Raw genomic sequence first — 57,671 nt, forward strand, 5'->3', positions numbered from 1 at the left:
ACCGAAGCCGACACCGATCCCGGCCGGGACACCGTCGTCGTCGAGGTCGGCGGCAGGCGCCTGGAGGTCTCCCTCCCGGCTTCCCTCGGGATGGCCCTGGCCCGTACCGGCCTGGCCGCCGGAGCGCGGCCGAAGCGCCGGGCGGCGCGGAACTCCGGGCCCGTGGCCTCCGGGGACACGCTCGCCTCCCCGATGCAGGGGACCGTCGTCAAGGTCGCGGTGGAGGAGGGCCAGCAGGTCGAGGAGGGCGACCTGATCGTCGTACTCGAAGCGATGAAGATGGAACAGCCGCTGAACGCGCACAAGCCCGGCACGGTCAAGGACCTGTCCGCCGCGGTCGGCGCCTCCCTCACTTCCGGTGCGGCCATCTGCGAGATCAAGGACTGAACGTCCCCAGGGAGGTGTGACGCACATGTACTTCGAGACGCCGGACGACGAGTTCGACGCGCCCCCGCCCCCACCCCAGCCGCCCGCCTGGCGTCTGGCCGGTGAGGACGACGAGAACGACAGCGACCATCCGCACATCTGCCGGGGCGTCGACTGACGTGAGTCCGGCCGGGAATTCCAGTTCCCTTTCGCGCCCCGCCTTTTCGCGCCCCACGACCCACGCACCCTTTCCAAGGAGAGAGTTCATGCACAGCACCTTGATCGTGGCCCGGATGGAACCGGGCTCGGCGGTCGATGTCGCCAAGTTGTTCGGCGCGTTCGACGAGACCGAGATGCCGCATCTGATGGGCACTCGGCGCCGTCAGCTCTTCCACTACCGGGGCCTCTATTTCCATTTGCAGGACTTCGACGTGGACAACGGCGGTGAGCTCATCGAGAAGGCCAAGTCCGACGAGCGTTTCGTGCGCATCAGCGAGGACCTGAAGCCCTACATAGCGGCCTACGACCCCGCCACCTGGCGGTCCCCGGCCGACGCGATGGCCACGCGCTTCTACAACTGGGAGGCGTCCCGATGAGCGGAAGTCGGGGCGGTCGTCGGGTCGTCATCACCGGGATCGAGGTCCTCGCGCCCGGCGGCGTCGGCAAGGACGACTTCTGGACCATGCTGAGCGAGGGCCGTACCGCGACGCGCGGGATCACCTTCTTCGACCCGAGCCCCTTTCGTTCGCAGGTCGCGGCGGAGATGGACTTCGACGCGGAGCGGCACGGACTGACCCCGCAGGAGGTCCGCCGGATGGACCGGGCCGCCCAGTTCGCGGTGGTCGCGGCACGCGGCGCGGTCGCCGACAGCGGCATCGACCTCGCGGCCCACGAGCCGCACCGGGTGGGTGTCACCATCGGCAGCGCGGTCGGCGCCACGACGGGCCTGGACGAGGAGTACCGGATCGTCAGTGACGGCGGCCGGCTGCACCTGGTGGACCACGAGTACGCCGTACCGCATCTGTACAACTACTTCGTCCCGAGCTCCTTCTCGGCCGAGGTCGCCTGGACGGTCGGCGCGGAGGGCCCCAACACCGTGGTGTCCACGGGCTGCACCTCCGGTATCGACTCGGTCGGTTACGCGGTCGAGCTGATCCGCGAGGGCTCGGCCGACGTGATGGTCGCCGGTTCGTCGGACGCGCCGATCTCGCCGATCACCATGGCCTGCTTCGACGCCATCAAGGCGACGACCCCGCGCCGGGAGGACCCCGAGCAGGCGTCGCGCCCCTTCGACGGCACCCGCAACGGGTTCGTGCTCGGCGAGGGCTGCGCGGTGTTCGTGCTGGAGGAGCTGGAGAGCGCCCGGCGGCGCGGGGCGCACATCTACGCCGAGATCGCCGGCTACGCCACCCGCAGCAACGCGTACCACATGACCGGACTCAGGCCGGACGGCGCGGAGATGGCGGAGGCCATCACGGTGGCGCTGGACGAGGCCCGGATGAACGTGGACCAGGTCGACTACATCAACGCCCACGGCTCCGGCACCAAGCAGAACGACCGGCACGAGACGGCCGCGTTCAAGAAGAGCCTCGGCGACCACGCCTACCGCACCCCCGTGAGCTCCATCAAGTCGATGGTGGGGCACTCGCTGGGCGCGATCGGCTCGATCGAGATCGCCGCGTCCGCGCTGGCGATGGAGCACCACGTGGTGCCGCCCACGGCGAACCTGCACACCCCCGACCCGGAGTGCGACCTCGACTACGTGCCGGTCACCGCCCGCGAGCAGCTGACCGACGCGGTGCTGACGGTGGGCAGCGGGTTCGGCGGATTCCAGAGCGCGATGGTGCTCGCCCGTCCCGAGAGGAGCTTGGCGTGAACGCGGTGGTGGTGACGGGGCTGGGCGTCACGGCCCCCAACGGCCTGGGCGTACGGGACTACTGGGAGGCGACCCTCGCCGGGAAGAGCGGCATCGGGCGGATCACCCGCTTCGACCCCGCGCAGTACCCGGCGCGGCTGGCCGGTGAGATACCCGGCTTCGCGGCCGAGGAGCATCTGCCGAGCCGGCTGCTGCCGCAGACCGACCGGATGACCCGGCTGGCACTGGTCGCCGCCGACTGGGCGCTCGCCGACGCCGGGATCCGGCCGGCGGACCTGCCCGAGTCCAGCATGGGCGTGGTCACGGCGAGTTCGTCGGGCGGCTTCGAGTTCGGCCAGGGCGAGCTGCAGGCGCTGTGGAGCCGGGGCAGCCAGTACGTCAGCGCGTACCAGTCGTTCGCCTGGTTCTACGCCGTCAACAGCGGCCAGATCTCCATCCGGCACGGCATGAAGGGCCCGACCAGCGTGCTCGTCAGCGACCAGGCCGGAGGCCTGGACGCGGTGGCGCATGCCCGCCGGCAGATCCGCAAGGGCACCGCGGTCGTGGTCTCCGGTGCGGTGGACGCCTCGATCTGCCCGTGGGGCTGGGTCGCCCAGCTCGCCGCACAGCGGCTGACCACCCGGGACGAGCCCAGCCAGGCGTATCTGCCCTTCGACGGGGCGGCCGACGGGTATGTGCCGGGCGAGGGCGGCGCGCTGCTCGTCATGGAGTCCGAGGAGTCGGCGCGGGCACGCGGTGCGCGGATCTACGGCGAGATCGCCGGGTACGCCGCCACCTTCGACCCCGCTCCGGACAGCGAGCGCCCGCCGGCCCTGCGCCGGGCGATCGAACTCGCCCTGGACGACGCCGGGCTGGGCGCCGACGAGGTGGACGTGGTGTTCTGCGACGCCGCGGCCGACCCCGAGCTGGACCGGATCGAGGCGGACGCGATCACCGCGGTGTTCGGCCCCGGCGCCGTTCCGGTCACCGCGCCGAAGACCATGACGGGCCGCCTCTACTCGGGCGCCGCACCGCTGGACCTGGCCACCGCGTTCCTGGCCATCCGCGACGGGGTGATCCCGCCGACGGTGCATGTGACCCCGTCCCCGGACTACGCCCTCGACCTGGTCGTCGACCGGCCGCGCGAGGCCGGACTCCGCACGGCCCTGGTCCTGGCCCGCGGCCACGGCGGCTTCAACTCGGCGGCGATCGTACGGGCCGTCGCCTGACCACCGCTTCACGAACCACGCATCACGAACCACGCACACCGAACATGACCCGAGAGGAACCCCACGTGGAAACGCAGCAGTTCACCCTCGACGACCTCAAGCGCATCCTGATCGAGGGCGCCGGCGCCGAGGAGTCCGTCGACCTCGACGGCGACATCCTCGACGAGGACTTCGAGCACCTCGGCTACGAGTCGCTGGCGCTGCTGGAGACCGGCGGCCGGATCGAGCGCGAGTACGGCATCGTCCTGGACGACGACGTCCTGTCGGAGAGCAACACGCCGCGCGCCATGATCGACGCGGTCAACGCCCAGCTCGGAGGCGGCTCTCAGGCCGCCGCCTGACACTTCCGCCCGACGCTTCGCCATACCCGACATTTCATGATCCTGCCGCCGCCGGTACCCCAGTCGACCGGCGGCGGCGTCCACCCGAGGGAGTTGGAAGAAACATGCCGCAGCAGACGCAGCGGGTCGCACTCATCACCGGCGCCACCAGTGGCATCGGACTGGCGGCGGCCCGGCAGCTGGGCGCCGCCGGGCACCGTGTGTTCATCGGCGCGCGGAACGCCGACAACGTGGCCGAGACCGTCAAGCAGCTCCAGGAGGAGGGCATAGAGGCGGACGGCGCCGCCGTGGACGTCCGTTCGCCGGACGCGGTCCGGGCGTTCGTGCAGGCCGCCGTCGACCGGTTCGGTGCCGTCGACATCCTGGTCAACAACGCCGGCCGCAGCGGTGGCGGAGTGACCGCCGACCTCGCGGACGAGCTGTGGGACGACGTCATCGACACCAACCTCAACAGCGTCTTCCGGATGACCCGCGAGGTGCTCAACACCGGCGGCATGCGCGACCGCGGCTGGGGCCGGATCATCAACGTCGCGTCCACCGCCGGCAAGCAGGGGGTGGTCCTCGGCGCCCCCTACTCCGCCTCCAAGCACGGTGTCGTCGGCTTCACCAAGGCCCTCGGCAACGAGCTCGCGCCGACCGGCGTCACCGTCAACGCCGTCTGCCCGGGCTATGTCGAGACGCCCATGGCGCAGCGGGTCCGCCAGGGATACGCCGCCGCCTACGACACCACCGAGGACGCGATCCTGGAGAAGTTCCAGGCCAAGATCCCGCTCGGCCGCTACTCCACGCCGGAGGAGGTCGCCGGGATGGTCGGCTACCTCGCCTCCGAGACCGCCGCCTCCGTCACCGCGCAGGCGATCAACGTCTGCGGCGGGCTGGGCAACTTCTGAGCCCCGCGCCGACCCCTGCCCCCTGCCCGATCCCCGCCCGGGCCGCAACAGCACCCAACCAGACGAAGAGGACGAGGACGTGACCACGACGGAAGCAACGACCCGCGAGGTGGCGCACGAGATCACCGTCTCGGCCCCCGCAGACGCCGTCTACCGCCTGATCGCCGAGGTGGAGAACTGGCCGCGGATCTTCCCGCCCACCATCCACGTGGACCACCTGGAGAAGGGCGAGCGCGAGGAGCGCATCCGCATCTGGGCCACCGCCAACGGCGCCGCCAAGAGCTGGACCTCCCGCCGCACCCTGGACCCCGCCGGCCGCCGCATCACCTTCCGCCAGGAGGTCTCCGCACCCCCGGTCGCCGCGATGGGCGGCGCCTGGGTGATCGAGGAACTGCCGGGCGGCGAGTCACTGGTCCGGCTGCTGCACGACTACTCCGCCATCGACGACGACCCCGAGAGCCTCGCCTGGATCGACGAGGCCGTCGACCGCAACTCCCGCTCCGAGCTCGCCGCCCTGAAGGAGAACGTCGAGCGGGCCCACGCCACCCGCGAGCTGACCTTCTCCTTCGAGGACACCGTCCTGATCGAGGGCTCGGCCAAGGACGTCTACGACTTCATCAACGAGGCCGACCGCTGGGTGGACCGCCTGCCGCACGTGGCCCGGGTCGCCTTCGAGGAGCCCACTCCCGGCCTCCAGGTGCTGGAGATGGACACCAGGGCCAAGGACGGCTCGACGCACACCACCAAGTCGTACCGGGTGACCTTCCCGCACCGCGCGATCGCCTACAAGCAGGTGACCCTGCCGGCCCTGATGACCCTGCACACCGGCCTGTGGACGTTCGAGGAGTACCCGCGCGGCGTCGCCGCCACCTCGCAGCACACGGTCGTGCTCAACCCGGACAACATCCAGCGGATCCTCGGCCCCGACGCCACCGTCGAGGACGCCCGCGACTACGTCCAGGGCGCGCTGAGCACCAACAGCCGCGCCACGCTGGGCCACGCCAGGGACCACGCGGAGAAGAGCCGCTGACCATGGCCACCGACACCTCCCGGGCCACCCGGGTCATCGTGGTGGGGGCAGGCCCCGTGGGCCTGTTCCTCGCCGGCGAGCTCCGCCTCGGCGGCGCCGACGTCGTCGTGCTGGAACGGCTGCGCACCCCCACCACGGAGTCCCGCGCCTCCACGCTGCACGCCCGCACGGTGGAGCTGTTCGACTGCCGGGGGCTGCTGGACGCGCTCGGCGGCCCGCCGCGCGAGCCCCGCGGCCACTTCGGCGGCGTACCGATGGACCTGACCGTGCCCGGCCCGTACTCGGGCCAGTGGAAGGTGCCGCAGACCAGGACCGAGGAACTCCTCCAGGACTGGGCCGGGGCCCTCGGCGCCGACATCCGGCGCGGCTGGGAGGTACGCGAACTCACCCAGCGGGACGGCGCCGAGGGCGGGGACGCGGACGGGTACGTGGAGGTCACCGCCGACACCCCGGACGGCGTACGGCGGCTGCGGGCGGCGTATCTCGTCGCCTGTGACGGCGAGGACAGCACCGTGCGGCGGCTGACCGGGGCGGAGTTCCCCGGCAGCCCGGCCGGGCGGGAGCTGCTGCGGGCGGACATCGCCGGGGTGGACATCCCGAACCGGCGGTTCGAGCGCCGGGAGCACGGGCTGGCCATCGCGGCCCGGATGCCCGGCGGGGTCACCCGGGTGATGGTGCACGCCTTCGGGCACCCGGCCCGGCGGCGGACGGGACCGCCGGACTTCGCCGAGGTCGTCGACGTATGGCGCCAGGTCACCGGCGAGGACCTGAGCGGTGGCCGCCCCGTCTGGCTCAACGCCTTCGGTGACGCCAACCAGCAGCTGGAGCGGTATCGCCACCGGCGGGTGCTGTTCGCCGGGGACGCCGCCCACCGGCAGATGCCGAGCGGCGGCCAGGCCCTCAACCTCGGCCTCCAGGACGCGGCCAACCTCGGCTGGAAGCTGGCCTCGGTGGCCTGCGGCCGGGCACCCGAGGGGTTGCTCGACACCTACGACGACGAGCGGCACGCGGTCGGGCGCCGGGTGCTGGCCAACATCAGGGCCCAGGCGCTGCTGCTGCTCGGCGGGCCCGAGGTGGAGGCTGCGCGCACCCTGCTCGGCGAACTCATCGCCGCGGGACCGACGCGGGACCACCTCGCGGCGATGATCACCGGGCTCGACATCCGCTACCCCGTGGGCGGCGGCACCCACCCCCTGCTCGGCGCCCGGCTCCCGCTCGGCACGCTGCCGACACCGGACGGCCCGGTCGGCGTCGCCGGGCTGCTGCGGGACGGCCGCGGACTGCTGCTCGTATCCGACTCGGCCCGGGCCGAACTGCGCTGGGTCGGCAAGGTCTGGTCCGACCGCGTCACCCCGGTGGCGGTACGACCGGACACCGCCGAACCGCTGCACGGCGCCGAGGGCCTGCTGGTCCGCCCCGACGGCCATGTCGCCTGGGCGGGCGCGGATCCGTGGGCGGCGACGGCGGCGATACGGCACTGGTTCGGGCGGCCGGATCCGGGGCTGTGACCCTGAGCCATCTCAGAACACCGGAAGTCATCGCAAGTCGTACATGATCATATTTGGGCGATGCTCAGAGAGGGAAGCACTGTGGACACGGATGTGATCGTCGTCGGTGCGGGGCCGACGGGCCTCATGCTGGCCGGGGAACTGCGGCTGGGCGGCGCCCGGGTCGTCGTGGTGGAGAAGCTGGCCGAGCCGACCGGGCAGTCCCGGGGGCTCGGTTTCACGGCCCGCGCCATGGAGGTGTTCGACCAGCGGGGCCTGCTGCCGCGCTTCGGCACGCTGGAGAAGAGCCCGATGGGCCACTTCGGCGGCGTCCAGTTCGACTACACCGTCCTGGAGGACGCCCACTTCGGCGCGCGCGGCGTCCCGCAGTCGCAGACCGAGGCCGTCCTGGAGGAGTGGGCCGGTGAGCTGGGCGCGGACATCCGGCGCGGCTGGGAGCTGACCAAGCTGGCCGACGACGGCGACGGCGTCGAGATCGTGGCCGCCACACCCGAGGGCGAGCAGCGGGTGCGCGGCGCCTACCTGGTCGGCTGCGACGGGGGACAGAGCGTCGTCCGCAGGGCGGTCGGGTTCGACTTCCCCGGGCTGCCGGCCACCCGCCGGATGTATCTCGCCGACGTCACCGGCTGCGACATCCGGCCCCGCTTCCTGGGGGAGCGGCTGGACAACGGCATGGTGATGGCCGCGCCGCTGGCGCCGGGCGTCGACCGGATCATCGTGTGCGAGGACGGCACCCCGGCCGGGGACCGGCCGCAGGCGGTGGAGTTCGACGAGGTCGCCGCCGCCTGGGAACGCATCACCGGCGAGTCGCTGGCCGGGGGCGGCGCCGACTGGGTCAGCTCCTTCACGGACGCCACCCGTCAGGTCTCCGCCTACCGCAAGGGCCGGGTGCTGCTCGCCGGGGACGCCGCGCACGTGCATCTCCCGGCCGGGGGACAGGGGCTCAGCACGGGTGTGCAGGACGCGGTCAACCTCGGCTGGAAGCTGGCCGCCGTGGTCCGCGGGGACGTCGCGGACACCCTCCTCGACAGCTACCACGACGAACGGCACCCCGTCGGCGCCCGGCTGCTGATGAACACCCGGGCGCAGGGCATGATCTTCCTCGGCGGCCCCGAGGCCGACCCGGTGCGCAAGGTGTTCGGCGAGTTGATGGCCCTGGAGGAGGTCCGCCGTCGACTGGCAGGTGTGGTCAGCCACCTCGACATCGCCTACGACTTCGGCTCCGCCCCCGGCGCCCACCGTCTCGTCGGCCGCCGCCTCCCCCCGCGCCCGCTCCTCCTGCCCGACGGCACGCAGACCACCACGACGGCCCTGCTCCACCCGGCCCGCGGCGTCCTGCTCGACCTGACCGACGACGCCGGCCTCCGCAAGAGCGCGGCCGGTTGGACCGACCGGATCTCGGTCGTCACGGCCGGTCCCGAGAGCGCCGAGGTGTTCTCCGGGGCGACGGCCCTGCTGGTACGCCCGGACGGTCACGTGGCCTGGGCGGCGGGAGGAGAACGAGGGGACGCGACCGACGCGGCCTCCGGGCCCGCAGCCTCCGGCGCCGCCACCCCGGGCACCCCCGCCCCCAAGGCCACCGCCGCCGACATAGCGGCCGGCGTCGACAGCCTCGTCACCGCCCTGCACCACTGGTTCGGCACCCCGGAGGTGGCTTAGCCCGATGACCATCACGTCCCTGTCCGTCGGCCCGAGCGTGCGGCGGATCACGCTGGATGCCGCCGGGCACACCCTGTCGGCCCTGCTGAGCGCACCTCAGGGCACGCCGCCGCGTGCCACCGTCGTCGCGCTGCACGGGGCCGGGATGAGCGCGGGGTACTTCGACGGCGGGGCCCAACCGGACGCCTCCCTCTGCGCGTTGGGAGCGCATCTGGGGTTCCAGGTCCTCGCCGTCGACCGGCCCGGCTACGGCGACTCCGCCGCCGGGCTGCCCGACGGCCTGGACCTCGCCGGGCAGGCCCGTGTCCTGCGGGCCGCGCTCGACCGCTTCGACACCGAGTACCCCGTCGGCACCGGCACCTTCCTGCTGGCGCACTCCTTCGGCGGCAAGCTCGCCCTGACCCTGGCCGCCGAGGCCCCGCCGCCCGGTCTGCTGGGCCTGGACATCTCCGGCTGCGGCCACCGCTACGCCGAGGGCTCCGCGGAACTCCTCACCGGGACCGACCGGGCCCGCTGGAGACACAACTGGGGCCGCCTCGGCCTCTACCCGCCCGCCACCTTCCACAGCAGCGCCGACTTCGTGAAGCCGGTCCCGCAGCGGGAGTTGCGGGAGGCCTCGGACTGGCCGGAGGCCTTCGACGTGCTCGCGCCACGCGTGCGGGTGCCCGTGCGCCTGACGTTCGCCGAGCACGAACTGTGGTGGCGGCACGACGCCGACGCCCTCGACGACCTGCGGGCGAGGCTGAGCGCCGCGCCGCGCGTGGTCGTCGACCGGCAGCCGGACGCCGGGCACAACATCAGCCTGGGCCGCACGGCCCGCGCGTACCACCTGCGCGCGCTCGCCTTCTTCGAGGAGTGCCTGCCGGAGCGGGACGGTCCATGACCGTGTCCGAACCCGAGCGCCGCGGTCTGTCCCGGCGACTGCTGGCCACCGGCCTGCGCTCGCTGACCGTCCGCAACTTCCGCCTCTTCGCAACCGGCCAGATAGCCTCCGCCACCGGCACCTGGATGATGGTCGTCGCCCAGGACTGGCTGGTCCTGGAACTGACCGGTGACTCCGGCACGGCCCTGGCCACCGTCACCGCGCTCCAGTTCACGCCGATGCTGCTGCTCACCCTGTACGGCGGCCGGATCGCCGACCGCTACGACAAGCGCGCCCTGCTGACCGGAGCCAACGTCGTCTCCGGAGTGCTGGCGCTGCTGCTCGGCCTGCTGGTCACCGGCGACGCGGCCCGGCTGTGGCACGTCTACGTGTTCGCGCTGGCCCTGGGCGTGGCCAACGCCGTGGAGGTGCCGGCCCGGCTGTCCTTCATCGCCGAGCTCGTCGGACCGGAGCTGGTGCCCAACGCCTCCGCGCTCAGCGGCGCCTACTTCAACATCGCGCGCGTGCTGGGCCCCTCGCTGGCCGGGCTGCTGATCGAGGCGGCCGGCACCGGCACCGTGATGCTCCTGAACGCGGCCAGCTACGCGGCGACCGTCGCCGGACTGCGCGCCATGCGGCCCGAGCAACTGCACCGCCCGCCCCGCCCGGCCGCCCGCGACGCCAAGGTCACCGAGGGGCTGGCCCATCTGCGGTCCCGGCCCGACCTGGTGGCCACGCTGTCCCTGCTCGCCGCGGTGTCGCTGTTCGGCCTGAACCTCCAGCTGACCCTGCCGCTGATGGCCCGCACCGTCTTCCACACCGACGCCGCCGCCTTCGGCCTGCTCACCGCGGCACTCGCCGCCGGTTCACTGCTGGCCGCCTTCACCGGCACCCTGCGCCGGGGCCGCCCCACGGCCCGGCTGGTCATCGGCTGGGCCTGCGCGTTCGGCGCCCTGGCGGCGGCCACCGGCTGGGCACCGAACCTGCCGACGGCACTGGTGCTGCTCGTACCGACCGGCTTCGCCTCCCTGTACTTCGCACAGGCCGCCAACCACCGCGTCCAACTGGGCAGCGACCCCGCCTACCGGGGCCGCGTCATGGCCCTCTACACCCTGATCCTGCAAGGCAGCGCCCCGCTCGGCGCCCTGTTCGTGGGCGCCGTCACCCAGTACCTGGGCACCCGCTCCGCGCTCTGGGCGGGCGGCCTGCTCTCCCTCGCCGCCGCCCTCGTCGCGGCGCTCGCCGACCGCAGCGACACCCGGGCCGGAGCGACGGCGGCCAAGGCCGAGCGGACCCGGCACCACCCGACCGAGACCGGGAGCCGCCCATGAACCTCCCACGCCTACCGAACACCCCCTACGGCACCCGGCAGTTGGGCCCGTCGGACCTGCACCTGTGGCTGCTGCCACCCCCCGACTCACCACGCGCCGCACCGGTCGCCGAACTGGACATGCAGGAGCGGCAGCGCGCCGCCGCCTACCGCCGCCACAGCGACCGCCAGCTGTACGTCGCCGCCCATGTGGGCCTGCGCCGGGTGCTGTCGGTCTACACCGGCGTCGCACCGCACCGTCTGGTCATCGGCCGGGAGTGGTGCGAGGAGTGCGGGGAACGGCACGGTCGCCCGGTCCTGGTCGACCTGCCGGGCGCCCCCGAGTTCTCGCTCTCGCACAGCCACGGCCTCGCCCTGGTCGCGGTGGCACACACCCGGGTCGGCGTGGACGTCCAGGCCCTGCCGTCGCAGGAGACCGTCGAAGCCTGTCTGCCGTTGCTGCACCAGGCCGAGCGCCAGGAGATCACCCGGATCCCCGCGGACCGGCGCCAGACGGCCTTCGCACGCCTCTGGTCCCGCAAGGAGGCCTACCTGAAAGGCCTCGGCACCGGACTCGCCCGCGCCGCCGACCTCGACTACCTCGGGGAGGCCGCCGAGTCCTGGCGCCCGACCGGCTGGACGGTGCGCAACATCCCGCTCTGCGAGGGCCATGTCGGCGCGGCGGCGCTGGCCGGCGACAAGGACTGGCGGGCCGCCCTGCACCCGGTGCCCGCCGACTGGCTCCACACCCGGGACGCCGTGGAGCGGATCGCCACCGTCCAGCCGGGCCTGCGCACAGTCCTGCGCGCCCACGACCCGTCCGCCGTCCGCACCCACGCCCTCATCGACACCAGGAACAGGAAGGAAAGGGCCCAGGCATCATGACCGTCACCGACCCCGAAGCTCCCGCGGCTCCCGCGCCCGCCACCGCCCCGGCCGCCCCCGAGGCGGACCGGCTCACGGAACTGCGGACCCTCAAGGAACTCGCCCGCACGGGCCCCGACCCCAAGGCCACCGAACGCCAGCACGCCAAGGGCAAGCTCACCGCCCGCGAACGCATCGAACTCCTCCTGGACCCCGGCTCGTTCACCGAGGTCGAGACCCTGCGCCGACACCGGGCGACCGGCTTCGGCCTGGAGGCGAAGAAGCCGTACACCGACGGCGTCATCACCGGCTGGGGCACGGTGGAGGGCCGCACGGTCTTCGTCTACGCCCATGACTTCCGCATCTTCGGCGGCGCCCTGGGCGAGGCTCACGCCGCCAAGATCCACAAGCTGATGGACATGGCCATAGCGGCGGGCGCCCCGCTCGTATCCCTCAACGACGGAGCGGGAGCCCGCATCCAGGAAGGCGTCTCGGCCCTCGCCGGCTACGGCGGCATCTTCCAGCGCAACACCAAGGCGAGCGGCGTCATCCCGCAGATCAGCGTCATGCTCGGCCCGTGCGCGGGCGGTGCGGCGTACAGCCCGGCGCTCACGGACTTCGTCTTCGCCGTACGGGACATCTCCCAGATGTTCATCACCGGCCCGGACGTGGTCAAGGCCGTCACCGGCGAGGAGATCACCCAGAACGGCCTGGGCGGCGCCGACGTCCACGGGGCCACCTCCGGCGTCGCCCACTTCGTCTACGACGACGAGCGCACCTGCCTCGAAGAGGTCCGCTACCTGCTCTCCCTGCTCCCCTCCAACAACCGCGAACTGCCGCCCGCCCACCCCGCCGACGACCCGGCCGACCGCCCCGGCGACGCCCTGCTCGACCTGGTCCCCGAGGACGGCAACCGCTCCTACGACATCCGCAAGGTGATCGAGGAGATCGTCGACGACGGCGACTTCCTGGAGGTCCACGCCGCCTTCGCCACCAACATCGTCTGCGCACTGGCCCGCCTCGACGGCCACGTCGTCGGCATCGTCGCCAACCAGCCCGCCTCCATGGCCGGCGTACTCGACATCAGGGCGAGTGAAAAGGGCGCGCGGTTCGTGCAGTTCTGCGACGCGTTCAACATCCCCCTGATCACCCTGGTCGACGTGCCCGGCTTCCTGCCCGGCGTCGACCAGGAACACGAGGGCATCATCAGGCGCGGCGCGAAACTCCTCTACGCCTACTGCAACGCCACCGTGCCCCGCGTCTCGGTCGTCCTGCGCAAGGCCTACGGCGGCGCCTACATCGTCATGGACTCCCGCTCCATCGGCGCCGACATCGCCCTCGCCTGGCCCACCAACGAGATCGCCGTGATGGGCGCCGAGGGCGCCGCGAACGTCGTCTTCCGCCGGGAGATCGCGGCCGCCGACGACCCCGAGGCGATGCGCCGCCAGAAGATCGAGGAGTACAAGACCGAACTGGTCCACCCCTATTACGCGGCCGAACGCGGCCTGGTCGACGACGTCATCGACCCCCGCGAGACCCGCCTGATCCTCAGCCGCGCGGTGACGATGCTCGCCGCCAAGTCCGCGGCCCTGCCCACCCGCAAACACGGCAACCCGCCCCAGTAGGAGACACCATGAGCCCGACTCCCACCCCGACGACCTCCGACCTGCTCACCGCCACGTCCTTGAGGGTCCTGCGCGGCGAGCCGAGCCCCGAGGAACTCGCCGCGTTCACCGCCGTGTTGACCCTGCGCCTGGCACTCCCGGACGAACCGACCTCACGACGCCCCACCACGGCGGGCTGGTCCCGCCCGGAACGCCTTCGCGCCTACAACTGCCCGAGGGCTTGGCAGGGTTGAGGCGGCTGATCCGGCTTCTGCCGGAGCGAGTGGCAAAGCACGCCAGGAGGTGGCTGCTCTGGTGGCTCAGCACAGATCACCGACTGTTCACTCGCCCCGGCACGGCCGGCGGCCGTTCACGCCAGAGCCCGCCGCGCCGCGCTCGCCCGCTCGGTCATCCTGGGTGGCAGCAAGGTGGCCTCCGGTACGGCCTTCCCGTCCAGTTTCCGCATCAGTGACTCCACCGCCCGCGAGCCGACCTCCTCGGACGGCAGCGCGACCGAGGTGACCGGTACGCGCACGGACGCGGCGAGTTCGTCAGGGCAGATCGCGGTGACCGACAGGTCGCGCGGGACACGCAGGCCCAGCTGCTCGAAGGCGTCGATCAGCGACTCCAGGGACAGGCGAAGGTATGTGCGACCCAGGGGTGAGTCAATGGGACCGTGCGGGAATCGGAGTGCCATGACGATGACGACAACAGCCACACGGGCCCCGATCGTGACGGGCAGTCCGCTGCTGGGCTCGATGAGCGACCTGCTGAACGATCCCCTCGCCACCTATCTGCGGGCCCGCCGTGACCACGGCGACGTGGTGCGCTTCCGGGCCGGGCCGCCCGGGCTGCGGTCCGACATCTACGCGGTGTTCTCCGCCGAGGGCGCCCAGCAGATACTGGCCACCCAGGCCGCCAACTTCCGCAAGGACAACGTCTTCTACGAGGAACTGCGCCGGTCGGTCGGCAACGGGCTGCTCACCAGCCAGGACGACACCTACCTGCGGCAACGCCGGCTGATACAACCGCTGTTCACCCGTCGCCGGGTGAACGGCTACGCCCATCAGGTCGCCGAGGAGGCGGCCGCCCTGGCGGACACGTGGCGTGGGGTGCCCGAGGGACCCCGGGGCCGGACCGTCGAACTGGTCGGTGAGATGCACCGGTTCGCCCTGCACGTCGTCGGCCGCATCCTGTTCGGCACGGACGTGGACAAGGCCTACGAGGTGATCGAGCGCACCCTGCCCCCGCTCCAGGAGTACTCGCTCAAGCGCGGCTTCTCACCGGTCAAGGCGCCGCGCACCTGGCCCACCCCCGCCAACCGCCGGGCCGGCCGCCTCCAGGCCGAGCTGCACGCCCTGTGCGACGGCATCATCGACAGCCGCCGCGACCGGGACGACCAGGACGACCTGGTCACCCTCCTCGTGCACGCCGAGAACGCCGAGGACGGCAGCCTGGACCCCGCCGAACTCCGCGAGCAGGTCCTGATCTTCCTGCTGGCCGGCCACGAGACCACCGCCACCGCGCTCGCCTTCGCCCTGCACCTCCTCGCCCGGCACCCCGAGGAACAGCGGCTTGTGCGGGAGGAGGTGGGGCGGGTGCTCGGCGGCCCGGGCGGACGGGCGCCGACCGCGGCCGACATGGACGAACTGCCGTATCTGACGATGGTGTTGAAGGAGGCCATGCGGCTGTACCCGTCCGCGCCCGTGATCGGCCGCCGCTCGGTCGCCGACGCGGAAGTGGACGGCGTACGCATACCGGCGGGCGCCGACATCCTGGTCAGCCCCTGGGTGACCCACCGCCACCCCGACCACTGGCCGGCCCCGGAGCGCTTCGACCCCACCCGCTTCACCCCGGAGGCCGAGGCGGGCCGGCCGCGCTACGCCTGGTTCCCCTTCGGCGGCGGGCCGCGTGCCTGCATCGGCCAGTACCTGTCGATGCTGGAGTCGGTGCTCGGGCTTGCGGTGCTGCTGCGGGAGTTCACCGTCGAGGACGCGGAGGAGGGGGAGGTTCCGGTCGGGGCGGGGATCACGCTGATGGCCAAGGGGCCTGTGCGGGTTGCGCTCCGCTAGGAGGGCCGGGAGGGGTTGTTGTCTGCGGGCCCGGTTGTGGCTGGTCGCGCCCGCGCGGCGGAGCCGCGAATTGATTCAGCCCCGCGCCCCTGAAGGGGCGTTGCTGCGAGGGCGATGAGCAGGGCTGTGGCCGCTGCTGTGATCGGTATCCCGTAACCGGCCGTCGGCGACAGGTGCTCCGCCATCCATCCGCCGGCCGCGCTGCCACCCGCGATACCGCCCAGCAGCGCGGTCACGGCGAGGGTCATGCCCTCGTTCAGGTGGCCCTCCGGGGTGCGGTGCTGGACCAGGGTCATGTTGGTGATCATGGTCGGGGCCGTGGCCATGCCGGAGATCAGCAGGGCGATGGCCAGGAGCGGGAGCGAGCCGGTGAGGGTGGCGGCGAGGAGTGGCAGCGTCAGGAGCGTTGCCATCGCCGCTATGCACCAGGGGTAGCGGTGCTCGGGGGAGCCGGAGAGCCCGAGCCGGCCGAACCAAAGGCCCGCCGCACAGGAGCCCGCCGCCTGGAGTGCGAGCACCGCACCCGCGGCCGTGCGGTGCCCCTCCGCGTCCGCGAACGCGATGGTGACGACCTCCGTCGACCCGAACACCGCGCCCATGGCGAGGCAGACGGCCAGCAGCGGGGGCATGCCGGGGGAGCGGAGGGGGGACTTGGCGGCCGCGGTGCCCGCGGCACCGGCGTCGCCGGTCGGGACGCCGGTGTGGTCCGTGCCGGAGGTGCGTCCCCGGGGCGGCGGCTCGGTCGAGCGCTGGGCCGCGAAGGCCAGCACGCCCGTGACCAGGAGCACCACCCCGGCCAGCGTTCCCGCCTCCGGGAAGAACGTCCCGCACAGGAAGGCCGCGAGCACCGGGCCCAGCGTGAAGCACAGCTCGTCGGCGGACTGCTCGAAGGAGTTCGCGGCGTGCAGGGAGTCGGGGTCGTCCTTCAGCAGGTGGGCCCAGCGGGCCCGGGACATGCCGCCGGTGTTGGGGGTGGTCGCGGTGGCGGCGTACGCGGCGAAGAGGGTCCAGTCGGGGGCGCCGTAGCGCACGCACAGCACCATCGCGAGGCTCCCCAGCGCCGCGAGGAGCGTGGCGGGTACGGCGACCCGCGCCTGCCCGTACCGGTCGACGAGCCGCGCGGTCCAGGGCGCGACCAGCGCGCTCGCCGCGAGCCCGGTCGCGGAGACGGCACCGGCGAGGGCGTACGACCCCCGGCTGCCGGCGATCATCACGACCGCGCTCATGCTGAACATGCCCATGGGGAGGCGGGCGGTCAGGTTGGCGAGGGTGAAGGCGAGTGCGCCGGGGCGGGTGAAGAGACGGCGGTACGGGCCCGGCGGGCGACGTCGCCCGCCCGTCGTCCGGGGCGTGAAGTCGACGGCGACGAGGGTGTCGGCGGTGAGCGTGAGGAGGGGAGAGGCCGGGGGTTTCGCGGCTTTCGGGTCATTCAGGGGTGACAGGGTTCTCGGGGCTTTCTCGTACGGCTGTTGCGGCATGGATCCACCGTCGCCCGCAGTGGATCAAGGGGTCCAACACCTGCTCGGCACGGATTCACGCACCCGCGTTGTAAGTCCGCCTTGTAGGTTCGCCGCATGCCCGCTCCCGCTCATCTCGACCCCCGCCTCCTGCGCGCCTTCCTCGCGGTGGCGGAGGAACTGCACTTCACACGCGCCGCAGCCCGTCTGTACGTCGCCCAGCAGGCGCTCAGCCGGGACGTGCGGCGGCTGGAGCGGGAGCTGGGCGCCGAGCTGTTCGTGCGGACGACCCGGCAGGTCACCCTGACCGCCGACGGCGAGCGACTGGTGCCGCACGCCCGCCGCGCCCTCCAGGCGCAGGACGACCTGCTCGCCGCGTTCGGTCAGGCCCGCGCCCTGCTGGTGGACGTCAACTCCCCGGGCCTCGGCACCCCCCGCCGGGTCCTGCACCGGGCCCGGGAACTCGCCCCCGAGTACGAGCTCATGGCCCGCTACGAGAGCGGTCTTACGGGGGCGGTCGGCGAGCTGGTCGCCGGGCGGCTGGACGTGTCGTTCGGCCGGTTCGCGGGGCTGGACCCGGCGCTGCGGACAGGGCTCGACCACCAGCCGGTCCGCTACGAGCCGATGGCGATCCTGCTCCCCGATGGCGATCCGCTGGCCGAAATGGATCGGGTGCCGCTGGCCGCGCTGGCCGGCCGGACCGTGTACGCCGGGTCCGGCAACGCCCGTACGCCGGAGTGGACCGACCTCGCGCACCGACTGTTCGACGGACGGGGCATCGAGGTCGCCGCGCCCTCCCCGCTCGCGGTGGGTGACGAGGAGTTCCAGCGGATCATGGCCAAGACGCGGGCCCCGATCCTGGCCGTCGTCGACTTTCCAGCCATGCCCGGGACCGTGTTGCGTCCCTTGATCGATCCCGTGCCGCTGTCGCCCGTGTCACTGGTGTGGCGAAAGGGCCTGGTGCACCCCGCATTCGACGCCGTTCGACGGGCGGTGGCGCAGATCGCGGCCGAGGAGGGATGGCTGCGGCGACCCGCCGAGGGATGGATTCCAGCCATCGATTTGGCCACGATGAACGTCCACAAGTGACACGCGGCAACCACGAAACCTCCGCGTGCGCTACATTCATGGCCTGAGCACGGTGTGGTAAAGGGGGGCGCTCGGCCGGGTGGGGGCTCGGTACGACGACGGGTGCTCAGTGTCGTACGCGCACCCGGAACGGTCCCGTGGGGGGATGTGCGTGCGCGTGAAGAAGTGGCGAGAAGAAGCCCAACCGGAGTGGCCCGAGGTGGTCTCGGGTCCCGGTGGCGGTTCTTCCGCAGGGGGTTCGAGGGGTGACACCCAGGCCTTCCCGGCGACCGGGGAGACCGGGGTGCGTGGTCAGGGCCATCGCTCCCGATCCGAGGCAAGGGAGACGGAGATACTCCACGGTGGCGGGCGTTCCTTCTCGGACGCCGACGAGACCCAGTTCATCCGAGGCGGTTCCGCGGCGTCCGCATCCGACGCCGACGAGACCGCCGTGCTGCCGACGGTCGGGAGACCGGCGGACGTACACCGGCCGACCGGCAGACCCGACACGCACGTGCCCACCGGCAGGCCGAACGCACACCGGCCCACCGGCATGACCGACGGCTGGTCGGCCTTCGACCGTCCCTCGGCCGCCGCTTCCGGTCCGAGAAGAAATGACTCGGTCCCGCCTTCCGTGGACGACGCCTACGCGGCGCCCCGCGACACCCAGGTGTTCCCGGCGACCCCCGGCGAGACGACGCATGCGCCGGTGGCCCGCGATCCGTGGGCGGAGCCCGAGGAGTCGGGAGAGCCCGCGGGCCGGGCGCGCACCGCCGTCCCCGGCGGCGCCACCCACGACCCGCACGAGGTCACCATCCAGCTCGACGGCGTCGGCCTCCAGCTGGACGGCAGGCTGCGCGCGGCCAAGGACGCCCCTGGCGGCGGCGACGGATCCGAAGGGCCCGTGTTCGTCGACGAGTCGGGCCGCCGCAGCCGCCTGTACCGCCGTATCGGCATGGCGGTCGGCCTGGCCTGCGCGGTCTACGCCGTGGTCATCGTCGCCACCCTGCTGTCCGGCAACTCCGACGCGCCCTGGCTGCCCGTCGAGAACCCCAAGGAGCAGCCGGCCGGCCAGGTCGACACCCCGCCGCTGCCCGCGGAGACGGCACCGCAGCCCTCCGGCACCGGCAGCGCCTCGCCGGGCGCCTCCCCGACGGCCAGTACCGGTACGTCCCTGTCCCCGGGCGCCGACACCACCGCGCCCGGCACGTCCGCGAGCACCGGCACCGGCGCCTCCGCCGGCCCGAAGCCGACCGCCACGAAGCCCACCACGAACCCGGGCACGAATCCCACCGCGGACCCCGAGCCGACCATCGAGCCCACCGTCCCCGACCCCGACCCGACCCCGACGGACGGCGGTGGCCCCACCGAGGGACCCACCGACACGCCGACCACCGTCGACCCCGCCACCGACACGGTCGCGGGCGGTCCGAGCAACCCGAGCCCCATCGCACAGGAGCCGGGCGACACCGCCTCCTCGTCCGCCGCACCGTTCCCGGAGTACACCCTCTGATGGCATCCCGCTCCCGCCGCCGTGGGCCCGCGACCGGAGCCCGCGACGGCTCCCGGCGCCGCCGCGTGCCCATGCGCCTGCTGCTGCCCTCGCTCGTCCTCGTCGCGTTGATGGCGATGCTGATGCTGCGGGGGTACGTGCACAACGAGATCCTGGCCGACCATCGCGTCCAGCCCGCCGCCTCCTCCGACCAGGTGCCGGAGAAGATCCTCAACGGCGGTCCCGTCATCGACACCCGCAGCGGCCGCACCGAGAGCCTGCGCCTCCAGGACCACCGGCTGGTCCTGACCTTCGACGACGGCCCGGACCCGACCTGGACTCCCAAGGTCCTGGACGTGCTCAGGAAGCACCACGCGCATGCCGTCTTCTTCGTCACCGGCACCATGACCTCGCGCTACCCGGACCTGGTCCGGCGCATGGTCGAGGAGGGCCACGAGGTCGGTCTGCACACCTTCAACCACCCGGACCTCTCCTACCAGTCGAAGAAGCGCATCGACTGGGAGCTGTCCCAGAACCAGCTGGCGATCAGCGGCGCGGCCGGCATCCGCACGTCCCTGTTCCGCCCGCCGTACTCCTCCTTCGCCGACGCCATGGACAACAAGTCCTGGCCGGTGACGGAGTACATGGGCAGGCGCGGCTACATCACGGTCGTCAACAACACCGACAGCGAGGACTGGCAGAAGCCCGGCGTCGACGAGATCATCCGCAGGGCCACCCCCAAGGGCGGCAAGGGCGCGATCGTCCTGATGCACGACTCCGGTGGCGACCGGCACCAGACGGTGCAGGCCCTGGACAAGTTCCTCCCCGACATGAAGGCCGAGGGCTACGAGTTCGACAACCTCACCGAGGCCCTCGACGCCCCCAGCGCCCACACCGAGGTCACCGGCCTCGACGAGTGGAAGGGCAAGGCCTGGATCTTCCTGGTCCAGGCGTCGGACAACATCACGGGCGTCCTCGTGGTCGGCCTCGCGGTCATCGGCTTCCTGGTCATCAGCCGCTTCGTGCTGATGCTGCTGCTGTCCGGCATCCACGCCCGCCGGGTGCGCCGCCGGGGCTTCAGCTGGGGGCCGCCGGTCACCGAACCGGTGTCGGTGCTGGTTCCGGCGTACAACGAGGCCAAGTGCATCGAGAACACCGTCCGTTCCCTGATGGCGAGCGAGCACCCGATCGAGGTGATCGTCATCGACGACGGATCGAGTGACGGCACGGCACGGATCGTCGAGGCGATGGGACTGCCGAACGTCCGGGTCGTCCGCCAGCTCAACGCGGGCAAGCCCGCCGCGCTCAACCGGGGTCTGGCGAACGCCCGTTACGACATCATCGTGATGATGGACGGCGACACCGTCTTCGAACCGGCCACGGTCCGCGAGCTGGTCCAGCCCTTCGGCGACCGGCGCGTGGGCGCCGTCGCCGGCAACGCGAAGGTCGGCAACCGCGACTCCCTCATCGGCGCCTGGCAGCACATCGAGTACGTGATGGGCTTCAACCTGGACCGTCGTATGTACGACATCCTGCGCTGCATGCCCACGATCCCGGGTGCGGTGGGGGCCTTCAGGAGGTCCGCCCTCGAACGGGTCGGCGGCATGAGCGACGACACGCTCGCCGAGGACACCGACATCACCATGGCGATGCACCGGGACGGCTGGCGCGTCGTCTACGCCGAGAACGCCCGGGCCTGGACCGAGGCCCCGGAGTCGGTCCAGCAGCTGTGGTCCCAGCGCTACCGCTGGTCGTACGGCACGATGCAGGCGATCTGGAAGCACCGCAGGGCCCTGGTCGAGCGGGGCACCTCGGGCCGCTTCGGGCGGGTCGGCCTGCCGCTGGTGTCCCTCTTCATGGTCCTGGCACCCCTGCTGGCCCCGCTGATCGACGTGTTCCTGCTGTACGGCCTGGTCTTCGGCCCGACCCAGAAGACGATCGGCGCCTGGCTGGGCGTCCTGGCCATCCAGATGGTCTGCGCGGCGTACGCCTTCCGCCTGGACAAGGAACGCATGACGCACCTCATCTCGCTCCCGCTCCAGCAGATCCTCTACCGCCAGCTGATGTACGTCGTCCTGCTCCAGTCCTGGATCACGGCCCTCACCGGCGGCCGCCTGCGCTGGCAGAAGCTGCGTCGCACGGGCGTGGTGGAGGCGCCGGGAGGTCCCGTACCGCGACAGCGGACGGCGGGTACGCGTGACGGTGACCGGAGGCCGGTGGGATGACGCACGGATATCAGCCGACGGCGCCGTACGGCGTCCCGCAGCAGCACACCGAACCGGAGCCGGCCCCTGCCGCTCCCGCCGCTCCCGCCGAGGTGCCCGCGCCCGCGCCGAAGAAGCCGGGCCGGGACCGCTACCTGGACCTGCTCCGCTCGATAGCCCTGGTCCGCGTGGTCGTCTACCACCTCTTCGGCTGGGCATGGCTGACGGTGCTGTTCCCGTCCATGGGCGTGATGTTCGCACTGGCCGGCTCACTGATGGCCCGCTCCCTGAACCGTCCGGCGTGGGGCGTGATCAGGGGCCGTGTGCGCCGTCTCCTCCCTCCGCTGTGGGCGTTCAGCGCGGTGGCGCTGGCGCTGATGTTCGGCGGCGGCTGGAACCCGACGAAGGACCCGGACCACGGTGGTGGCACCTGGGTCCTGCTCGACCTGATCAACTACGTCATCCCGGTCGGCGCACCGCCGTTCCCCTGGCACATCGGCTCCAAGTCGGGCCTGCTGGAGGACACCTGGGCGGTACAGGCCGCGGGTCCGCTCTGGTACCTGCGGGCCTACCTGTGGTTCGTGGTGGCATCCCCCGTGCTGCTGTGGGCATTCCGCCGAGCCCCGTGGCCGACGCTGCTCGCACCGCTCGGCCTGACGGCGATCGTGGGCACGGGACTCGTCTCCATCCCCGGCGAGACCGGCAACGCGGTCTCGGACTTCGCCGTCTACGGCGGCTGCTGGATCCTGGGCTTCGCCCACCACGAGGGTGTCCTGGCGAAGATCCCGCGCTATGTGGCGGTGTCCTGCGCGGCCCTCGTGATGGCCTTCGGCCTGTGGTGGGCCTCGGGCCACCTGGGCCCCGACGGCTGGGACCTGAACGACATCCCACTGGCCCAGGCGACCTGGTCCTTCGGTTTCGTGGTGATCCTGCTCCAGTACTCCCCGTCCTGGCAGGAGCTGCCGGGCAGACTGGCGAAATGGGACAAGCTGGTCACGCTGTCCAACAACCGCGCGGTCACCATCTACCTCTGGCACAACCTCCTGATCATGGCCACGGTCCCGATCCTCGACCGCCTCTACGAACTCCCCTTCATGCAGGACGAGCAGGCGACGGCCGCGCTCGACTCGACGTACATGATCTGGATGTTCTTCCTGGTGTGGCCACTGATCGGCCTGACCATCGTGGCAGTCGGCTGGATCGAGGACATCGCGGCCAAGCGAAAGCCACGCCTGTGGCCGAACGGCGCCCGAAAGAGACGCACACACGCCAGGTAGCGCACACCGGGCCCATTGCGCGGGGCCCAGTGTGCGGGGCACGCGGCCGCCGGTGTCATCGACCGGCGGCCGGGTGTCATGTCATCCGATCGCGATGCGTGTCTTCCAGTAACTCGCCGGCGCGATGATCTCCGCACCGGACCCCGCCATGACGGTGGTCCGGCCGCCCGAGTAGAGCCGTACGGATCCGTCCGACCGCACGCCCCAGATGTCGGGGATGGCATCACCGTTGGTGTCGGGAGTGCCCATCACCAGCGGAAAGTTGCTGGCCGCCCAGCCCGCGGCGGCGTACTCCGTGTCGACGCCCCCGGCCGAGCTTCCGGCGTTGCCCAGGGAGGCGAGGCCGACCCCGCCGCCGGACGCGGCGATGCCCTTGCGCAGCAGAAGCCTGCCGGTGTCGGACCGGTAGACGAGGTCGGTGACGCCGTCGCCGCTGACGTCCAGCGCGGTGACGAGGTCCCGGCTCGTCCAGCCCGAGGCCGACAGCCGGGTCGCCTGGCCGATGGACGCCCCGTGGTAACCGGTGAAGGCCCACAACTCGTCGCCGATGGTGGCGAAGAAGTCGGTCCGGCCGTCTCCGGTGGCGTCGCCTGCCGACACGATCTGGGTCAGGTCGGCGGGGCTGGGAGCGCCGTCGGGGAGGAGGATCTCGCGGCGCTTGTCGATGTTGACGGCGCCGTAGCCGTCACCGGGGTACACCCACAGCTTGCCTCCGACGCGGACGACCAGGTCCTGGAGGCCGTCGCCGCCGTAGATGTCGCCGTTGTGGGTGATCAGGGCCCCCTTGAAGTGACCGTTGGGTGCGGGCACATAGGGCGGCAGGTCGTCGCCGTTGGGGTCTTTGTCGGGGTTGCCCCGGTAGGCGCCGGGCATCGAGTAGTTGAGGTCGCCGGTGCCCTTGTTGAGGTCGGTGGTGGTGGCCTCCGAGGGATACATGCCCAGGTTGCCGGCCTCGGTGACGACCATCATGTCGGGCAGCTTGTCGCCGGTGAAGTCGCCGGGGGAGTCGGCCTGGTCGCGGGGGGGGGGGTGACGTAGAAGAAGTAGTCGAGTACACGGGCGGCTGCGGTGCCGAGCCGTCCGAGGACAAGGGCGAGCGGAACGGCACCTGTTACCCCGTCCGCTGGTCGCCCGACGGCGACGAGAAGACGCCCGCGAAGTCCTGGTTCAACAAGTACGTCGTCGACTCCGTGACCGAGACCGACAAGGTCACCTCCCACGGCAAGCCCGTCCACACCACGTACAGGTACACGGACCCCGCCTGGGCCAAGAGCGACGACGAGTTCACGCTGACGGTCACCGACGCCAACGGCCGGGTCATGCGCAACGAGTACGACGCCCTCGGCCGACTGGTGAAGGGCTGGTCGCCGTCGCGTTCCTCGGGCGGCAAGTCCCCAGACGTGGAGATCGCGTACCAGGCCGCGGTGGCCACTTCCGCCGAGACCAAGCCCGCCGCTGTCACCATGAAGACGCTGAAGGACGACGGCACGTACAGCCGTCAGGTGGCGATCTACGACGGCCTGATGCGCCAGGTCCAGACCCAGTCCGAGGCGCACGGCCCCGGCCGGATCGTCACCGACACGAAGTACGACGACCATGGCTTGGTCCGTGAGCAGACGAGCGGTTACCTCGCGAAGGGCGAGCCGGCGACCGAGTTGTTCGCGCCGAGATCGAACGCGCTGATTCCGAGCCGGCTCCAGCACATCCACGACGGTCTGGAACGGCCGTCGATCCAGCTGACGTACCACGGCGACACCTACAGGGCCGATTACCTCTCGTACACCTTCTACGACGACACCAGTGCCTTCACGGACCCGGCAGGTTCGACCGCCCCCCAGACGCGCACGTACACCGACGCCCTGGGCCGGGTCACCACGATCCGCCACTACAAGGACAACGCAACCAAGACCAACTGGGACTCCGCCACTTCCGAGAGCAGCGGTCGCAAGACGACGTACGAGTACGACGCCCGCGGCTACCGCACGAAGGTCACCGACCCGGCGGGCAATACCTGGACGTACACATACGACGCCCGGGGGCCGCGTGACGTCGACCACCGACCCGGACACCGGAAGGACGGAGACCTGGTACGACGACGCCGACCGCCCGGTCAAGGTGTCGGACGCCAAGTCGCGGACGACGTACACGGAGTACGACGAACTCGGCCGGGTCACGCTCGTCCGTGAGGGCTCGGCAACCGCCGCCCCGGTCAAGTCGTTCACGTACGACAGCCTGCCGGGCGCGCTGGGCCAGCCGGTCGCCTCGACCCGGCACACATCGGGCGGCGACTACATCAGCCGGGTCACCGGCTACGACACCGACTACCGGCCCACGGGCAGCGAGACGGTGATCCCGTCGAACGCACTGACGGCGGGCTTGGCGGGCACGTACCCATATGCCTACACCTACACCCAGACCGACAAGCCGCAGTCGGTCACCCTGCCTGCCGTGGGCGGACTGGCGAAGGAGAAGGTCGTCACCCGCTACAACGGCGACGGCCTGGCCGAGTCGACCTCGGGCCTCGCCTGGTACACGTCCGACGCCACCTACTCGCCCTACGGCGAGGTCCTGCGGACGGTGTCCAGCTCCCAGCCCTACCGGGTCTGGACCACCAACTTCGTCGACCCGCACACCGGCAGCCTCCAGCGCACGGTCACCGACCGCGAGACCTCCGGACCGCACCGCATCACGGACGCCTACTACTCGTACGACGCGTCCGGCGCCATCACGTCAAGTGCCCGCAAGCAGTCGGAGGCCTCTGGCTCGACCTGGGACACCCAGTGCTTCACGTACGACGTGATGGGCGAGCTGGTGAACGCCTGGACGTCGAACATCACCCCGGCCGGCAACGCCACCGGCTGCAAGGCGTCGAACGGCACGACGTGGGGCTATCGCACCGACTACCGCACCTCCTCCGGCCCGGTGGCCCACGCCCCGGACACCGCGAGCGACAAGTCGAGCCCGGACGCGTCCTTGTCGTCGACCCTGGCGGCCACGGCTCCCGACGCGACGACCGTGGCCACGGGCACGACGGCGTACCACCAGTCGTTCACCTTCGACTGGCTGGGCAACCGCGCCGCGCTGACGGAACGAGACCCGGCGGACGCGACCAAGAACGTCACCTACACGTACGGCTACGGCACCACCGCGCAGCCGCACACGATGAAGTGGATCAGCTCCAACCCGGCAGGCAAGGGCAGCGGCTACACGTACGACGCCGTCGGCAACACCGAGACCCGTGACCTGCCGGCCTCCACCCAGAACCTGACCTGGACGTCCGAGAACAAGGTCGACACGATCACGGACGACGGCAAGAAGACGACGTACGTCTACGACGCCGCCGGCAACCGCATTCTGGAGAACTCACCGTCGGGCTCGACGCTCTACCTGGGCGAGACGGAGGTGACGACGAACTCCACGGGCGTGATCACCAAGGCTTCCCGCGCCTACGCCCAACCCGGCGCACCTACGGTGACCCGCACCACGAGCAACGGCGCCACGACGGGCCACAAGCTGAACGTCCTGCTCGCGGACCACCTCGGCACGGCGAACACGGCTGTGGAGGTGTCGAGCGGCCAGCCCGTCACCCGCCGCGAGTCCAAGCCATACGGCGAGACCCGGGGCACCAAGCCCACCAACTGGCCCAACAAGCGCGGCTACCTGGGCGTGGGCATCGACACCACGGCCACGGGCCTGACCCACATCGGCGCCCGCGAGTACGACCAGAACTCCGGCCGCTTCCTGTCGGCAGACCCGATCATCAACCTCGCGGACCCGCTGCAGATGAACGGATACGCGTACAGCAACAACAGCCCGGTCAGCAAGAGCGACCCCACCGGACTGTGCCCTTACGTTGACTGCCCGACCCGTCCCAGCCCTGGCTCCGAAAACACCACTCCGGGGCACGTTCCGGGCGAAGAGAAGAATTCCCAGAATCATCAAGCGGCTCTGGATGCGGGCAACGTCACCCCATCTGTCGTTACGAAGAAGTATCAGGAGGTCTACCCGAAGGTCTTCGTTGAGCGTAAATGGAAGTACGCCAACCAGTACGGGCACGCCCTTACCCGGGTAATCGACAACTACTGTAAGTACGCGCTGGGGCCGTGTCTGACTGGAGCGGAGACCCCAGAAGCTGCCCAAATGGATCAGCAACAACTGGCGCTGCTGAAATTCCGAGCCTGCGCGATTCTTGGGCGCAAGAGCGGCTGCCTGGGGAGTGTGATCTCCTTCGCCTCCGCGATGGCTGCGGCCGCAGTGCTCGGCGGAGGCGGTGGCGAGGGGCCTGGCAACCTGACCGTTGGTGGACCCCGGGGACGGAGCACGGGATGGGGCACTTCTTGCAAGTGCTTCCTGGCTGGCACGGATGTCCTCATGGCCGACGGCACCACCAAGGACATCGAGGACGTCGAAGTCGGCGACAAGGTCCTGGCCACTGACCCGGAAACCGGCAAGTCGGGCCCCAGGAAAGTCACCCGCCTCATCGTCACCGAGGACGACAAGCACTTCAACGAGCTGTCCATCGCAACACCGGACGGCATCGAGAAACTGACGGCCACGCACGAGCACCCGTTCTGGTCACCATCGGAACGAGAGTGGGTCGAGGCGGGGGACCTCAAGCCGACCATGACCCTGCTCACCGACGAGGGCGACACCGTCCTCGTCACGGCCAACCGCTCCTTCACCAAGCAGGCCCGCACGTACAACCTCACGGTTGACGATCTGCATACGTACTATGTGCTGGCGGGGGAAACCCCGGTTCTCGTCCATAATTCGACGCCCTGCGGCCCATCAGTAGGGGCAGGGGCCAACCTGTCGAATATTTCTGGGTCCGTAATGGCTCGTATTCAGAATGCCGCAAACCGTATAGGTAAGCCAATCTCGCTTGTCGGAAGTCGCACCCTCGGGCCACGCACGGATGCTAATCCGAAGGGATTTGGGCACGAGTCGGATTGGGATTACGTGATCACGGGCATTAATAGTAGGACAAGGCACTCTGTGTCGAGTTCGCTACCTATGGGTGATGTGACGTTGGGCGTCGGTAGGCGGCAGGATATATTTACTGGACCACTCGACACGACAAGGCCTCATATAACCTTTTATCCTCAGGGGTAGGGATGACTGAACCGCAGAAGGTAGCTCCTGTTCTGGCTATCTCTGGGAACTATGCCGTGGTTCATATTGTGAATCGTCGGCATCCTGCACTCGCCATCCAGGGAGATTCTTTGAAGATTCTCCAAGCGACCATTCAGGAGTTGTCGGATAGTCTCGATTTGGGGGATCTGGAGGAGGCGAAATTTTCCCTCAGGGAAATTGTGTCTACGGTTTCATCTATGACATCTCTTTATGAAGAGACGTCGAGGAGCGCAGGGTTCGAACTCCCGTACAATATCTGAACTGCGAATCTCGTTTGGCTTGTGGGGTCTCGCTGGAGCTTTCCGGTGGTGCCCCGCAGGTCATCGATGTCAACGGGGGCGCATCTTCGTCAAGTGATGTGATGACGACGAAGGACGCGGACTGTTGGGGTGCCGGTCCCTCAGGACGGTCTGCTGGACCGGGGTGCGGGGAAGCTCCTGTGGTTCGACGCGGGTGGGAGGCGGGAACAGATGCGGGAGGTGGCCGCGTGATCCGCGAACCGACACCATCCCGCGGCAAGGTTTCCACCAAGACCCTGTGAAGCACGCCCACCCAGATTCCGACCCGCAGACCCCGTGGAACACTGACGATGTTGCGGAAGTGAGCGGGGCCCCGGGGCGGGCCGGTGGGGAGCGGACGACTTATGAGCAAGCGGCAAGTGCAGAAGATGCTGCGGTTGATCGCGGGCGGGGGGCCCGTCGAGCTCACCAGTCCCATGGCCTCCGTGAAGAAGCTCGCCACGCTGGCCTTCACCGCCCAGCAGTTCGGGTACGAGTACGTGGACGTCCGGCAGAGCGGCAGTCGCAACAACGCGCTCGTCATGATGATCGCGCCCGACCCCAGCCCCCAGGCCCGCGCCCGTGCCGCGCAGAACTGGGCGCAGTATCCGAACGCCCACGACGGGGTCTCCGTACCGCCCCTCGTGCCCGACGCCTTCGAGCTCCTCAAGGCCCGCATCAACTTCGACCTCACCGGTAAGAACGCCGAGAAGCGGATGGGCTACGCGGCCATCGGCCTCACCGTCGGCGCCGGGATTCTCGGGGTGCGGCTGGGTGCCGACGCCGGTGCCTGGGTCGCGGCGTTTCTCACCTGGGCGTTCTTCATGGCGATCGTCGGCATCGGCTTCGCCGTCAACCGCAAGCGCAACGCCAAGTTCGCGGCCAGGCTGCAGGCCGCCGGGTTCATGCCGGTGACGGATGAGACCGGGCGGGTGCGGTACCTGCCGCCCGGCGTGCAGATGCCGGGGGGCCGGATACCGGCGCAGGGGAACCCCTTCGCCGCCGGACCCTACGGCCAGCAGGCTCCCGGCCCGTACCCCGCACCCGGTCAGCCCGCGGCCCCGGCGCCGGGCGCGTATCAGCCTCAGCCTCAGCCCGCCGCCCCGGGCCCGTACGGCAACCAGCCTGCCCCCGGTCCTTACGGTGCTCCCCAGACCCCGGTCCCGTACGCCACACCGCAGCAGCCGCACCCGCAGCCACAGCAGCCCCAGCCGCCGTACGGACAACCGCAGCCTCAGCCGTCCCAGCCACCGTACGGCCAGCCCCAGCCGTCCCAGCAGCCCCAGCCGCCCCAGCCTCCGTACGGCCAGCCGCAGCCCTACCCCCAGCAGCAGCCGCCGTACCCCCAGCAGAACCCCCACTGGCAGCCCCCGCAGCGCTGACGCCCGCGGCCCCTGTATCTCGCCCTTATATAGGGACGACTGCCACAACCTCTCATCCGCCCTCTTCGCCGGGTGAGAGCAAAGTTCCTTTCCGGTCACCCGCGGCCACAGCCCGGAAACGAGCCCTCCCTACCTTCGGGACCAGCCACTCAGAGCGAGACCGAGCCCCGAAGCACAGTGGAGGCGTCATGACAGCCCCTAGCACAGCCCCCGCCGCAGGCAGGGGAGGCCGCTGGATCGAACACTGGGACCCCGAGGACGAGACCTTCTGGAACGAGACCGGCGAGAAGGTCGCCCGCCGGAACCTCTTCTTCTCCGTGCTCTCCGAGCACATCGGGTTCTCGATCTGGACCCTGTGGTCCGTGATGGTGCTCTTCATGGGGCCGGAATACGGGCTCACCCCCGCCGACAAGTTCACCATCGTCTCGATGGCCACTCTGGTCGGCGCCATCGTCCGCGTCCCGTACACCTTCGCCGTCGCCATCTTCGGTGGCCGGATGTGGACGGTCATCTCGGCGAGTCTGCTGCTCATCCCGACGGTCGCGGCGTTCGCGGTGATGAAGCCGGGGACCTCGCTCAGCACCTTCCTGCTGTGCGCGATGCTGGCCGGTATCGGCGGCGGGAACTTCGCCTCCAGCATGACCAACATCAACGCCTTCTTCCCCCTCCGTAAGAAGGGGTGGGCGCTCGGACTCAACGCCGGCGGCGGCAACATCGGCGTACCGGTCGTACAGCTTGTCGGTCTCGCCGTCATCGGCGCCAGCGGCGGCCCGCGCCTGCTGCTCGGGATCTACATCCCGTTCATCGTGATCGCCGCCGTGCTCGCGTGGCTGAAGATGGACAGCATCTCGTCCGTCAAGAACGACACCGGCGCCGCCAAGGACGCCGTGAAGGACGCCCACACCTGGATCATGTCCTTCCTCTACATCGGCACGTTCGGTTCGTTCATCGGCTACAGCTTCGCGTTCGGGCTGGTCCTCCAGACCCAGTTCGGCCGTACGCCGCTCCAGTCCGCCTACATCACCTTCATCGGCCCGCTGCTCGGCTCCCTGATCCGCCCGCTGGGCGGCTGGCTCGCCGACCGGTTCGGCGGTGCGAAGATCACGCTGTGGAACTACATCGCCATGGCCGCCGCGACCGCCGTCATCGTCGTGGCCTCGATGCAGAAGTCGCTGCCGCTGTTCACCACCGCCTTCATCGCCCTGTTCGTCCTGTCCGGCCTCGGCAACGGCTCGACGTTCAAGATGATCCCCGGCATCTTCCACAACAAGGCCCTCGCCAAGGGGCTCGAAGGTGAGGAGGCCGCCGCCTACGGCCGCCGGCTCTCCGGCGCCTCCATGGGACTCATCGGCGCGGTGGGCGCGCTCGGCGGTCTCGGCATCAACCTCGCCTTCCGCCAGTCCTTCCTCACCGTGGGCTCCGGCACCGGCGCCTTCGTCGCCTTCCTCGCCTTCTACGGCGTCTGTTTCCTGGTCACCTGGGCCGTATACCTTCGCCGTCCGGCCGCCGCCGAGACCCACGCCACATCGGCGACCGAGGCAAAGCCGCAGCTCAGCTACGCCGAGGTGTGACGTAACACTGCCGACATGAAGCCGAACCGAGCCTGTCACGGACCGTTGACAGGCTCGTTCGGCATGCAGGTAAGCCACCCTGGGTGAAGTCAGGAACTCCCTCGGTGCAACCGCCTGGCGCCCAGCACCACAACTCAAGTCCGGGACGAGAGTTTATGTACGACGAACAGCAGCAACCGGAACACGGGCCGCTAGCGGGGTTCACCGTGGGCGTGACCGCCGCGCGCCGGGCCGACGAGCTCGGGGCGCTGCTCCAGCGCCGCGGCGCCGCCGTCCTGCACGCCCCTGCCCTGCGGATCGTGCAGCTCGCCGACGACAGCGAGCTGCTCGCCGCCACCAAGGAGATCATCCAGCGCACGCCCGACGTGGTGGTCGCCACGACCGCCATCGGGTTCCGGGGCTGGATCGAGGCCGCCGACGGGTGGGGGCTGGGTGAGGATCTGCTGGCGCGGCTGCGCGGGGTCGAGCTGCTCGCGCGCGGGCCGAAGGTGAAGGGCGCGGTGCGGGCCGCCGGGCTGACCGAGGACTGGTCGCCGTCCAGCGAATCCATGGCCGAGGTGCTGGACCGGCTGCTGGAGGAGGGCGTCGACGGGCGCCGTATCGCCATTCAGCTGCACGGTGAGCCGTTGCCCGGGTTCGTGGAAGCGTTGCGGGCCGGGGGAGCGGAGGTGCTCGGGGTTCCGGTGTACCGGTGGCTGCCGCCGGAGGACATCGGGCCGGTGGACCGTCTGCTGGACGCGACCGTCTCCCGGGGGCTGGACGCCGTCACCTTCACCAGTGCGCCGGCGGCGGCGTCTCTGCTGTCCCGGGCCGAGGAGCGCGGGCTGCTTCCCGAGCTGCTCTCCGCCCTTCACCACGACGTCGTTCCGGCCTGTGTCGGGCCGGTCACCGCATTGCCGTTGCAGGCGCGGGGGATCGACACGGTTCAGCCCGAGCGGTTCCGGCTCGGACCGCTGGTTCAGCTGCTGTGCCAGGAGCTTCCGGGGCGGGCCCGGTCGCTGCCGGTCGCCGGGCACCGGGTGGAGATCCGGGGGCACGCGGTGCTGGTCGACGGGGTGCTGCGCCCTGTGCCGCCCGCGGGGATGTCGTTGCTGCGGGCGTTGTCCCGGCGGCCGGGGTGGGTGGTGGCACGGGCGGATCTGCTGCGGGCCCTGCCGGGTGCCGGGCGCGATGAGCATGCGGTCGAGACCGCGATGGCTCGGCTGCGGACGGCCCTCGGTGCGCCGAAGCTGATCCAGACGGTGGTGAAGCGGGGGTATCGGCTGGCGTTGGATCCGGCGGCCGACGCGAAGTACGCGGACGCGTGAGCGAGGCACCCGGCGTTGGTGTCGCCCTCGCTGGGGGCTTGCAGCCCCCAGACCCCCGCTTTTCGGCCTGAACGGCCTCGTCCTCAAACTCCCCCAGAGGGGGTGCCCCCAGACGGGCTGGAGGAAGCGGACCGGCGCCGACCCCGGCCGTGTCCCATCAGCGCCCTCGCCAAACACCCCAACGCCACCGTCGACAAGACCCCCCGCACCCCGTTCCACACCACCCACGGCCCCTCGAACTCCTCCCGGAGCGCCCCCGCGTCACCGACGCCCGCAAGTCCGTCGTTCAGCGGGATGTTGAAGGCGACCGTCACGAGAAAGGCCAGCCCGTACGCGGCCGTCGCCGTCCACACCCAGCCCCGGTACGGCTCCCCGCGCAGCTGCCACGCGGACACCGCCGTCAGCGCCAGCGCCCCGAGGAAGCTCAGCAGGAACACCGGGTTCTGGATGACGTCGTTGATGTCGCGCACGACCTCGACGTAGACCCGGTCTTCGCTTCGCGCCAGCCCCGGCATCACCGCGCAGGCGAAGACGTAGAAGGCCCCGGCGATCAGGCCCATGGCGACCGTGGCCGCGCCCAGTACGGTTCCGGCGATCCTGTCGTCTTGTGTCATGCCCCTCAGTCAACGGACCCTGCCGCCCCCGGAACATGGCCGTCACGCGCAGCCGCATACGCGGTCGTCCAGCGCCCGTCGACCGGTACGAGGGGTTCCGGCCCCGAGAGCGGGCAGGCACTGTTAGAGGGAAACGGTTCCCCAGCCCTTCTGACGGCGGCACGGCACGCACGGCGGCCCTGCGGCACGGCATTCAGGGCACGCACACCATTCACGGTATTCACGGCACGCACAGCACCTCACCGACTTCTCCTGACCGGGGTGACCCCCCTAGGCGGTGACAGGCACATGGCACTGGGTACGGCCACGGACGCGTACGAGCTGCGGTTCGACGCCGGGCGGATCTGTCTGGATCTCCTCGCGACCACGCATCCCGAGGAACGGTTCGACTCGGCGGAGGTGCTGCGCACTTGGATCGCGCGGTCCGGACTCGTCCCGCCGGACACCCCGCTCGTCCACGCCGACGCCGCCTGGCTCGTCGGCTTTCGTGAACTGCGCGGACTCGTCGGCCAGTTGGTGCGCGGGGGTCTCAACCCCGAGCCCTGGCCGTCGTACGACATCGCGCTCGCCCGGGTGAACGACATCGCCCGTGCCGCGCCGCCCGCCCCACGTGCCGTACGCCGTGAAGACGGCACTCTCGTGCGCGAGTTGGATCACCCGCCCGAGTGCGCCGCCCTGCTCGGCGCCGTCGCGCGGGACGCCCTGGAACTGCTCACCGACCCCGTCGCGCGGGCCGGGCTGAGGGAGTGCGAGGGGGACAACTGCCCGATCGTTTATCTCGATACGTCCCGGGGGCGCAGGAGGCGCTGGTGCTCCAGTGAGGTCTGCGGGAACCGGGAAAGAGTCGCCCGGCATCGTCGCCGAGCCGCTCTCGCGCGCGCCTGACAGTCCGTTATGCGGCTTCTGTGAAACGGCTGTCGAAGTGATTTCGATTACACGTCGTTTACCTACGCCACCGTAGGGGAGCGTCGAAACGATCTTGCCGATGTGGTGGAAATGTAAAGATCGCACGGTGGGAATGTGCTGCCATGTCCCGCTCGTCACGTCACTCCGAAGAAAAACGTCACCTCGCTTTGAACACCCAACGGACCGCTTGCGTATGGGTGATCGAGCGACCGACTGGGGGAACCCCCGGACATCGGAGGTGGGCGTGCGCAAGGATTCCGTCGTGGCCAATGAACGTGGATCGAGGGCCCGACATCGCATGTCCCAGCCCTCGGAACCTGATGAGGAGCTGATGCGTGCGCTGTACAGAGAGCACGCCGGACCCCTCCTTGCGTATGTCCTTCGACTGGTCGCCGGTGATCGGCAACGAGCAGAGGACGTCGTGCAGGAGACGCTCATCCGTGCCTGGAAGAACGCCGGACAGCTCAATCGAGCGACCGGATCGGTACGCCCCTGGCTGGTGACGGTCGCCCGGCGCATCGTCATCGACGGCCACCGCAGCCGGCAGGCCCGGCCGCAGGAGGTCGATCCGTCGCCGCTGGAGGTCATCCCCGCGGAGGACGAGATCGACAAGGCGCTGTGGCTGATGACGCTGTCGGACGCACTCGACGACCTGACCCCCGCCCACCGCGAGGTGCTCGTCGAAACGTACTTCAAGGGACGTACCGTCAACGAAGCGGCCGAGACGCTGGGCATACCCAGCGGAACCGTCCGCTCCAGGGTGTTCTACGCCCTGCGGTCGATGAAGCTGGCTCTGGAGGAGCGGGGGGTGACGGCGTGATGAGTGTTTACGGGGGAAACCAGGGATTCGGGATGGGCGGTTCGGGTATGTCTGGACCCATGCAGGGACATCCGGTTCCGAGCGAGCACGAGACCGTCGGTGCCTATGCCCTCGGGATTCTCGACGACGCCGAGGCAACCGCTTTCGAGGCACATCTCGCGACCTGCGAATGGTGCGCCCAGCAACTGGACGAGCTCGCCGGGATGGAACCGATGCTGGCCGCGCTCGCGGACCTGCCCGGTTCCGGGACGCCCGCGATCGGTGAGTCCCTGTCGGCGAAGCCCAGCCCGCGGCTGGTGAACAAGCTCGTCGACGAGGTCGCCGAGCGCCGCGCCCAGAAGCGCCGGCGCAGCTTCTACATGGTCGCCGCGGCGGCCGCGCTGATCGTCGGCGGTCCGTTCGCCGCGGTGGCGGCGAGTGGCGGCGACGGCGGCGGGGGTGCCGAGGGGAACCGGGTCCTGTCAACCGCCAACCCCGCCAAGGACCTGTTCACCGGCATCGAGCGCAAGGTCTCGGGAAGCGACTCCAAGACCGGCGTCAGCGCGACCGTCGCCCTGGACGAGAAGCCCTGGGGCATCCAGACCGGCCTTGAGCTCAAGGGCGTCAAGGGTCCGCTCAAGTGCTCCCTGATCTTCGTCGGCAAGGACGGCCAGCGCGAGACGGCGGCCTCCTGGTCCGTCCCGAAGTGGGGCTACGGCATCCCGGACGCCAAGACCGAACAGGCCAGAAACCCGCTCTACGTCAGCGGCGGAGTGTCCATGGCCCCGGACGACGTCGATCATGTCGAGGTCATGGACTTCGACGGGAACAAGCTCGTCGAGGTCGACGTGTAGTCGCCGTAGCTTTTCCGGGTCCCCTTCGCGTACGGTTGACGGCTGCCCAGCACGTCAGAAGGGGGCCCGGTGGCCGCTCAGGCTCAACAGGAAACCGCGCTCGAAGACTCCCTCAGAGATCGCGAGATCAGCGTCGAACAGGAACACCTTGACCGGGTGTACCGACGGCTAGAGGAGAAGATCCACGAGGCCGAGTTCCTCATGAACGACGCGGCCAAGCGCGGCCAGGTCGGCACGCCCGGAGCGCTCGCCGAGCGGGACGCCCAGGTCTTCCGGGCGGGCGTCCACCTCAACCGGCTCAACAACGAGTTCGAGGACTTCCTCTTCGGCCGGATCGACCTGTTGCTCGGCAAGGACGGCAAGAAGGGGCCCGACGGCGCCTACACCGCCGTGGAGCCCGCCGAGGGTGCGGTCCGCGACGACAACACCGCCGACATCGCCGAGACCCTGCACATCGGCCGCATCGGCGTGCTCGACCAGGACTACGCCCCGCTGGTCATCGACTGGCGGGCCCCGGCCGCCGCGCCCTTCTACCGCTCCACCCCGGTCGATCCGGGGCGTGTCGTACGACGCCGGGTCATCCGCTCCAAGGGGCGCCGCGTGCTGGGCGTCGAGGACGACCTCATGCGCCCCGAGCTCAAGGCCTTCCTCGGCGGTCACGAACTGGCCGTCATCGGCGACGGCGCCCTCATGGCCGCCCTCGGCCAGGCCCGCGGCCACACCATGCGGGACATCGTGGCGTCCATCCAGGCCGAGCAGGACCTGGTCATCCGCGCCCCTGCCGCCTCGGTGACGTACGTCGAGGGCGGGCCCGGCACGGGCAAGACCGCCGTCGCCCTGCACCGCGCCGCCTACCTGCTCTACCAGGACCGGCGCCGCTACGCCGGTGGCATCCTGATCGTCTCGCCGACCCCGCTGCTGGTGGCGTACACCGAGGGCGTGCTCCCGTCGCTCGGCGAGGAGGGGCAGGTCGCCATCCGCGCCATCGGCTCGCTGGTCGACGGCGCCGAGGCCACCCTGTACGACTCCCCGTCCACGGCCCGCGCCAAGGGTTCGTACCGCATGCTCAAGGTGCTGCGGAAGGCGGCGCGGGGCGCGCTGGAGCTGGGGCCGGGCGGCGCGGCCGCTCCCGGCCGACGCGCCTTCGGTGACGCGAGGACGAACGGCACGGGCCAGCTCGCCTTCGGCGACGACGCGGACATCGGTGCTCCCGCGCAGCCCCCCGCCGGACCGCCCACCCGGCTGCGCGTGGTCGCCTTCGGGCGCCGCCTGGAGCTGGAGGCCGACGCGCTGGAACGCATCCGCCGCAACGCCCTCGGCGGCACGGCCCCGGTGAACCTGCTGCGCCCGCGCGCCCGCAAGCTGCTGCTCGACGCCCTCTGGGAGAAGTCCGGCGGTCCGAGCCGCCACAGCGACCCCGAGCTCGCCGCCGAACTGCGCTCCTCCTTCGACGAGGACGTGACCACGGAGGACAGCTTCATCGGCTTCCTCGACGCCTGGTGGCCGGAACTCACCCCGAAGGCGGTCCTGGCGGCCATGGCCGACGAACGGCGCCTCGGCCGCTGGGCCCGCCGGATCCTCAACCCCGGCGAGGTCCGCAAGGTGGCCCGATCCCTGAAGCGGGACGGCCTCACCGTGCACGACATCGCCATGCTGGACGAGCTCCAGGCCATCCTCGGCGTCCCGGCCCGCCCGAGGAAGAAGCGCGAGCTGGACCCGCTCGACCAGCTCACCGGGCTGGAGGAGCTGATGCCGGTGCGCGAGGAGTCGCAGCGCGAGCGCGCCGAGCGGCTGGCGGCCGAGCGCACCGAGTACGCCCACGTCATCGTCGACGAGGCCCAGGACCTCACGCCGATGCAGTGGCGGATGGTCGGGCGCCGGGGCCGCCACGCCACCTGGACGATCGTCGGTGACCCGGCCCAGTCGTCCTGGTCCGACGTGGACGAGGCGGCCGAGGCGCGCGACGAGGCCCTCGGCACCCGCCCGCGCCGCCGCTTCCAGCTCACCGTGAACTACCGCAACCCGGCCGAGATCGCCGACCTCGCGGCAAAGGTCCTGGCCCTGGCCATGCCGGGCTCGAAGGCCCCGTCGGCGGTGCGCTCCACCGGCGTACAGCCGCGTTTCACCGGCGTACGGGACTCCCTCGGGCAGACCGTGCGTGAGGAGGCCGCCCGGCTGCTGGACCAGGTCGACGGGACGGTCGGCGTGGTGGTCGCCATGCAGCGGCGCGAGGAGGCGGCCAAGTGGCTGGCCGGACTCGGCGACCGGGTGGTGGCGCTCGGCAGCCTGGAGGCCAAGGGCCTGGAGTACGACGCCACCATCGTCGTCTCCCCGGCGGAGATCGCGGACGAGTCCCCGGCCGGCCTGCGCGTGCTGTACGTCGCGCTGACCCGGGCCACCCAGCAGTTGACGGTGGTGTCGGGCGAGCGGGACGAGCCGGACGCGTCCGGAGTACCGGACCTGCTCCGGGATTGATCCAGGTGAACCACCGATCCGTGTGAACCGCCGGTACGGGAATGGCCTTACGGGATCGGTTTGTTAGCCTGGGTGTGGCACCGGCTCGATCCAAGCCCCCGGGCCCAACCTTCGTCGCTACGAGCGACCACTTGCCGCGAGGCGAGCATGGCGGGTCGGTGTCATGAACGTTGAAGGGACCCACGTCACCGTGTGACGTGGGTCTCTTTGCTTGGGAAGGCGTGGCGAACAATACGTTCGCAATCCACGACCGGCTAACTCCTACTCAGCGGTAGGTGCGACGATCGGACGGCATACCAGCCACACGGTGAAAGCAGAGGAAGTCGGCCATGGCAACGGCGCCCAGCGTCTCCTACTCGATGACGGTCCGGCTGGAGGTGCCCGCGAGCGGAACCGCGGTCTCCCAGCTCACCACGGCCGTGGAGTCCCACGGAGGCTCGGTCACCGGCCTCGACGTCACCGCCTCCGGGCACGAGAAGCTCCGGATCGACGTCACCATCGCGGCGACCTCCACCGCGCACGCCGACGAGATCGTCGAGCAGCTCCGCCACATCGAGGGCGTCACGCTGGGCAAGGTCTCGGACCGTACGTTCCTGATGCACCTCGGCGGCAAGATCGAGATGGCGTCGAAGCACCCCATCCGCAACCGTGACGACCTGTCCATGATCTACACGCCGGGCGTGGCCCGCGTCTGCATGGCCATCGCCGAGAACCCCGAGGACGCCCGCCGCCTCACCATCAAGCGCAACTCCGTTGCGGTCGTGACGGACGGCTCGGCCGTGCTGGGCCTGGGCAACATCGGCCCGAAGGCCGCGCTGCCGGTCATGGAGGGCAAGGCGGCCCTCTTCAAGCGGTTCGCCGGGATCGACGCCTGGCCGATCTGCCTCGACACCCAGGACACCGACGCGATCGTCGAGATCGTCAAGGCGATCGCCCCCGGGTTCGCCGGCATCAACCTGGAGGACATCTCCGCGCCCCGCTGCTTCGAGATCGAGGCGCGGCTGCGTGAGGCCCTCGACATCCCCGTCTTCCACGACGACCAGCACGGCACCGCGATCGTCGTCCTGGCCGCCCTCACCAACGCACTTCGCGTGGCGGGCAAGGCCATCGAGAACATCCGCGTCGTCATGTCCGGTGCCGGCGCGGCCGGTACGGCCATCCTCAAGCTGCTGATCGCCGCGGGCGTGAAGAACGCCGTCGTCGCCGACATCCACGGCGTCGTGCACGCGGGCCGCGAGGACCTGGTGAACGCCGCGGCCGACTCGCCGCTGCGCTGGATCGCCGACAACACCAACCCCGAGGGCCTGACCGGCACGCTGAAGGAGGCCGTGCGCGGCGCGGACGTCTTCATCGGCGTCTCCGCCCCGAACGTGCTCGACGGCGACGACGTGGCCGCCATGGCCGAGAACGCCATCGTGTTCGCGCTCGCGAACCCAGACCCCGAGGTCGACCCGGCAATCGCCCGTCAGACGGCGGCAGTTGTGGCCACGGGCCGCTCCGACTTCCCGAACCAGATCAACAACGTGCTGGTCTTCCCGGGCGTCTTCCGCGGCCTGCTGGACGCCCAGTCCCGCACGGTCAACACCGAGATGATGCTCGCGGCCGCGAAGGCGCTGGCGGACGTGGTGACCGAGGACGAGCTGAACCCGAACTACATCATCCCCAGTGTCTTCAACGACAAGGTCGCCGGTGCGGTGGCCGGTGCGGTGCGGGAGGCCGCGAAGGCGGTGTCCGCGACGTCGGCCGAGTAGCCGGCCGGTGACGGTGCCTCACAGCCCGGGAACGGCCCCGGAACAGCCCGGAATGGCCCGAAAAGTGTGTGTGGGCTGTGAGGATCGCCACGGCAAGCCCTTGTGACGGCGCGTCGTGGAACCTGGGGCCTCCGGCAGCCGTTTATCGTGACGGCCAAGCTCAGGCCCTCTCTTCGTGTGACTCCCAAGGGTGTTCTCACGACTCCTCCGGGCGCCGGATTGGCTTTCCCGCCGCAGGTAGGGGCAGGATGCGTCCCTGGGCGCGAGGGTCTGACCAAGGACCCGGGCCCGGGGACCCACCGAGGACCCTGGCAGCATCGACATCGCTGTGCCCGACATGCGGCTCCGCCGCGTGGCACGCCTCAAGGCAAATGAACACGGGAGTAACAACATGAACCGCAGTGAGCTGGTGGCCGCGCTGGCCGACCGCGCCGAGGTGACCCGCAAGGACGCCGACGCCGTGCTGGCCGCGTTCGCCGAGGTCGTCGGCGACATCGTCTCCAAGGGCGACGAGAAGGTCACGATCCCCGGCTTCCTGACCTTCGAGCGCACCCACCGTGCCGCTCGCACCGCCCGCAACCCGCAGACCGGCGACCCGATCCAGATCCCGGCCGGCTACAGCGTGAAGGTCTCCGCGGGCTCCAAGCTCAAGGAAGCCGCGAAGGGCAAGTAATCTTGCCGTCTGTATGCCACGGGATGGTGTACGGCTTGTAGAACGCCAATGGGGCGGCCCCCGGTTATCGGGTGCCGCCCCATCGTGGTTGCGCTCACCAATGGCCTCAAACGCCGGCCGGGCTGGGTCTACCCCAGCGCCTCGCCCGGCAGTTCGACCTTCGCGCCCAGCTCGGCGAGCTTCTCCATGCTGTGTCTGTCCGGGGGCTGTTCTGGATTTGCGGCTACCGCCGCGCGGCCCCCGGCCGGAGGGCGTGGCCCCTGGCCGGAGGGCGTGGCCCCTGGCCGGGGCCGAGAGCCTGGCGTCAGCCGAGCGCCTTGCCCGGCAGTTCGACCTTCGCGCCCAGCTCGACGAGCTTCTCCATGAAGTTCTCGTAGCCGCGGTTGATGAGATCGATGCCGTGTACCCGGGACGTGCCCTGGGCGGCGAGGGCCGCGATGAGGTACGAGAAGCCGCCGCGGAGGTCGGGGATGACGAGGTCGGCGCCCTGGAGCTTCGTGGGGCCCGAGACGACCGCGGAGTGCAGGAAGTTGCGCTGGCCGAAGCGGCAGTCGGAGCTGCCCAGGCACTCGCGGTAGAGCTGGATGTGGGCGCCCATCTGGTTCAGCGCGGAGGTGAAGCCGAGGCGGGACTCGTAGACAGTCTCGTGGATGATCGAGAGGCCCGTCGCCTGCGTCAGCGCCACCACCAGCGGCTGCTGCCAGTCGGTCTGGAAGCCCGGGTGGACGTCCGTTTCGAGCGCGATGGACTTCAACTGGCCGCCGGGGTGCCAGAAACGGATGCCCTCGTCGTCGATCTCGAAGGCACCGCCCACCTTCCGGTAGGTGTTGAGGAACGTCATCATCGAGCGCTGCTGGGCGCCACGGACGTAGATGTTGCCTTCGGTCGCCAGCGCCGCGGACGCCCAGGAGGCGGCCTCCAGACGGTCCGGCAGGGCGCGGTGGTTGTAGCCGCCCAGCTTGTCCACACCGGTGATGCGGATCGTGCGGTCGGTGTCCATCGCGATGATGGCGCCCATCTTCTGCAGGACGCAGATGAGGTCCTCGATCTCCGGCTCCACGGCCGCGTTCGAGAGGACGGTGACGCCTTCGGCGAGCACGGCCGTCAGCAGCACCTGCTCGGTCGCGCCGACGGACGGGTACGGCAGCCGGATCTTCGTGCCGCGCAGCCGCTGCGGGGCCTCCAGGTACTGCCCGTCCGCCCGCTTCTCGATCGTCGCGCCGAACTGGCGCAGCACCTCGAAGTGGAAGTCGATGGGCCGGCCGCCGATGTCGCAGCCGCCGAGGCCGGGGATGAAGGCGTGGCCGAGGCGGTGCAGCAGCGGGCCGCAGAACAGGATCGGGATACGGCTGGAACCCGCGTGGGCATCGATGTCAGCGACGTTCGCGCTCTCCACGTGCGACGGGTCCATCACCAACTCGCCGGGTTCCTCACCCGGACGGACCGTCACCCCGTGCAGCTGGAGCAGGCCGCGTACGACACGGACGTCACGAATGTCCGGCACGTTGCGCAGTCGACTTGGCTCGCCGCCCAGCAGAGCGGCGACCATCGCCTTCGGTACGAGGTTCTTCGCACCGCGGACACGGATCTCGCCCTCCAGCGGGGTTCCGCCGTGGACAAGCAGTACGTCGTCATTGCCGTTGACGGTCATGTATCTCGCGTTCCGATGAGTTGGGCAGGGGCCAGGAGGGAAAGGGTAATCGCCGCCGCCCCCCCTTCAGTAAGCCCAAGACCGGCTCAGGTACGTCATAGCTGTGTCACAACACGAACGGTTCCGCGTCGGGTACGAGCGGTGACCATGGCGTCAGTGCGCCCTGGACGCTCCTTTCCGCCCTCCCGTCTCCCACCACCACCCTCAAACGAGGCCTTACCAGGCCGCTCCTTCAATTCATGGCTGCGTTCATGCGCGAACCTGGATTGCCTCCCCAAGCGGAGGGAAGATGCGGGATCATGTCTGGCATGACCGAGGTGTCCTCGCTCACAGGGCGGCTACTCGTGGCAACGCCCGCCCTGGCGGACCCGAACTTCGACCGCGCGGTGGTGCTCCTTCTCGACCACGACGAGGAGGGCTCCCTCGGTGTCGTCCTCAACCGTCCGACCCCCGTCGACGTGGGCGACATCCTGGAGGGCTGGGCGGACCTCGCCGGCGAGCCCGGTGTCGTCTTCCAGGGCGGCCCGGTGTCCCTCGACTCGGCGCTCGGCGTCGCCGTCATCCCCGGCGACTCGACCGGCGAGAGCGCCCCGCTGGGCTGGCGCCGGGTGCATGGCGCGATCGGGCTCGTGGACCTGGAGGCCCCGCCGGAACTGCTCGCCTCGGCCGTCGGTTCCTTGAGAATCTTCGCCGGATACGCCGGCTGGGGACCCGGCCAGCTGGAGGACGAGCTGGTCGAGGGCGCCTGGTACGTCGTCGAGTCCGAGCCGGGCGACGTCTCCTCGCCGTCCCCGGAACGGCTGTGGCGCGAGGTGCTGCGCCGCCAGCGCAACGAGCTCGCGATGGTGGCCACGTATCCGGACGACCCGTCGCTCAACTGAAACATGTGAGCTTCAGTACTCTTGGCGTTATGAGCACTCTTGAGCCCGAGCGCGGGACTGGTACGGGGACCCTCGTAGAGCCGACGCCACAGGTGTCCCACGGCGACGGTGACCACGAGCGCTTCGCCCACTACGTCCAGAAGGACAAGATCATGGCGAGCGCCCTCGACGGCACCCCCGTCGTGGCGCTCTGCGGCAAGGTCTGGGTGCCTGGTCGCGACCCGAAGAAGTACCCGGTGTGTCCCATGTGCAAGGAGATCTACGAGTCCATGGGCGCGGGCGGCGACGACAAGGGCAAGGGCGGCGACAAGAAGTAGTCCTGCCTTCGGCCTGAGGTTCTTTTCGAGGCCCCCGCGGCGCGTTCCAGCGCGCCCCGGGGGCCTCGTTGTGTCACGAAGTGGTTGAGACCTCTTGTCGGCGTGTTCATGTAGTCCATAGCCTCCGTTGTGCAGAGCGAAACAGTCATTGCATATGTTGCAACGCACTCTCGGAGGGCCACTCCATGAAGCTGTCCCCACGCCTCGCCGTCCTGCTCTCGGCCCTGGTCGTCACGGCCTGCGCCCCTCAGACCTCCGACAACTCCGCCTCCGACAAGGACGAGAAGAGCGGCACCCTGCGTGTGTGGCTCTTCCAGGAGGTCGGCAACCAGCCCAAGCAGAAGGTCGTCGACTCCGTCGTCGCCGCCTTCGAGAAGGAGCACGAGGGCACGAAGGTCGAGGTCGAGTACATCCCGGTCGAGACCCGCGCCCAGCGCGTCAAGGCCGCCTTCAACGACCCGAAGTCCGCTCCCGACGTCATCGAGTACGGCAACACCGACACCGCCGGCTATGTGAAGGACGGCGGACTCCTCGACGTCACGAAGGAGTTCGGCGACTGGAGCGAGACGAAGGACACCGACCCCACGGCCGAGCAGTCCGTCACCGTGGACGGCAAGGTCTACGGCGCGCCCTTCTACGTCGGTGTCCGCGCCCTGTACTACCGCACGGACATCTTCGAGAAGCTCGGACTCGAAGTGCCGAAGAACATGGCCGAGTTGGCGACCACGGCCCGCAGGATCCGCGCCGCCGAGCCCGAGTTGTACGGGCTCGTGGTGGGCGGGGCGTACACCTACGGCGCGATGCCGTTCGTGTGGGCCAACGGCGGTGAGATCGCCACCGGCAAGGGCGGCTCGTACGCCTCGGCGATCGACAGCGCGGACGCCCAGAAGGGCATCAAGGCGTACACCTCCCTCTTCTCCGACGACAACTGTCCCGCCGCCAAGTGCGCCGGTATGGGCGGCAACGACACGGTCACCGCGTTCGCGGCCGGCAAGGCGGGCATGGCGATCGGCGGCGACTTCAGCCATGCGGCGGTGGAGGCCGGGAAGGTCAAGGGCAAGTACGCGGTGGTGCCTTTGCCGGGGGTGAAGGCCGGGTCCGTCGCGCCGGCGTTCGCCGGGGGCAACAACATCGGCGTCCTGAAGAGCACGTCGCACCGGACGCTGGCCGTGCAGCTGATGGAGCAGCTGACGTCCAAGAAGACCCAGGCCGCCATGTTCGAGTCGATGGGCTTCCTGCCGACGTTCGGGGACGTGCGGCAGCAGGCGGCGAAGGAGGAGCCGTTCGTGAAGCCGTTCGTCGAGACGCTGGCGTCGGGGACGAAGTTCGTCCCTGCCTCGCCCGCGTGGTCCGAGATCGACTCTTCCCTTGTGCTGCCGACGATGTTCCAGGAAGTCATCAGCGGTAAGAAGGATGTCGCCGGGGCTTCGGGGGATGCGGCGAAGAAGATGGATGAGGCGTTTGGGTCCGTCGGATGACGCCTAGTGGCTCGGGGGTTGTGGAACGTCGGCGGGTGCGGGTGGATCGTGGTTCCTCGCGCAGTTCCCCGCGCCCCTATGGGCGTTCCCGTGGGCGGAGTCAGAAGACGCCCTGGCTGTATCTCGCCCCTGCCCTCGTCGTTCTCGGTGGGCTGCTCGTTTATCCCGTCTATCAGCTCGGGCTGATCTCCTTCTTCCAGTACACGCAGGCCCAGGTCAGCGGCGGGGAACCGACCTCCTTCGAGGGGTTCGGGAACTACGCGGAGCTGTTCTCGGACCCGAAGTTCTGGCAGGTGCTGCTGGCGACCGTGCTGTTCGCGGCGGCATGTGTCGTGTCGACGCTCGCCGTGGGGTGTGCGCTCGCCGTGCTGCTCACGCGTGTGCGTGCCGTGCCGCGGCTGGCGTTGATGCTGGCCGCGCTGGGGGCGTGGGCGACGCCCGCCATCACCGGGTCGACGGTGTGGCTGTTCCTGTTCGATCCGGACTTCGGGCCGGTGAACCGGCTGTTCGGGCTCGGTGACCACTCCTGGACGTACGGGCGCGTCAGCGCCTTCTTCCTGGTGCTGCTCGAAGTGGTGTGGTGCTCCTTTCCCTTCGTGATGGTCACCGTGTACGCCGGAATTCGTGCCGTGCCCGCCGAGGTGCTGGAGGCCGCCGCGCTGGACGGTGCCTCGCAGTGGCGGATCTGGCGGTCGGTGCTGGCGCCGATGCTGCGGCCGATCCTGGTGGTCGTGACCATCCAGTCGGTGATCTGGGACTTCAAGGTCTTCACGCAGATCTACGTCATGACGAACGGCGGCGGCATCGCGGGGCAGAACCTCGTGCTGAACGTGTACGCCTATCAGAAGGCCTTCGCGTCCTCGCAGTACAGCCTGGGCTCGGCGATCGGTGTGGTGATGCTGCTGATCCTGCTGGCGGTGACGCTGGTGTATCTGCGGCTGCTGCGCAGGCAGGGGGAGGAGCTATGAGGGCCATGACACTTGTCCGCCGCCCCTGGCGGCTGTTCGCGGAGGCGTCCGCGGTGCTGATCGCCGTGGTGGTGGCCTTTCCGCTCTACTGGATGGTGCTCGGCGCCTTCAAACCGGCCGGGGAGATCGAGTCGAGCGAGCCGCGGCCGTGGACGCTGGACCCTTCCCTGGATTCCTTCCGGCGTGTCTTCGAGCAGAACGAATTCGGCCGTTACTTCCTCAACAGCCTTGTCGTCGCGTGCAGTGTCGTGATCGTCTCGGCGTTGATCGCGTTTCTCGCGGCGACCGCGGTGACACGATTCCGCTTCCGGTTCCGGACCACCTTGCTGATCATGTTTCTGGTGGCCCAGATGGTGCCCGTGGAGGCGCTGACGATCCCCCTGTTCTTCCTCATGCGGGACTTCGGCCAACTGAACACGCTGGGCTCGCTGATCCTGCCGCACATCGCCTTCTCGCTGCCCTTCGCGATCTGGATGCTGCGAGGGTTTGTGAAGGCCGTTCCGGAGGCCCTGGAGGAGGCCGCGTACATCGACGGGGCGAGCCGGTCGCGATTCCTGTGGCAGATCCTTTTCCCGCTGGTCTTCCCGGGGCTCGTGGCCACCAGCGTGTTTTCCTTCATCTCCGCCTGGAACGACTTCCTGTTCGCCAAGTCCTTCATCATCAGCGACACCTCGCAGTCGACCCTGCCGATGGCCCTGCTCGTCTTCTACAAGCCGGACGAGCCGGACTGGGGCGGGGTGATGGCGGCGTCCACGGTGATGACGATTCCGGTGCTGATCTTCTTCGTACTGGTACAGCGGCGCCTGGTGTCCGGGCTCGGCGGCGCGGTCAAGGAGTGAAAGGTGTGCTCATTCATGGATCTCATTCCGGCACCTCGGCAGATGGAGCGAGCCGAGGGCTTCCACGAACTCGGCGACAGCTTCGGGATCGAGGCCGGGCCGGGCACCGAGGACACCGCGCGCTGGCTGCGCGCGACCCTCGGCGCGGCGACCGGGCTCGCGCTGCCGCCCAAGAAGGGCGACGAGTACGACGTCCTCCATCTGTCCGTCCGGCCCGGCCTCGACGCCGAGGCGTACCGCCTGGTCGTCGCCCCCCACGGCGTCCACATCCAGGGCGGCTCGCCCGCCGGTGTCTTCTGGGGCGCCCAGACGCTGCGCCAGCTCCTCGGCCCGGACGCCTTCCGGCGCGCACCCCTTCCCGGCCGTACGTGGCGGCTGCCTCTGACGGAGATCCGGGACGCCCCCCGATTCCGCTGGCGCGGCCTCATGCTCGACGTCGCCCGGCACTTCATGCCCAAGGACGGCGTGCTGCGCTACCTCGACCTGATGGCCGCCCACAAACTCAACGTCTTCCACTTCCATCTGACGGACGACCAGGGCTGGCGCATCGAGATCGAGAAGTACCCCCGGCTCATCGAGGTCGGCTCCTGGCGGGCGCGCACGAAATTCGGCCATCGGGCCTCCCCGCTGTGGGACGAGAAGCCACACGGTGGCCACTACACCCGGGACGACATCCGCGAGATCGTCGCGTACGCCGCCGAGCGGCATATCACCGTCGTCCCGGAAATCGACGTACCCGGACACTCGCAGGCCGCCATCGCCGCGTACCCGGAACTCGGCAACACCGACGTCATCACTGCATCCATTGAGGGGGGCTCCGCGCTCTCCGTCTGGGACACCTGGGGGATCAGTCCGAACGTACTCGCCCCCACTGACAACACCCTGCGGTTCTACGAGGGGGTGTTCGAGGAAGTCCTGGAGCTGTTCCCCTCGGAGTTCATTCACGTCGGGGGTGACGAATGCCTCAAGGACCAGTGGCGGCAGTCGCCCACCGCGCAGCGGCGCATCCGGGAACTCGGGCTGAACGACGAGGACGAACTCCAGGCCTGGTTCATCGGTCACTTCGACAACTGGCTCTCCGCGCGCGGGCGCAGACTCATCGGCTGGGACGAGATCCTGGAGGGCGGGCTCGCCAAGGGCGCGGCGGTGTCGTCCTGGCGCGGATACGCGGGCGGCATCGCGGCGGCCCGCGCGGGCCACGACGTCGTCATGTGCCCCGAGCAGCAGGTGTATCTGGACCACCGGCAGCACGAAGGCGCGGACGAGCCGGTCCCCATCGGCTACGTCCGCACCCTGGAGGACGTCTACCGGTTCGAGCCCGTTCCCTCGGAGTTGACACCGGACGAGGCCCGGCACGTGCTCGGCACGCAGGCCAACGTGTGGACCGAGGTGATGGAGGACCACACGCGCGTGGACTACCAGACGTTCCCGCGCCTCGCCGCCTTCGCCGAGGTGGCCTGGAGCCGCCTGTCCGCCCCGGCGGAACGGGACTTCACCGGCTTCGAGCGGCGGATGGTCGCCCATTACCGGCGACTTGACGCCCTGGGGGTCGCCTACCGGCCGCCCGCGGGGCCGCGGCCCTGGCAGATGCGCCCCGGAGTGCTCGGCCGGCCGATCGACGGCCCGCCCCCGAACAGATAATGGAAAAAAACCGGCAAGGGGTCACCGAAGAGTGTCAATCGGTGCGCACCGGAGATGCCGTGCGAAAACGGACCATCCCCCTGATCACGTGGGCGAATGCCTCCTAGCGGACCCCTGTCTTCGTGCCCTGCGAAGATGTGCCAGAGTTGCCACGTCCGCCCTGTCAGCACGTACCGTACGGCAACACAGGTGGGACCAGGTGGGGCAGCGGGAAGGGGCAGTCGGTTTGACCACGAGCGCACCGCAGGCGGCGCAGGCCGTCACGCTGCCCACGACGCTGGACGAGGCCGTGGCGGCGCTCACCGCCATGCCCGCCGCCGTCCCGGTGGCGGGCGGCACCGATCTCATGGCCGCCGTCAACTCCGGTCAGCTCAGGCCCGCCGCACTGGTCGGTCTCGGCAAGATCAGTGAGATCCGCGGCTGGCAGTACCAGGACGGCCACGCCCTGCTCGGCGCCGGCCTCACACACGCGCGCATGGGCCGCCCCGACTTCGCCGCCCTGATCCCGGCGCTCGCGGCCGCCGCGCGCGCCGCGGGCCCGCCGCAGATCCGCAACGCGGGCACCCTCGGCGGCAACATCGCCTCGGCGTCCCCGACCGGTGACGCGCTGCCGGTCCTCGCCGCCCTCGAAGCGACCCTGATCATCGCGGGCCCGGGCGGAGCCCGCCGGGAGATCCCGGTGTCGCACCTGCTGGCCGGCATGGAGATGCTGCGCGCCGGCGAACTCATCGGCTACGTGCGCGTGCCGCTGCTGCACGCCCCGCAGGTCTTCCTCAAGGCCACCGGCCGCACCGGCCCGGGGCGTTCCATGGCGTCCGTCGCGGTCGTCCTCGACCCCGCCCGGCGCGGAGTCAGGTGCGCCGTGGGTGCCATAGCGCCGATGCCGCTCAGGCCCCTGGAGGCCGAGCACTGGGTAGCCCAGCTGATCGACTGGGACAACAGCCGCGCGATCGTCCCGGAGGCGCTCCAGGCCTTCGGGGAGTACGTCGCCGCGGCCTGCATCCCCGACCCGACACCGGCCGAGGACGGCTCCGTACAACAGCATCCGCCCGCCGTACTGCACCTGCGGCGCACCGTCGCCGCGCTGGCCCGACGAGCACTGGGGAGGGCGCTGTCGTGACCGACGACCAGCACGGAGAGGGCGCGCCCCAGGGGGCGGGCCGCTGGGATCCGCTGCCCCAGGGCGAGTACGACGACGGCGCCACCGCCTTCGTCAAACTCCCCGAAGGGGGCATCGACGCCCTCCTGGCCTCCGACACCCCGCTGGCCGCGCCGGGACACGGGTACGTCCCGCCGCGGATAGCGGCCACGCAGGCCCCGGGCACCGACCCCGCGGCCCCCGGCGGCTGGCCGGTCGCCGGTGCGCCCGCCGAGGGTGCCCAGTGGCCCGACCCGAACGCCGCCGCGCAGGACACGGGCAGCGGCCAGTTCACGTACAACCCCGGGGCCACCCAGCAGTGGAACTTCTCGGAGACCGCGGCGGGCCAGGCCGGCCAGGAGGCCGCCGCGGCGCCCGGGCACGATGTCACCGGGCAGTGGTCGATCCCCGTCGCCGACGGTGACCTTCCCGACGAATCGGGCGAGTTCACCACGTCGTCGCTGGTCGAGCAGTGGGGCGGCACCCCGCCGGCCACGCTGCCGGGCGGCGCGCCCGCCCCGTGGGCCACGCAGGCCACCGGGCAGCCGTGGGGACAGCACGCGCAGGCCGCGCAGGAGCAGGCCCAGTCGGCGGCGCACGGCGGGGACCTGTCCGTCGCACAGCCCGACGCGCAGGCCCCGGCGCACCCGCAGCACACACCCGGCTCGCACCCTGACGAGCAGGCCGTGCGGGCGCCGGGGCAGCCCGGCCCAGACGCGCACACGCGTGTGGCGCCCTCCGACCCGCACGCGCGCGTGGCGCCCACCGGGGCCGACCCGGCCGGGCACCCGCACGAGCGGTCCGCCGAGCCCGCCGGGGAGGTGTCCGCGGAGGCGTTCACCCGCCCGCGTCCCGAGGCCGCGCAGCCCGCCGCCGGAGCCCCTGAGGCCGCCGACGACACGCAGGGCGCCCCGGAGTCCCGGCAGCCCGCCGAGGCCGCCGACGGCTCCGCCGAGTCCCCTGCGGACGCCGCCCCCGACACCGCCACGGCCGCCGAGCCCGAGACGGAGACCGCCGAGGAGCCCGCACCGGACGCCGCTTCCGACGACGCACCGCCGCCCACCGGCGAGGAACACCCCCTCGCCTCCTACGTCCTGCGGGTCAACAGTGTCGAGCGGCCCGTGTCGGACGCCTGGATCGGTGAGTCGCTGCTCTACGTGCTGCGTGAGCGGCTCGGCCTGGCGGGCGCCAAGGACGGCTGCTCACAGGGCGAGTGCGGGGCGTGCAACGTGCAGGTCGACGGACGGCTCGTCGCGTCCTGCCTGGTGCCGGCCGTGACCGCCGCCGGCAGCGAGGTCCGTACCGTCGAGGGCCTCGCCGAGGACGGACAGCCCTCCGACGTGCAGCGGGCGCTCGCGCGATGCGGCGCCGTGCAGTGCGGCTTCTGTGTGCCGGGCATGGCGATGACCGTGCACGACCTGCTGGAGGGCAACCCGGCGCCGACCGAGCTGGAGACCCGCCAGGCGCTGTGCGGCAACCTGTGCCGCTGCTCCGGCTACCGGGGTGTCGTCCAGGCCGTCCAGGAGGTCGTCGCCGAGCGCGAGGCGCAGACGGCGGCGGACGAGCCCGAACGGAACGGCGACGAGCCGCGTATCCCTCACCAGGCGGGCCCGGGGGCCGGCGGGGTCAACCCGTCGGCGTTCGAGGCGCCGGGTGCCCGCGGACCGCATGACCAGGCGTACGGACAGGACGGAGGCCAGGCGTGAGCAACGAAGCCGCCACCGCGACCACAGCCGCGGAGGCAGCACCCGCCTCCGAGCCGATCCCGCACGGCATCGGCGCCGCCCTGCCGCCCGCCGACGCCCGCGCCAAGACCGAGGGCACCTTCCCGTACGCGGCCGACCTGTGGGCCGAGGGCCTGCTGTGGGCGGCCGTCCTGCGCTCGCCGCACCCGCACGCGCGCATCAAGTCCATCGACACGTCCCACGCGCGCGAGATGCCCGGCGTACGGGCCGTCGTCACGCACGAGGACGTGCCGGGCAGCCCACTGCTGGGCCGCGGCAAGGCCGACCGTCCGGTCTTCGCCTCCGAGGTCGTACGCCACCACGGCGAGCCCATCGCCGCCGTCGCCGCCGACCACCCGGACACCGCACGGCTGGCCGCCGCCGCCGTCATCGTCGAGTACGAGGTGCTCGACCCGGTGACCGACCCCGAGCAGGCCTTCGAGGCCGAGCCGCTGCACCCCGACGGCAACCTGATCCGCCACATCCCGCTGCGCCACGGCGACCCCGACGCGGCCGGCGACATCGTCGTCGAGGGCCTGTACCGCATCGGCCGCCAGGACCCGGCGCCCATCGGCGCCGAGGCGGGCCTCGCCGTGCCGCGGCCCGACGGGGGCGTGGAGCTCTACCTGGCCTCGACCGACCCGCACACCGACCGCGACCGGGCCGCCGCCTGCTACGGACTGGAACCCGAGCGCGTCAAGGTCGTCGTCACCGGCGTCCCCGGCGCCACCGCCGACCGCGAGGACCAGGGCTTCCAGCTCCCCCTCGGCCTGCTGGCGCTGAAGACCGGCTGCCCGGTGAAGCTGACGGCCACGCGCGAGGAGTCCTTCCTCGGCCACACCCACCGGCACCCCACCCTGCTCCGGTACCGCCACCACGCGGATGCCGAGGGCAAGCTCGTCAAGGTCGAGGCGCAGATCCTGCTGGACGCGGGCGCGTACGCCGACACGTCGTCCGACGCCCTGGCCGCCGCGGTCGGCTTCGCCTGCGGGCCGTACGTCGTCCCGAACGCCTTCATCGAGGGCTGGGCGGTACGCACCAACAACCCGCCCTCCGGTCATGTGCGCGGCGAGGGCGCCATGCAGGTGTGCGCCGCCTACGAGGCGCAGATGGACAAGCTGGCCAAGAAGCTCGGCGTGGACCCGGCCGAGCTGCGCCTGCGCAACGCCATGGCCACCGGCGACGTACTCCCGACCGGCCAGACGGTGACCTGCCCGGCCCCGGTCGCGGAGCTGTTGCAGGCCGTCCGCGACCACCCCCTTCCGGCCCTCCCCAAGGACACCCCCGAGGACGAGTGGCTGCTGCCCGGCGGCCCCGAGGGCGCGGGCGAACCGGGTGCCGTGCGCCGTGGGGTGGGCTACGGCCTGGGCATGGTGCACATGCTCGGAGCCGAGGGCGCGGACGAGGTCTCCACGGCGACGGTGAAGGTCCACGACGGTGTCGCGACGGTGCTCTGCGCCGCCGTCGAGACCGGCCAGGGCTTCACCACGCTCGCCCGGCAGATCGTCCAGGAGACGCTGGGCATCGACGAGGTGCACGTGGCGCCCGTCGACACCGACCAGCCCCCGGCGGGTGCCGGCTGCCGCGGCCGCCACACCTGGGTGTCGGGCGGTGCGGTGGAGCGGGCCGCCAAGATGGTCCGTACGCAACTGCTCCAGCCCCTGGCGCACAAGTTCGGCATGTCCACCGAGCTGCTCCAGATCACCGACGGCAAGATCACGTCGTACGACGGCGTCCTGTCGACCACCGTCACCGAGGCGATGGACGGCAAGGAACTGTGGGCGACGGCCCAGTGCCGCCCCCACCCGACCGAACCGCTGAACGACGTCGGCCAGGGCGATGCCTTCGTGGGCATGTCCTTCTGCGCGATCCGCGCGGTGGTCGACGTCGACATCGAGCTCGGCTCGGTACGCGTCGTCGAGCTGGCGCTCGCCCAGGACGTCGGCCGGGTGCTGAACCCGGCCCAGCTTCAGGCGCGTATCGAGGCGGGCGTGACGCAGGGCGTGGGCATCGCGCTCACGGAGAACCTGCGCTCGGCCCGCGGCCTGATCCGCCACCCGGACCTGACGGGCTACTCCCTGCCGACGGCCCTGGACGCACCCGACCTCCGGATCGTGAAGCTGGTCGAGGAACGGGACGTGGTCGCCCCCTTCGGTGCGAAGGCGGTGAGCGCGGTGCCGGTGGTGACATCACCGGCAGCCATCGCATCGGCGGTACGCGCCGCCACGGGCCGCCCGGTGAACCGCCTGCCGATCCGGCCGCAGGCGGCGGTGGTGACGGGGCAGTGACCCCGTCCCGGCCGTCCTGCCGTTTGCGGCGGCCGGGAAGCCGTCGGCCGCGCAGCCGTTGAGCTGGGCAAGCGATTGTGGCGGGGTGGGAATGCTCAAGGATGTGCTGAGCGTCCTACTGGTGTGAAGCGCTGTCAGTGGGCGCGCCGGGACGGGGCGTCAGTGGTGGGCGCGCTGGTCCGGGGGCGTTGTCAGTGGTGGCGCGTAATGTTCTGAGCAGTGGGACGGCCGCCGAACCCGGTGGGCTGGTCGATCGGCTGTTTCCTGCCCGGGGGCTGCGAGCGAGCACATGCGGGGGATTCCATGAGCACGACGATTACGACCTACGCCGGTGATACGGCGATCATCCTGACCGAGACCCAACTGGATCCGTACGTCACACACGCGTTGACGCGCAGCTGGCTCACCGGCCCCGGACTGCCGTGCGGCAGCGGCGTGTTGAGCTTCGCCGAGCTGTGCCGCGAGGGCCTGCGGACGGTGGCGGACTCGACGGGCGACCCGGAAGACCGGCTGGCCGCGGAGCTGCGGGAGCAGCTGGTGATAGGCGGACTGCTGGGCCCCGGCGCCCTGGAGACGGAGTCGGTCCTGCTGGACGGCGCGACGGGCGAGATCTCGACGACGTACTTCCTGCACGACCGCCCCGACCTGATGGACCGCCGCCCGCTGGCACCGTCCCTGCGGACGCTGGTCCGCTTCGCGGAGGCGACGGACGAACTGGCGGGCCTGCGCGGCCAGTTCGCCTCCTACGTCGGCCGCTACGGCCCGAAGGCGGTCGCGGACGCGTCGCGGCACCTGCTGGCGGTGTTCGAGGACGGCACGGACGGCGAGCCCGCGCCGTTCTGGAAGATGGCGGCCCTGATCCGCCCGCTCGCGCTCGTGGCGGGCCGGGCCGGAGTGTCGGGACTGGCCCTGGACCTGCCCCGGCGGCTCCTGGACCAGGAGTTCGGCCAGGGCAGGGTGGTGCGCTTCGAGGAGGTCGACTTCCCCGCCACGCTCACCCACGAGCCGACCCGCCGCTTCCTGCGCGAGGTGGGCCTGCCGGAGGACGGCTACCTGTTCTCCCTCGACACGGACGTCCCCCTCGCGACGCTGGCCGAGTACTACGCCGATGTCGACCCCACGGCCGAACTCCCCTCTCACGCCGCCCACTTGATCCGCCTCGGTCATCTCGTCGAGGACAACAGCCTGGTCATCGACGGCGAGACGGGCGCGGTCCTGAACTGGAGCGAGCCCGAGGCGAGGCTGTTCCCGCTGAACACCGACATCTCGACCCTCGCCTTCACGCTCTGGCTGCTGCACCGCGAGCAGGCGATCGACGATGAGTCGGGCCACGAGCTGTCGACCGACACCTACGACCAGCTGGCCATGACGATGCTGCAGGTCCTGTCGACGGTCGACCCGACCGGCGTCACCGCGGCGGACAGGGACGGCCGGCACTACTGGACGGAGGTGTTCCAGGACGAGGCGAGCGGCGTGCTGGAGTCGGTGGGCGGGGTGCGGTGAGCCGGATCGACCGCGCCCCGACGGACGACGTGATCGTCCGCCCGGCCGAACCGGGGGAGTTGACGGCCGTCGCGGGACTGCGGTGGCGATGGATCCAGGAGAACGACGGCGCCGCACCGGAGGACGTCGGCCGAGAGGACTTCATACGCCACTTCGTCCTGTGGGCCGGGGAGAACGTGTCCTCGCACCGCTGCATGGTCCTCGTCAGCGATGACCTGGGGATCATCGGCATGGCCTGGCTGGCGGTCGTCCACCGCGTGCCGACGCCGCGCGCGCTGCACCGGGCGTCCGGTGACCTCCAGTGCGTGTACGTCATCCCCGAGGCGCGCGACACCGGGCTGGGCGGACGGCTGATCACCGAGACCCTGGCCAGGGCGAAGGACCTCGGGCTGGAGCGGGTCACGGTCCACTCCTCACCCCGCGCGCTGCATCCATCATCGAGCTCCGCTCGCGGGCGGCATACGCCCGCCAGGGCTTCGAGAACTCGCCGCGCCTGCTCCAGGCCCGGGTGTCGTCGTAGCGCAGCCCGTAGTGCTGCCGTAGCGCTGGGCCCGCGTCAGGAGGACGTGGAGGTTGCGCGGCGACGGCGTACGGCGATGACCAGGGCGGCGCCGAGGGCTGCTGCGGCGGCTGCGGCGCCGGCGAGGAGCGGGGTGTTGCCGGAGCCGGTGCTGGCCAGGTTGCCGTCGACGGACCCGGATGTGGAGCCGCTGGTCGAGGTGCCGGTCGATGAGGAGCCGGTGGTTCCCGTCCCGCCTGTCCCGCCGGTGCCGCCGGTGGACTGGCCGTCGGGGGCGTTGCCGTCGCCGCCGGTGCTGGAGCCGCCGTCCGTCGGGTCGTCGGAGGGGGTGGGGCCGGCCTCGTTGTCGGTGGGGATGGCGACGCGGATCTGGGCCTTGTCGTTGGCGGGATTCCTGTCGAAGGCGGGGTGGATGTCGTACACGGAGGTCGCCTTCACCTCACCGGTGGTGGTCTTGGTGTCGTCCCCGATCTCCAGCATGAACGTGAAGGAGAGGGACTCGCCGACGTCGATGGTGTGGTCGGCGGGCCAGCACACGTACCTGGGCCTGCCCGGCGTTCCCCCGGGCCCGGACGGGCCGTCGATCGCGAACGGTGCGCATTCCTCGGGCACCTGGGAGGCGAGGGTGCCCGGCGGGATCTGCACCATGAGCGCCGGCTGGTCGTCGCTCTCCTGGTTCTGGATCCAGCCGGGGCCGTCGTTGCGGAGCTGCACCGTGACGGACTGCCGGTTGCCTGCGAGGGCCTCGGTGTCCTCACCGACGGCGACGAGGTCGGCGGAGCTGTCCGCGGTCAGGTTCAGCCGCCGGTGACTGCCGTCGAACCCCTCGCCCGGGGCCTCGCCGGTGGGGCCGGTGCCGTACTCCACGGCCTCCATCAGCGCGTGGGGCAACGCCTTGAACCGGACCGGAGTCTCGACGGAGGCGCCGGGCTCGATGACGGTGTCGAGCTCGCAGAGGGCCTGTCTGACCTGGTCCTCGACGGTGGAGTAGGTGCAGCCCTGCACGACCTCGGGGAAGTCGAGCCCCCGGGTCAACCGGATCCGGAAGGTGAGGCCGTCCGCGGGTGCGGTGCCGTTGTTGGTGACGACGACCTTCTTGTCGTACATCTCGCCGGGCTTGGGAGAGGTACGCGGCAGTTCCGAGATCAGCAGAGAGGGCTTCCCCTCCTCGGCATACGCCGCCGGAGCGGCGACCGCGGGAACGGCACCGACGATCGCGGCAGCGGCCACCAAGGCCGTCGAGGGTCGGATGAGCGGGCGCGACTGCTGACGCACGGTTGGTCTCCTCGTCGGAACAGCAAGCACGGCGACCGGACGTTCGCCGTCCAGTCGTGTTCTGGACACCTGACAGGCGTCCAGGGTTGTGCTCCCGTTCGAGGAGAGGACGAACTGGAGGCCGTGGCGGGATTCGAACCCACGTAACTCGCTTTGCAGGTTTGTCCGGGCTGGTCAGAGTGTGATCCAGGGCCGTTCAAGCCCGTTCATTACCGTCGCCCCGCCCGGAGCGTGAACCGTCATGAACGGCTCCGGACGGGGGTGAATGAGACGGAAACTGAGACGGAGTAGCGCGCGCTGACCTGCGTATCTGTGACTTCGAACGTCAGTGGCGAGTGGCTTCCAGAGCCGTGATCACAGCCGCAGTGTCACCTGTGTACACGACGTGCGGTTCGTCTGTCTGAGGGGGGATGAACCGGGTGCGGTACCGCTGAAGGTCGCTCTCAGAGAAGTAGATGGAGTTGGGATCGTTCGCGTGGAATTCGTTGCGCTTGCTGATCCTTGCCCAAAGCTCGTCGTGGGTCGCTGCGAGATAGACGAGCACAGGACTGGCGCCGGCGTCTGTGGCGATGACTCGCCATCGGGCCCGATCCTCCGGGGTCCAAAAGCCGTGGTCAA

45 protein-coding genes and 4 pseudogenes (1 of these 49 running past the window's edge) are annotated in these 57,671 nt (G+C 70.6%); 42 read left to right on the plus strand and 7 right to left on the minus strand.

Translation table 11 applies throughout. From position 1 onward, the window contains the following. The 15 genes from POF73_RS38575 to POF73_RS38645 form a co-directional block, all read left to right on the plus strand. Positions 1 to 387 (plus strand): acetyl-CoA carboxylase biotin carboxyl carrier protein subunit (locus tag POF73_RS38575; RefSeq protein WP_272124001.1); only part of this gene is annotated, 387 nt, incomplete at its 5' end. A gap of 25 nt (positions 388 to 412) precedes the next feature. After that, positions 413 to 544, plus strand: a complete 132-nt coding sequence (locus POF73_RS38580; protein ID WP_272124002.1) for a hypothetical protein — start codon at positions 413 to 415, stop codon at positions 542 to 544. 88 nt (positions 545 to 632) lie between these two features. After that, positions 633 to 962 carry a TcmI family type II polyketide cyclase gene (locus POF73_RS38585; RefSeq protein ID WP_272124003.1) on the plus strand — a complete coding sequence of 110 codons (330 nt, stop codon included), beginning with the start codon at positions 633 to 635 and terminating at the stop codon, positions 960 to 962. After that, positions 959 to 2,242 carry a beta-ketoacyl-[acyl-carrier-protein] synthase family protein gene (locus POF73_RS38590; RefSeq protein ID WP_272124004.1) on the plus strand — a complete coding sequence of 428 codons (1,284 nt, stop codon included), beginning with the start codon at positions 959 to 961 and terminating at the stop codon, positions 2,240 to 2,242. Before POF73_RS38585 ends, POF73_RS38590 begins: the two co-directional genes overlap by 4 nt. After that, positions 2,239 to 3,450, plus strand: a complete 1,212-nt coding sequence (locus POF73_RS38595) for a ketosynthase chain-length factor (RefSeq protein ID WP_272124005.1) — start codon at positions 2,239 to 2,241, stop codon at positions 3,448 to 3,450. The genes POF73_RS38590 and POF73_RS38595 overlap by 4 nt, the downstream gene beginning before the upstream one ends. A 44-nt stretch (positions 3,451 to 3,494) precedes the next feature. Next, complete coding sequence (locus POF73_RS38600; protein ID WP_443049714.1) at positions 3,495 to 3,791, plus strand: acyl carrier protein; 297 nt, start codon at positions 3,495 to 3,497, stop codon at positions 3,789 to 3,791. Between the two features lie 104 nt (positions 3,792 to 3,895). Next, entirely contained in the window at positions 3,896 to 4,681 is a 786-nt protein-coding gene (locus tag POF73_RS38605; RefSeq protein ID WP_272124007.1) for an SDR family NAD(P)-dependent oxidoreductase, read from the plus strand. Between the two features lie 79 nt (positions 4,682 to 4,760). Next, complete coding sequence (locus POF73_RS38610) at positions 4,761 to 5,711, plus strand: aromatase/cyclase (protein ID WP_272124008.1); 951 nt, start codon at positions 4,761 to 4,763, stop codon at positions 5,709 to 5,711. Between the two features lie 2 nt (positions 5,712 to 5,713). After that, positions 5,714 to 7,219 carry an FAD-dependent monooxygenase gene (locus POF73_RS38615; protein ID WP_272124009.1) on the plus strand — a complete coding sequence of 502 codons (1,506 nt, stop codon included), beginning with the start codon at positions 5,714 to 5,716 and terminating at the stop codon, positions 7,217 to 7,219. An 81-nt stretch (positions 7,220 to 7,300) separates the two neighbouring features. After that, the gene (locus tag POF73_RS38620) at positions 7,301 to 8,878 is read left to right on the plus strand and encodes an FAD-dependent monooxygenase (protein WP_443049715.1); all 1,578 of its coding nucleotides are present in this window, start codon (positions 7,301 to 7,303) and stop codon (positions 8,876 to 8,878) included. A gap of 4 nt (positions 8,879 to 8,882) precedes the next feature. Then, a complete protein-coding gene (locus POF73_RS38625; RefSeq protein WP_272124011.1) occupies positions 8,883 to 9,761 on the plus strand; it encodes an alpha/beta fold hydrolase in 879 nt (292 codons plus the stop codon). After that, positions 9,758 to 11,071: an MFS transporter gene (locus POF73_RS38630; RefSeq protein WP_272124012.1), complete on the plus strand. Its 1,314-nt coding sequence runs from the start codon at positions 9,758 to 9,760 to the stop codon at positions 11,069 to 11,071. The genes POF73_RS38625 and POF73_RS38630 overlap by 4 nt, the downstream gene beginning before the upstream one ends. Next, the gene (locus POF73_RS38635; RefSeq protein ID WP_272124013.1) at positions 11,068 to 11,934 is read left to right on the plus strand and encodes a 4'-phosphopantetheinyl transferase family protein; all 867 of its coding nucleotides are present in this window, start codon (positions 11,068 to 11,070) and stop codon (positions 11,932 to 11,934) included. The genes POF73_RS38630 and POF73_RS38635 overlap by 4 nt, the downstream gene beginning before the upstream one ends. Next, on the plus strand, positions 11,931 to 13,538 hold the full coding sequence (locus POF73_RS38640; RefSeq protein ID WP_272124014.1) for an acyl-CoA carboxylase subunit beta: 1,608 nt from the start codon (positions 11,931 to 11,933) through the stop codon (positions 13,536 to 13,538). The genes POF73_RS38635 and POF73_RS38640 overlap by 4 nt, the downstream gene beginning before the upstream one ends. 8 nt (positions 13,539 to 13,546) lie before the next feature. After that, a complete protein-coding gene (locus POF73_RS38645) occupies positions 13,547 to 13,771 on the plus strand; it encodes an acyl-CoA carboxylase subunit epsilon (RefSeq protein WP_272124015.1) in 225 nt (74 codons plus the stop codon). Between the two features lie 116 nt (positions 13,772 to 13,887). On the opposite strand, the pseudogene POF73_RS38650 reads toward POF73_RS38645, so the two are convergent. Further along, positions 13,888 to 14,148: pseudogene (locus POF73_RS38650) on the minus strand (substrate-binding domain-containing protein); the annotation flags it as partial. Between the two features lie 64 nt (positions 14,149 to 14,212). On the opposite strand from POF73_RS38650, the gene POF73_RS38655 reads away from it, so the two are divergent. Continuing rightward, positions 14,213 to 15,589, plus strand: coding sequence for a cytochrome P450 (locus POF73_RS38655; protein WP_272124016.1), 1,377 nt, complete (start codon positions 14,213 to 14,215; stop codon positions 15,587 to 15,589). Here POF73_RS38655 and POF73_RS38660 read toward each other — a convergent pair. Continuing rightward, entirely contained in the window at positions 15,586 to 17,067 is a 1,482-nt protein-coding gene (locus tag POF73_RS38660) for an MFS transporter (RefSeq protein WP_272124017.1), read from the minus strand. The genes POF73_RS38655 and POF73_RS38660 overlap by 4 nt on opposite strands. A 96-nt stretch (positions 17,068 to 17,163) precedes the next feature. On the opposite strand from POF73_RS38660, the gene POF73_RS38665 reads away from it, so the two are divergent. The 4 genes from POF73_RS38665 to POF73_RS38680 all read left to right on the plus strand — a co-directional run bounded on the left by POF73_RS38665 (position 17,164) and on the right by POF73_RS38680 (position 23,087). Then, a complete protein-coding gene (locus POF73_RS38665; protein WP_272124018.1) occupies positions 17,164 to 18,135 on the plus strand; it encodes a LysR family transcriptional regulator in 972 nt (323 codons plus the stop codon). Between the two features lie 157 nt (positions 18,136 to 18,292). Continuing rightward, the gene (locus POF73_RS38670; protein ID WP_272124020.1) at positions 18,293 to 19,627 is read left to right on the plus strand and encodes a hypothetical protein; all 1,335 of its coding nucleotides are present in this window, start codon (positions 18,293 to 18,295) and stop codon (positions 19,625 to 19,627) included. Continuing rightward, on the plus strand, positions 19,627 to 21,831 hold the full coding sequence (locus tag POF73_RS38675) for a glycosyltransferase (protein WP_272124021.1): 2,205 nt from the start codon (positions 19,627 to 19,629) through the stop codon (positions 21,829 to 21,831). The genes POF73_RS38670 and POF73_RS38675 overlap by 1 nt, the downstream gene beginning before the upstream one ends. Continuing rightward, positions 21,828 to 23,087, plus strand: coding sequence for an acyltransferase family protein (locus POF73_RS38680; protein WP_272124022.1), 1,260 nt, complete (start codon positions 21,828 to 21,830; stop codon positions 23,085 to 23,087). The genes POF73_RS38675 and POF73_RS38680 overlap by 4 nt, the downstream gene beginning before the upstream one ends. Positions 23,088 to 23,168: 81 nt before the next feature. Here POF73_RS38680 and POF73_RS38685 read toward each other — a convergent pair. Continuing rightward, positions 23,169 to 24,110, minus strand: a pseudogene (locus POF73_RS38685) (DNRLRE domain-containing protein); the annotation flags it as partial. A gap of 2 nt (positions 24,111 to 24,112) precedes the next feature. On the opposite strand from POF73_RS38685, the pseudogene POF73_RS38690 reads away from it, so the two are divergent. From POF73_RS38690 to POF73_RS38710, 5 genes and pseudogenes are all read left to right on the plus strand, one after another. Continuing rightward, positions 24,113 to 27,869, plus strand: a pseudogene (locus POF73_RS38690) (polymorphic toxin-type HINT domain-containing protein); the annotation flags it as partial. Between the two features lie 332 nt (positions 27,870 to 28,201). After that, positions 28,202 to 28,480 carry a DUF6959 family protein gene (locus POF73_RS38695; RefSeq protein WP_272124024.1) on the plus strand — a complete coding sequence of 93 codons (279 nt, stop codon included), beginning with the start codon at positions 28,202 to 28,204 and terminating at the stop codon, positions 28,478 to 28,480. Positions 28,481 to 28,863: 383 nt separating this feature from the next. Then, positions 28,864 to 29,880: a hypothetical protein gene (locus POF73_RS38700; protein ID WP_272124025.1), complete on the plus strand. Its 1,017-nt coding sequence runs from the start codon at positions 28,864 to 28,866 to the stop codon at positions 29,878 to 29,880. Between the two features lie 188 nt (positions 29,881 to 30,068). Next, positions 30,069 to 31,451: a nitrate/nitrite transporter gene (locus POF73_RS38705; RefSeq protein WP_272124026.1), complete on the plus strand. Its 1,383-nt coding sequence runs from the start codon at positions 30,069 to 30,071 to the stop codon at positions 31,449 to 31,451. 155 nt (positions 31,452 to 31,606) lie between these two features. After that, entirely contained in the window at positions 31,607 to 32,758 is a 1,152-nt protein-coding gene (locus POF73_RS38710) for a uroporphyrinogen-III synthase (protein WP_272124027.1), read from the plus strand. Positions 32,759 to 32,841: 83 nt separating this feature from the next. On the opposite strand, the gene POF73_RS38715 is transcribed toward POF73_RS38710, so the two are convergent. Further along, positions 32,842 to 33,372 carry an anthrone oxygenase family protein gene (locus POF73_RS38715; protein ID WP_272124028.1) on the minus strand — a complete coding sequence of 177 codons (531 nt, stop codon included), beginning with the start codon at positions 33,370 to 33,372 and terminating at the stop codon, positions 32,842 to 32,844. 288 nt (positions 33,373 to 33,660) lie between these two features. Here POF73_RS38715 and POF73_RS38720 point away from each other — a divergent pair, with 288 nt between their 5' ends. From POF73_RS38720 to POF73_RS38745, 6 genes are all read left to right on the plus strand, one after another. Then, positions 33,661 to 34,257 (plus strand): CGNR zinc finger domain-containing protein, encoded by a 597-nt coding sequence (locus POF73_RS38720; protein ID WP_272124029.1) that lies wholly within the window; start codon positions 33,661 to 33,663, stop codon positions 34,255 to 34,257. A gap of 319 nt (positions 34,258 to 34,576) precedes the next feature. Beyond that, on the plus strand, positions 34,577 to 35,098 hold the full coding sequence (locus POF73_RS38725) for a sigma-70 family RNA polymerase sigma factor (protein ID WP_010039908.1): 522 nt from the start codon (positions 34,577 to 34,579) through the stop codon (positions 35,096 to 35,098). Then, positions 35,098 to 35,931 (plus strand): zf-HC2 domain-containing protein, encoded by an 834-nt coding sequence (locus POF73_RS38730; RefSeq protein WP_272124031.1) that lies wholly within the window; start codon positions 35,098 to 35,100, stop codon positions 35,929 to 35,931. The genes POF73_RS38725 and POF73_RS38730 overlap by 1 nt, the downstream gene beginning before the upstream one ends. A 69-nt stretch (positions 35,932 to 36,000) precedes the next feature. Then, positions 36,001 to 38,406 (plus strand): HelD family protein, encoded by a 2,406-nt coding sequence (locus POF73_RS38735; protein WP_272124032.1) that lies wholly within the window; start codon positions 36,001 to 36,003, stop codon positions 38,404 to 38,406. A gap of 329 nt (positions 38,407 to 38,735) precedes the next feature. After that, positions 38,736 to 40,157, plus strand: coding sequence for an NAD-dependent malic enzyme (locus POF73_RS38740; RefSeq protein ID WP_272124033.1), 1,422 nt, complete (start codon positions 38,736 to 38,738; stop codon positions 40,155 to 40,157). 391 nt (positions 40,158 to 40,548) lie between these two features. Then, positions 40,549 to 40,830: an HU family DNA-binding protein gene (locus POF73_RS38745; protein ID WP_004000874.1), complete on the plus strand. Its 282-nt coding sequence runs from the start codon at positions 40,549 to 40,551 to the stop codon at positions 40,828 to 40,830. Positions 40,831 to 41,134: 304 nt separating this feature from the next. On the opposite strand, the gene murA is transcribed toward POF73_RS38745, so the two are convergent. Next, positions 41,135 to 42,481, minus strand: coding sequence for a UDP-N-acetylglucosamine 1-carboxyvinyltransferase (gene murA / locus POF73_RS38750; RefSeq protein ID WP_272124034.1), 1,347 nt, complete (start codon positions 42,479 to 42,481; stop codon positions 41,135 to 41,137). A gap of 308 nt (positions 42,482 to 42,789) precedes the next feature. On the opposite strand from murA, the gene POF73_RS38755 reads away from it, so the two are divergent. The 11 genes and pseudogenes from POF73_RS38755 to POF73_RS38805 form a co-directional block, all read left to right on the plus strand. Next, a complete protein-coding gene (locus POF73_RS38755) occupies positions 42,790 to 43,362 on the plus strand; it encodes a YqgE/AlgH family protein (protein ID WP_272124035.1) in 573 nt (190 codons plus the stop codon). A gap of 29 nt (positions 43,363 to 43,391) precedes the next feature. After that, positions 43,392 to 43,679 carry a DUF3039 domain-containing protein gene (locus tag POF73_RS38760; protein WP_031478284.1) on the plus strand — a complete coding sequence of 96 codons (288 nt, stop codon included), beginning with the start codon at positions 43,392 to 43,394 and terminating at the stop codon, positions 43,677 to 43,679. Between the two features lie 185 nt (positions 43,680 to 43,864). Further along, positions 43,865 to 45,157, plus strand: a complete 1,293-nt coding sequence (locus POF73_RS38765) for an extracellular solute-binding protein (RefSeq protein WP_272124036.1) — start codon at positions 43,865 to 43,867, stop codon at positions 45,155 to 45,157. Then, the gene (locus POF73_RS38770) at positions 45,154 to 46,125 is read left to right on the plus strand and encodes a carbohydrate ABC transporter permease (RefSeq protein ID WP_272124037.1); all 972 of its coding nucleotides are present in this window, start codon (positions 45,154 to 45,156) and stop codon (positions 46,123 to 46,125) included. Before POF73_RS38765 ends, POF73_RS38770 begins: the two co-directional genes overlap by 4 nt. 5 nt (positions 46,126 to 46,130) lie before the next feature. Beyond that, on the plus strand, positions 46,131 to 46,964 hold the full coding sequence (locus POF73_RS38775) for a carbohydrate ABC transporter permease (RefSeq protein ID WP_272124038.1): 834 nt from the start codon (positions 46,131 to 46,133) through the stop codon (positions 46,962 to 46,964). Between the two features lie 15 nt (positions 46,965 to 46,979). After that, the gene (locus POF73_RS38780; RefSeq protein WP_272124039.1) at positions 46,980 to 48,605 is read left to right on the plus strand and encodes a beta-N-acetylhexosaminidase; all 1,626 of its coding nucleotides are present in this window, start codon (positions 46,980 to 46,982) and stop codon (positions 48,603 to 48,605) included. A 226-nt stretch (positions 48,606 to 48,831) separates the two neighbouring features. After that, on the plus strand, positions 48,832 to 49,725 hold the full coding sequence (locus tag POF73_RS38785; protein ID WP_272124040.1) for an FAD binding domain-containing protein: 894 nt from the start codon (positions 48,832 to 48,834) through the stop codon (positions 49,723 to 49,725). Next, complete coding sequence (locus tag POF73_RS38790) at positions 49,722 to 51,449, plus strand: 2Fe-2S iron-sulfur cluster-binding protein (protein WP_272124041.1); 1,728 nt, start codon at positions 49,722 to 49,724, stop codon at positions 51,447 to 51,449. The genes POF73_RS38785 and POF73_RS38790 overlap by 4 nt, the downstream gene beginning before the upstream one ends. Further along, on the plus strand, positions 51,446 to 53,755 hold the full coding sequence (locus tag POF73_RS38795) for a xanthine dehydrogenase family protein molybdopterin-binding subunit (RefSeq protein ID WP_272124042.1): 2,310 nt from the start codon (positions 51,446 to 51,448) through the stop codon (positions 53,753 to 53,755). The genes POF73_RS38790 and POF73_RS38795 overlap by 4 nt, the downstream gene beginning before the upstream one ends. Before the next feature lie 303 nt (positions 53,756 to 54,058). Continuing rightward, positions 54,059 to 55,258 carry an SUKH-4 family immunity protein gene (locus POF73_RS38800; RefSeq protein ID WP_272124044.1) on the plus strand — a complete coding sequence of 400 codons (1,200 nt, stop codon included), beginning with the start codon at positions 54,059 to 54,061 and terminating at the stop codon, positions 55,256 to 55,258. A gap of 176 nt (positions 55,259 to 55,434) precedes the next feature. Beyond that, positions 55,435 to 55,608, plus strand: a pseudogene (locus POF73_RS38805) (GNAT family N-acetyltransferase); the annotation flags it as partial. 206 nt (positions 55,609 to 55,814) lie between these two features. Here POF73_RS38805 and POF73_RS38810 read toward each other — a convergent pair. Continuing rightward, a complete protein-coding gene (locus tag POF73_RS38810) occupies positions 55,815 to 57,053 on the minus strand; it encodes an LPXTG cell wall anchor domain-containing protein (protein ID WP_272124046.1) in 1,239 nt (412 codons plus the stop codon). Positions 57,054 to 57,378: 325 nt separating this feature from the next. Continuing rightward, positions 57,379 to 57,671, minus strand: partial view of an ATP-binding protein gene (locus tag POF73_RS38815; RefSeq protein ID WP_272124047.1) — the 3' portion only. It continues 385 nt past the right edge of the window; 293 of the gene's 678 nt are visible here — the last part of the coding sequence; its start codon lies off the right edge, out of view; it ends in the stop codon at positions 57,379 to 57,381.

The sequence above is a fragment of the Streptomyces sp. HD genome (assembly GCF_028369295.1).
Taxonomy (GTDB): domain Bacteria; phylum Actinomycetota; class Actinomycetes; order Streptomycetales; family Streptomycetaceae; genus Streptomyces.

Excerpts from the sequence above, each read along its gene's own strand:
- POF73_RS38745 (WP_004000874.1), top strand. The coding sequence starts at position 40,549 with ATGAACCGCAGTGAGCTGGTGGCCGCGCTGGCCGACCGCGCCGAGGTG.
- POF73_RS38725 (WP_010039908.1), top strand. The coding sequence starts at position 34,577 with ATGTCCCAGCCCTCGGAACCTGATGAGGAGCTGATGCGTGCGCTGTAC.
- POF73_RS38655 (WP_272124016.1), top strand. The coding sequence starts at position 14,213 with ATGACGATGACGACAACAGCCACACGGGCCCCGATCGTGACGGGCAGT.
- murA (WP_272124034.1), bottom strand. The coding sequence starts at position 42,481 with ATGACCGTCAACGGCAATGACGACGTACTGCTTGTCCACGGCGGAACC.
- POF73_RS38640 (WP_272124014.1), top strand. The coding sequence starts at position 11,931 with ATGACCGTCACCGACCCCGAAGCTCCCGCGGCTCCCGCGCCCGCCACC.
- POF73_RS38755 (WP_272124035.1), top strand. The coding sequence starts at position 42,790 with ATGACCGAGGTGTCCTCGCTCACAGGGCGGCTACTCGTGGCAACGCCC.
- POF73_RS38740 (WP_272124033.1), top strand. The coding sequence starts at position 38,736 with ATGGCAACGGCGCCCAGCGTCTCCTACTCGATGACGGTCCGGCTGGAG.
- POF73_RS38765 (WP_272124036.1), top strand. The coding sequence starts at position 43,865 with ATGAAGCTGTCCCCACGCCTCGCCGTCCTGCTCTCGGCCCTGGTCGTC.
- POF73_RS38695 (WP_272124024.1), top strand. The coding sequence starts at position 28,202 with ATGACTGAACCGCAGAAGGTAGCTCCTGTTCTGGCTATCTCTGGGAAC.
- POF73_RS38665 (WP_272124018.1), top strand. The coding sequence starts at position 17,164 with ATGCCCGCTCCCGCTCATCTCGACCCCCGCCTCCTGCGCGCCTTCCTC.
- POF73_RS38600 (WP_443049714.1), top strand. The coding sequence starts at position 3,495 with ATGACCCGAGAGGAACCCCACGTGGAAACGCAGCAGTTCACCCTCGAC.
- POF73_RS38590 (WP_272124004.1), top strand. The coding sequence starts at position 959 with ATGAGCGGAAGTCGGGGCGGTCGTCGGGTCGTCATCACCGGGATCGAG.
- POF73_RS38580 (WP_272124002.1), top strand. The coding sequence starts at position 413 with ATGTACTTCGAGACGCCGGACGACGAGTTCGACGCGCCCCCGCCCCCA.
- POF73_RS38660 (WP_272124017.1), bottom strand. The coding sequence starts at position 17,067 with ATGCCGCAACAGCCGTACGAGAAAGCCCCGAGAACCCTGTCACCCCTG.
- POF73_RS38710 (WP_272124027.1), top strand. The coding sequence starts at position 31,607 with ATGTACGACGAACAGCAGCAACCGGAACACGGGCCGCTAGCGGGGTTC.
- POF73_RS38760 (WP_031478284.1), top strand. The coding sequence starts at position 43,392 with ATGAGCACTCTTGAGCCCGAGCGCGGGACTGGTACGGGGACCCTCGTA.
- POF73_RS38705 (WP_272124026.1), top strand. The coding sequence starts at position 30,069 with ATGACAGCCCCTAGCACAGCCCCCGCCGCAGGCAGGGGAGGCCGCTGG.
- POF73_RS38625 (WP_272124011.1), top strand. The coding sequence starts at position 8,883 with ATGACCATCACGTCCCTGTCCGTCGGCCCGAGCGTGCGGCGGATCACG.
- POF73_RS38770 (WP_272124037.1), top strand. The coding sequence starts at position 45,154 with ATGACGCCTAGTGGCTCGGGGGTTGTGGAACGTCGGCGGGTGCGGGTG.
- POF73_RS38730 (WP_272124031.1), top strand. The coding sequence starts at position 35,098 with ATGAGTGTTTACGGGGGAAACCAGGGATTCGGGATGGGCGGTTCGGGT.
- POF73_RS38605 (WP_272124007.1), top strand. The coding sequence starts at position 3,896 with ATGCCGCAGCAGACGCAGCGGGTCGCACTCATCACCGGCGCCACCAGT.
- POF73_RS38630 (WP_272124012.1), top strand. The coding sequence starts at position 9,758 with ATGACCGTGTCCGAACCCGAGCGCCGCGGTCTGTCCCGGCGACTGCTG.
- POF73_RS38780 (WP_272124039.1), top strand. The coding sequence starts at position 46,980 with ATGGATCTCATTCCGGCACCTCGGCAGATGGAGCGAGCCGAGGGCTTC.
- POF73_RS38800 (WP_272124044.1), top strand. The coding sequence starts at position 54,059 with ATGAGCACGACGATTACGACCTACGCCGGTGATACGGCGATCATCCTG.
- POF73_RS38675 (WP_272124021.1), top strand. The coding sequence starts at position 19,627 with ATGGCATCCCGCTCCCGCCGCCGTGGGCCCGCGACCGGAGCCCGCGAC.
- POF73_RS38615 (WP_272124009.1), top strand. The coding sequence starts at position 5,714 with ATGGCCACCGACACCTCCCGGGCCACCCGGGTCATCGTGGTGGGGGCA.
- POF73_RS38585 (WP_272124003.1), top strand. The coding sequence starts at position 633 with ATGCACAGCACCTTGATCGTGGCCCGGATGGAACCGGGCTCGGCGGTC.
- POF73_RS38635 (WP_272124013.1), top strand. The coding sequence starts at position 11,068 with ATGAACCTCCCACGCCTACCGAACACCCCCTACGGCACCCGGCAGTTG.
- POF73_RS38715 (WP_272124028.1), bottom strand. The coding sequence starts at position 33,372 with ATGACACAAGACGACAGGATCGCCGGAACCGTACTGGGCGCGGCCACG.
- POF73_RS38720 (WP_272124029.1), top strand. The coding sequence starts at position 33,661 with ATGGCACTGGGTACGGCCACGGACGCGTACGAGCTGCGGTTCGACGCC.
- POF73_RS38680 (WP_272124022.1), top strand. The coding sequence starts at position 21,828 with ATGACGCACGGATATCAGCCGACGGCGCCGTACGGCGTCCCGCAGCAG.
- POF73_RS38700 (WP_272124025.1), top strand. The coding sequence starts at position 28,864 with ATGAGCAAGCGGCAAGTGCAGAAGATGCTGCGGTTGATCGCGGGCGGG.
- POF73_RS38645 (WP_272124015.1), top strand. The coding sequence starts at position 13,547 with ATGAGCCCGACTCCCACCCCGACGACCTCCGACCTGCTCACCGCCACG.
- POF73_RS38775 (WP_272124038.1), top strand. The coding sequence starts at position 46,131 with ATGACACTTGTCCGCCGCCCCTGGCGGCTGTTCGCGGAGGCGTCCGCG.